Source organism: Brevibacillus migulae (assembly GCF_004521915.1).
In the GTDB taxonomy this organism is placed as follows: Bacteria; Bacillota; Bacilli; order Brevibacillales; family Brevibacillaceae; genus Brevibacillus_F; species Brevibacillus_F migulae.
Genome location: NZ_SDKD01000004.1, coordinates 228,116 through 285,786 on the forward strand (window position 1 = coordinate 228,116; position 57,671 = coordinate 285,786).

General features: G+C 50.5%; 51 protein-coding genes, 1 pseudogene and 1 riboswitch (2 of these 53 running past the window's edge). Of the genes and pseudogenes, 29 read left to right on the plus strand and 23 right to left on the minus strand.

All coding sequences use genetic code 11. The features are described 5' to 3' along the window. On the minus strand, positions 1-119 hold the beginning of the coding sequence (gene deoD, locus EIZ37_RS06525; protein ID WP_134683767.1) for a purine-nucleoside phosphorylase. Its footprint begins 589 nt before the window's first position; only the first 119 of its 708 coding nucleotides appear in the window; it begins with the start codon at positions 117-119; the stop codon falls past the left edge of the window. 65 nt (positions 120-184) lie between these two features. Next, on the minus strand, positions 185-1,357 hold the full coding sequence (locus EIZ37_RS06530; RefSeq protein WP_134683768.1) for an MFS transporter: 1,173 nt from the start codon (positions 1,355-1,357) through the stop codon (positions 185-187). A 214-nt stretch (positions 1,358-1,571) separates the two neighbouring features. On the opposite strand from EIZ37_RS06530, the gene EIZ37_RS06535 reads away from it, so the two are divergent. The 9 genes from EIZ37_RS06535 (at position 1,572) to EIZ37_RS06575 (ending at position 12,137) form a co-directional block, all read left to right on the plus strand. Continuing rightward, a complete protein-coding gene (locus tag EIZ37_RS06535; protein ID WP_134683769.1) occupies positions 1,572-2,516 on the plus strand; it encodes a sugar-binding transcriptional regulator in 945 nt (314 codons plus the stop codon). A 193-nt stretch (positions 2,517-2,709) separates the two neighbouring features. Then, positions 2,710-4,011, plus strand: a complete 1,302-nt coding sequence (locus EIZ37_RS06540) for a pyrimidine-nucleoside phosphorylase (protein WP_134683770.1) — start codon at positions 2,710-2,712, stop codon at positions 4,009-4,011. Between the two features lie 34 nt (positions 4,012-4,045). Then, entirely contained in the window at positions 4,046-4,720 is a 675-nt protein-coding gene (gene deoC, locus EIZ37_RS06545) for a deoxyribose-phosphate aldolase (RefSeq protein ID WP_134683771.1), read from the plus strand. Between the two features lie 47 nt (positions 4,721-4,767). Continuing rightward, a complete protein-coding gene (locus tag EIZ37_RS06550) occupies positions 4,768-5,220 on the plus strand; it encodes a cytidine deaminase (protein ID WP_134683772.1) in 453 nt (150 codons plus the stop codon). Between the two features lie 80 nt (positions 5,221-5,300). Continuing rightward, the gene (locus EIZ37_RS06555; protein WP_134683773.1) at positions 5,301-6,482 is read left to right on the plus strand and encodes a NupC/NupG family nucleoside CNT transporter; all 1,182 of its coding nucleotides are present in this window, start codon (positions 5,301-5,303) and stop codon (positions 6,480-6,482) included. 106 nt (positions 6,483-6,588) lie between these two features. Next, positions 6,589-7,239: an AmiS/UreI family transporter gene (locus EIZ37_RS06560; protein WP_134683774.1), complete on the plus strand. Its 651-nt coding sequence runs from the start codon at positions 6,589-6,591 to the stop codon at positions 7,237-7,239. Positions 7,240-7,405: 166 nt separating this feature from the next. Continuing rightward, positions 7,406-8,539: a PrsW family glutamic-type intramembrane protease gene (locus tag EIZ37_RS06565; protein WP_134683775.1), complete on the plus strand. Its 1,134-nt coding sequence runs from the start codon at positions 7,406-7,408 to the stop codon at positions 8,537-8,539. A 136-nt stretch (positions 8,540-8,675) separates the two neighbouring features. Further along, positions 8,676-10,031 (plus strand): MATE family efflux transporter, encoded by a 1,356-nt coding sequence (locus EIZ37_RS06570; protein ID WP_134683776.1) that lies wholly within the window; start codon positions 8,676-8,678, stop codon positions 10,029-10,031. 108 nt (positions 10,032-10,139) lie between these two features. Next, positions 10,140-12,137 (plus strand): bifunctional metallophosphatase/5'-nucleotidase, encoded by a 1,998-nt coding sequence (locus EIZ37_RS06575; protein WP_134683777.1) that lies wholly within the window; start codon positions 10,140-10,142, stop codon positions 12,135-12,137. 610 nt (positions 12,138-12,747) lie between these two features. Here the strand turns inward: EIZ37_RS06575 and EIZ37_RS06580 are convergent. Further along, the gene (locus tag EIZ37_RS06580; protein ID WP_134683778.1) at positions 12,748-13,623 is read right to left on the minus strand and encodes an FtsZ/tubulin family protein; all 876 of its coding nucleotides are present in this window, start codon (positions 13,621-13,623) and stop codon (positions 12,748-12,750) included. Positions 13,624-13,847: 224 nt separating this feature from the next. Between EIZ37_RS06580 and EIZ37_RS06585 the strand changes: the two genes are divergently transcribed. From EIZ37_RS06585 to EIZ37_RS06595, 3 genes and pseudogenes are all read left to right on the plus strand, one after another. After that, the gene (locus EIZ37_RS06585; protein WP_134683779.1) at positions 13,848-14,696 is read left to right on the plus strand and encodes an HAD family hydrolase; all 849 of its coding nucleotides are present in this window, start codon (positions 13,848-13,850) and stop codon (positions 14,694-14,696) included. Positions 14,697-14,720: 24 nt separating this feature from the next. Then, the gene (locus EIZ37_RS06590; RefSeq protein ID WP_134683780.1) at positions 14,721-15,707 is read left to right on the plus strand and encodes a lipoate--protein ligase; all 987 of its coding nucleotides are present in this window, start codon (positions 14,721-14,723) and stop codon (positions 15,705-15,707) included. A 19-nt stretch (positions 15,708-15,726) separates the two neighbouring features. Continuing rightward, positions 15,727-16,579: pseudogene (locus EIZ37_RS06595) on the plus strand (MFS transporter). A 47-nt stretch (positions 16,580-16,626) separates the two neighbouring features. On the opposite strand, the gene helD reads toward EIZ37_RS06595, so the two are convergent. Further along, entirely contained in the window at positions 16,627-18,975 is a 2,349-nt protein-coding gene (helD, locus tag EIZ37_RS06600; RefSeq protein WP_134683781.1) for an RNA polymerase recycling motor HelD, read from the minus strand. A 473-nt stretch (positions 18,976-19,448) separates the two neighbouring features. After that, the gene (gene fumC, locus EIZ37_RS06605) at positions 19,449-20,840 is read right to left on the minus strand and encodes a class II fumarate hydratase (protein ID WP_134683782.1); all 1,392 of its coding nucleotides are present in this window, start codon (positions 20,838-20,840) and stop codon (positions 19,449-19,451) included. A 159-nt stretch (positions 20,841-20,999) separates the two neighbouring features. Here fumC and EIZ37_RS06610 point away from each other — a divergent pair, with 159 nt between their 5' ends. Then, a complete protein-coding gene (locus tag EIZ37_RS06610; RefSeq protein WP_134683783.1) occupies positions 21,000-21,512 on the plus strand; it encodes a ferritin in 513 nt (170 codons plus the stop codon). A gap of 59 nt (positions 21,513-21,571) precedes the next feature. On the opposite strand, the gene EIZ37_RS06615 is transcribed toward EIZ37_RS06610, so the two are convergent. Further along, entirely contained in the window at positions 21,572-22,414 is an 843-nt protein-coding gene (locus tag EIZ37_RS06615; RefSeq protein ID WP_134683784.1) for an aldo/keto reductase, read from the minus strand. A gap of 241 nt (positions 22,415-22,655) precedes the next feature. Continuing rightward, positions 22,656-23,837 carry an MFS transporter gene (locus EIZ37_RS06620; protein WP_134683785.1) on the minus strand — a complete coding sequence of 394 codons (1,182 nt, stop codon included), beginning with the start codon at positions 23,835-23,837 and terminating at the stop codon, positions 22,656-22,658. A gap of 159 nt (positions 23,838-23,996) precedes the next feature. On the opposite strand from EIZ37_RS06620, the gene EIZ37_RS06625 reads away from it, so the two are divergent. Next, positions 23,997-24,368, plus strand: coding sequence for a winged helix-turn-helix transcriptional regulator (locus tag EIZ37_RS06625; protein WP_134683786.1), 372 nt, complete (start codon positions 23,997-23,999; stop codon positions 24,366-24,368). 47 nt (positions 24,369-24,415) lie between these two features. Continuing rightward, positions 24,416-25,126 (plus strand): 3'-5' exonuclease, encoded by a 711-nt coding sequence (locus tag EIZ37_RS06630; RefSeq protein ID WP_134683787.1) that lies wholly within the window; start codon positions 24,416-24,418, stop codon positions 25,124-25,126. A gap of 61 nt (positions 25,127-25,187) precedes the next feature. Here the strand turns inward: EIZ37_RS06630 and EIZ37_RS06635 are convergent, their stop codons facing one another. The 3 genes from EIZ37_RS06635 to EIZ37_RS06645 all read right to left on the minus strand — a co-directional run bounded on the left by EIZ37_RS06635 (position 25,188) and on the right by EIZ37_RS06645 (position 29,234). Beyond that, positions 25,188-26,945 (minus strand): S8 family serine peptidase, encoded by a 1,758-nt coding sequence (locus EIZ37_RS06635; RefSeq protein WP_134683788.1) that lies wholly within the window; start codon positions 26,943-26,945, stop codon positions 25,188-25,190. Between the two features lie 296 nt (positions 26,946-27,241). Beyond that, positions 27,242-28,231: a FecCD family ABC transporter permease gene (locus tag EIZ37_RS06640; protein ID WP_134683789.1), complete on the minus strand. Its 990-nt coding sequence runs from the start codon at positions 28,229-28,231 to the stop codon at positions 27,242-27,244. Then, positions 28,224-29,234, minus strand: a complete 1,011-nt coding sequence (locus tag EIZ37_RS06645) for a FecCD family ABC transporter permease (protein ID WP_134683790.1) — start codon at positions 29,232-29,234, stop codon at positions 28,224-28,226. The genes EIZ37_RS06640 and EIZ37_RS06645 overlap by 8 nt, the downstream gene beginning before the upstream one ends. A gap of 223 nt (positions 29,235-29,457) precedes the next feature. On the opposite strand from EIZ37_RS06645, the gene EIZ37_RS06650 reads away from it, so the two are divergent. The 5 genes from EIZ37_RS06650 to EIZ37_RS06670 all read left to right on the plus strand — a co-directional run bounded on the left by EIZ37_RS06650 (position 29,458) and on the right by EIZ37_RS06670 (position 38,162). Continuing rightward, entirely contained in the window at positions 29,458-30,453 is a 996-nt protein-coding gene (locus tag EIZ37_RS06650; protein ID WP_134683791.1) for an ABC transporter substrate-binding protein, read from the plus strand. Between the two features lie 185 nt (positions 30,454-30,638). Continuing rightward, a riboswitch (cyclic di-GMP riboswitch) is annotated at positions 30,639-30,727 on the plus strand. Between the two features lie 133 nt (positions 30,728-30,860). After that, positions 30,861-32,603, plus strand: coding sequence for a methyl-accepting chemotaxis protein (locus tag EIZ37_RS06655; RefSeq protein ID WP_134683792.1), 1,743 nt, complete (start codon positions 30,861-30,863; stop codon positions 32,601-32,603). A gap of 46 nt (positions 32,604-32,649) precedes the next feature. Next, positions 32,650-36,423, plus strand: coding sequence for a non-ribosomal peptide synthetase (locus EIZ37_RS06660; RefSeq protein ID WP_167568693.1), 3,774 nt, complete (start codon positions 32,650-32,652; stop codon positions 36,421-36,423). 82 nt (positions 36,424-36,505) lie between these two features. After that, positions 36,506-37,225, plus strand: coding sequence for a 4'-phosphopantetheinyl transferase family protein (locus EIZ37_RS06665; RefSeq protein ID WP_134683794.1), 720 nt, complete (start codon positions 36,506-36,508; stop codon positions 37,223-37,225). A 46-nt stretch (positions 37,226-37,271) separates the two neighbouring features. Beyond that, a complete protein-coding gene (locus EIZ37_RS06670; protein WP_134683795.1) occupies positions 37,272-38,162 on the plus strand; it encodes a Cof-type HAD-IIB family hydrolase in 891 nt (296 codons plus the stop codon). Between the two features lie 71 nt (positions 38,163-38,233). Here the strand turns inward: EIZ37_RS06670 and EIZ37_RS06675 are convergent, their stop codons facing one another. Beyond that, a complete protein-coding gene (locus EIZ37_RS06675) occupies positions 38,234-38,920 on the minus strand; it encodes a CidB/LrgB family autolysis modulator (protein WP_134683796.1) in 687 nt (228 codons plus the stop codon). Further along, complete coding sequence (locus EIZ37_RS06680; protein WP_134683797.1) at positions 38,917-39,288, minus strand: CidA/LrgA family protein; 372 nt, start codon at positions 39,286-39,288, stop codon at positions 38,917-38,919. The genes EIZ37_RS06675 and EIZ37_RS06680 overlap by 4 nt, the downstream gene beginning before the upstream one ends. Before the next feature lie 109 nt (positions 39,289-39,397). Here EIZ37_RS06680 and cidR point away from each other — a divergent pair, with 109 nt between their 5' ends. Continuing rightward, complete coding sequence (gene cidR, locus EIZ37_RS06685; protein WP_134683798.1) at positions 39,398-40,288, plus strand: cidABC operon transcriptional activator CidR; 891 nt, start codon at positions 39,398-39,400, stop codon at positions 40,286-40,288. A 13-nt stretch (positions 40,289-40,301) separates the two neighbouring features. Here the strand turns inward: cidR and EIZ37_RS06690 are convergent, their stop codons facing one another. Further along, positions 40,302-41,048 carry an SDR family NAD(P)-dependent oxidoreductase gene (locus EIZ37_RS06690; protein ID WP_134683799.1) on the minus strand — a complete coding sequence of 249 codons (747 nt, stop codon included), beginning with the start codon at positions 41,046-41,048 and terminating at the stop codon, positions 40,302-40,304. Between the two features lie 78 nt (positions 41,049-41,126). Continuing rightward, positions 41,127-41,954 carry an aldo/keto reductase gene (locus EIZ37_RS06695; RefSeq protein ID WP_134683800.1) on the minus strand — a complete coding sequence of 276 codons (828 nt, stop codon included), beginning with the start codon at positions 41,952-41,954 and terminating at the stop codon, positions 41,127-41,129. A 271-nt stretch (positions 41,955-42,225) separates the two neighbouring features. Between EIZ37_RS06695 and EIZ37_RS06700 the strand changes: the two genes are divergently transcribed. Continuing rightward, on the plus strand, positions 42,226-42,519 hold the full coding sequence (locus tag EIZ37_RS06700; protein WP_407921121.1) for an ASCH domain-containing protein: 294 nt from the start codon (positions 42,226-42,228) through the stop codon (positions 42,517-42,519). A 12-nt stretch (positions 42,520-42,531) separates the two neighbouring features. After that, entirely contained in the window at positions 42,532-42,972 is a 441-nt protein-coding gene (locus EIZ37_RS06705; RefSeq protein ID WP_134683802.1) for a DUF2269 family protein, read from the plus strand. 41 nt (positions 42,973-43,013) lie between these two features. On the opposite strand, the gene EIZ37_RS06710 is transcribed toward EIZ37_RS06705, so the two are convergent. Further along, entirely contained in the window at positions 43,014-43,205 is a 192-nt protein-coding gene (locus tag EIZ37_RS06710; RefSeq protein ID WP_134683803.1) for a hypothetical protein, read from the minus strand. A gap of 27 nt (positions 43,206-43,232) precedes the next feature. Further along, positions 43,233-43,496, minus strand: coding sequence for a hypothetical protein (locus tag EIZ37_RS06715; protein WP_134683804.1), 264 nt, complete (start codon positions 43,494-43,496; stop codon positions 43,233-43,235). Between the two features lie 380 nt (positions 43,497-43,876). Here EIZ37_RS06715 and EIZ37_RS06720 point away from each other — a divergent pair, with 380 nt between their 5' ends. Genes EIZ37_RS06720 through EIZ37_RS06735 form a run of 4 tightly spaced genes read left to right on the plus strand, consistent with a single transcriptional unit; the run spans position 43,877 to position 47,930 of the window. After that, entirely contained in the window at positions 43,877-45,316 is a 1,440-nt protein-coding gene (locus EIZ37_RS06720) for a glycoside hydrolase family 1 protein (RefSeq protein ID WP_134683805.1), read from the plus strand. Positions 45,317-45,333: 17 nt separating this feature from the next. Next, positions 45,334-45,639, plus strand: a complete 306-nt coding sequence (locus EIZ37_RS06725; protein WP_134683806.1) for a PTS sugar transporter subunit IIB — start codon at positions 45,334-45,336, stop codon at positions 45,637-45,639. Positions 45,640-45,672: 33 nt separating this feature from the next. After that, complete coding sequence (locus EIZ37_RS06730) at positions 45,673-47,007, plus strand: PTS sugar transporter subunit IIC (protein ID WP_134683807.1); 1,335 nt, start codon at positions 45,673-45,675, stop codon at positions 47,005-47,007. Positions 47,008-47,024: 17 nt separating this feature from the next. Continuing rightward, a complete protein-coding gene (locus tag EIZ37_RS06735; protein WP_167568695.1) occupies positions 47,025-47,930 on the plus strand; it encodes an ROK family protein in 906 nt (301 codons plus the stop codon). Positions 47,931-47,939: 9 nt separating this feature from the next. On the opposite strand, the gene EIZ37_RS06740 is transcribed toward EIZ37_RS06735, so the two are convergent. Then, a complete protein-coding gene (locus EIZ37_RS06740; RefSeq protein WP_134683809.1) occupies positions 47,940-48,686 on the minus strand; it encodes a MurR/RpiR family transcriptional regulator in 747 nt (248 codons plus the stop codon). A 181-nt stretch (positions 48,687-48,867) separates the two neighbouring features. Between EIZ37_RS06740 and rluF the strand changes: the two genes are divergently transcribed. Next, on the plus strand, positions 48,868-49,557 hold the full coding sequence (gene rluF, locus EIZ37_RS06745; RefSeq protein ID WP_134683810.1) for a 23S rRNA pseudouridine(2604) synthase RluF: 690 nt from the start codon (positions 48,868-48,870) through the stop codon (positions 49,555-49,557). Between the two features lie 372 nt (positions 49,558-49,929). Continuing rightward, positions 49,930-51,948, plus strand: a complete 2,019-nt coding sequence (ptsG, locus tag EIZ37_RS06750; protein WP_134683811.1) for a glucose-specific PTS transporter subunit IIBC — start codon at positions 49,930-49,932, stop codon at positions 51,946-51,948. A gap of 65 nt (positions 51,949-52,013) precedes the next feature. Here the strand turns inward: ptsG and EIZ37_RS06755 are convergent, their stop codons facing one another. From EIZ37_RS06755 to EIZ37_RS06780, 6 genes are all read right to left on the minus strand, one after another. Further along, positions 52,014-52,352: a YmaF family protein gene (locus EIZ37_RS06755; protein WP_134683812.1), complete on the minus strand. Its 339-nt coding sequence runs from the start codon at positions 52,350-52,352 to the stop codon at positions 52,014-52,016. A 430-nt stretch (positions 52,353-52,782) separates the two neighbouring features. After that, complete coding sequence (locus tag EIZ37_RS06760) at positions 52,783-53,049, minus strand: HPr family phosphocarrier protein (RefSeq protein WP_134683813.1); 267 nt, start codon at positions 53,047-53,049, stop codon at positions 52,783-52,785. Between the two features lie 154 nt (positions 53,050-53,203). Continuing rightward, positions 53,204-54,058, minus strand: a complete 855-nt coding sequence (locus EIZ37_RS06765; protein WP_134683814.1) for a PRD domain-containing protein — start codon at positions 54,056-54,058, stop codon at positions 53,204-53,206. 222 nt (positions 54,059-54,280) lie between these two features. Further along, the gene (locus EIZ37_RS06770) at positions 54,281-56,464 is read right to left on the minus strand and encodes a HAMP domain-containing sensor histidine kinase (RefSeq protein ID WP_134683815.1); all 2,184 of its coding nucleotides are present in this window, start codon (positions 56,462-56,464) and stop codon (positions 54,281-54,283) included. Continuing rightward, on the minus strand, positions 56,442-57,134 hold the full coding sequence (locus EIZ37_RS06775; protein ID WP_134683816.1) for a response regulator transcription factor: 693 nt from the start codon (positions 57,132-57,134) through the stop codon (positions 56,442-56,444). The genes EIZ37_RS06770 and EIZ37_RS06775 overlap by 23 nt, the downstream gene beginning before the upstream one ends. 185 nt (positions 57,135-57,319) lie before the next feature. Further along, positions 57,320-57,671, minus strand: the 3' end of a protein-coding gene (locus EIZ37_RS06780; RefSeq protein WP_134683817.1) for a GNAT family N-acetyltransferase. The gene runs 515 nt beyond the window's last position; 352 of the gene's 867 nt are visible here — the last part of the coding sequence; its start codon lies beyond the right edge, outside the window — the gene reads right to left on this strand; it ends in the stop codon at positions 57,320-57,322.

The following is a 57,671-nucleotide window of genomic DNA, read 5'->3' on the forward strand; positions in this document are numbered from 1 at the left end:
TTGTAGCAAGAGATGTCTACTAAAAAGTTTTCCGCGATATATTTGGCGCGAAGCGGATCTCCCGGCAGCAGGATGCTTTCGGCGATGTCGCCTTGTTTTGCATTGATATGGACACTCATGATGGCATGGTCATACGAAGACGTTTTGCGTATCTTCCCATGACCACTTCACCTCCCTCAATTGATTATGCGTTGCGGATTGCAATTGCGTTTTTCTTTGCGGAAGTGCGCGTGATGGAGTACCACGCACACAGGAAAGCCAACAGCGTGAATATCCCGCCGACAGAGGCATTTGTCAGCACCGAATATTCGTCGATGACATAGCCGCCGATGGAAGAGCCAAGCGCGATGCCGAGATGCAGCGCGGAGTTGTTCAGGCTCTGCTGGATGTCAGACGTGTCCGGCGCGGATTCGATCAAATACGATTGCTGTGCAGGTGTGACCGCCCAGCTGAGCGCGCTCCAGACCATCATGACCGCGATAAAGAGCGGCAGGGAAAATGTCACCTGCGGCAGGGTAAACAGCACGACAGTAAAGAGTGCCACGATGGCCAGGATGCTCGGTCTCGAGCCCCATTTGTCCGCCGCCCAGCCGCCAACGCCGCCGCCTAACACAGCAGAGATCCCGAAGAGGAAGTAAAATATGCTGATCCAGGCTGCGTCGATATGCAGGGTGCTTTGCAGAAACGGCGTCAGGTACGCGTATAACGTCAAATGCCCGGTCAGGAAGAAGAAAGAGGTCAGCTGTGCCGTCAGGATCTTCGGACTTTTCAAGGCACGAAGCTGCTCCCGCAACGGAATGACGGGCTTGGGCGCTGTTTTTTGCAAAAACGCAAACACTCCGAGCATCGAAAGCACCGTGAGTGCGGAGATCAGCAGAAAAATCATCCGCCAGCCAAAATGGTTGCCGATCACCAGACCAATCGGAATGCCTAATACCAATGATGCGCTAATGCCCATAAAAATGATACCGATGGCTCGCGCGCGGTATTCCTCCTTCACGATGCCGGACGCCATGGTCACGCAGAGGATGACCAACAGCGAGCCACTCGCCGCAGATATGATCCGGGAGACCATGAGCAGCGCAAAGTTGGGGCTGACATAAGCAACCAGATTGCCGATCAAAAACACAAGCAGTGTCCAGAGCGTGAGCTTCTTCCGTTCCGTCTTTGCAGTCAATGTTAATAAAATCGGGGAAGCCAGTGCAAATACAAGGGAAAAGACACTGATGAGCTCTCCGGCTGTACTGATGGAGATCTGCAGGTCACCCGCGACCTGATCCAAAATCCCGCCGATGATCAGCTCCACCATCCCGACGACAAAAGAAACGATGGCCATAATATAAATTCGAAAGTTCATGGATGATGACCTCCTTTCTTTTGGAATATGAATACACAGCTAAAAAGTTACCACCAACATAGTAACCTGATACGTGAATAAAGACAAGCAAAACGTTTAATGGATAAACATATTTTCCAAATGAGTTTTACAAAATTTCATAGTTTCTATGTATGCGGTTTCTTAATTCTGATAAAATAAAGGCACTTACTACTTTTTTTCATAGGAGATCGCTATGGAGCCGGATAAATTGAACAAAGTCATTGAAGCAGCCAAGCTCTATTATCTGCTCGACTATAACCAAAACGATATCGCGAAGATGCTGGGCGTCTCGCGTCCGACGGTTTCCCGCTTGCTGCAAACGGCGAAAAATGAGGGGATTGTGGAGATCAAAATCCGCGATTCCGTAGAAGATAGCCATAAGATCGCGAGCCAGCTTGAACAAAGGTTCAACTTGAAGAAAGCGATTGTCGTCTCCGTCCCGCAGTATGAGGACCACCTCATCAAAAACTACCTGGGGGAAAAGGCAGCCGCCTATTTGCATGAGATCGTCAAGGACGGGGACATCATCGGGGTAACCTGGGGGACGACCCTGTATCATGTAGCGATCGATCTCAAGCAATCATTCGTGAAGGATGTCAAAGTCGTCCAGTTAAAAGGCGGCGTCAGCCATTCCGAGACACATACCTATGCTTCGGAAATTTTGTACCTCTTCGGCAAAGCGTTCAACACGAGTCCGCTCCATCTGCCCCTTCCCGCCATCGTCGATCATGTGGTGGTCAAGCAGGCCATGGAAGCGGACCGCCATATCCGCAAGATCATTGAGACGGGAAAACAGGCCAATATCGCCATGTTCACATGCGGTCCGATCAAGTCAGAGTCTTTACTATTCCAGCTCGGATACTTCACGGATGAGGATCTGCAAATGCTGTATTCCAAGGCAGTCGGCGACATTTGTTCGCGTTTTTTCGATAAGGACGGAAACATTTGCAACGAAAGCCTGAATGAACGAACGTTGGGCATTGATTTGGAAGAGTTCAAAAAGAAAGAGTATTCCATCCTGGTGGCAGGCGGGGCGCAAAAAATCGATGGCATCCACGGGGCGCTCAAAGGGGAATATGCCAATGTGCTGATTACCGACCAATATACGGCACAATTTTTGTTAGACAAGGAGAAATAAGCATAAGCTATAATACCTCTGCCTAAAATGGAAGAGGTATTTTCTTTTCACATTTCTGTCAAAGATCTTTACAAATGTTCAATACTAAATTTACATTTGTTCAAATCGTGTGCTATAGTTAGCTTGTACATGTACACGGACGAAAAATGAAAGCGGTAACGTCGACTGAACAATATATCTGGGAGGCGCTCTTATGCGAATGGTGGATGTCATTGAAAAGAAACGGAACGGCCAGGAATTAAGCAAGGCCGAGATTGACTTTTTGATTGAAGGCTATACGAACAGATCGATTCCGGATTATCAGATGTCAGCTTTTGCGATGGCGGTCTTTTTCCAAGGCATGACCAAGGATGAACGTGTCTACCTGACCGAAGCCATGGTGAAGTCCGGCGATCAGATTGATCTGTCCGCGATCGAGGGGATCAAGGTCGACAAGCACAGTACGGGAGGCGTAGGTGACACCACTACGCTGGTGCTTGCCCCACTCGTGGCGGCGCTGGGTGTGCCGGTAGCCAAGATGTCGGGACGCGGTCTCGGCCATACGGGCGGTACCATCGACAAGCTGGAATCCGTTCCGGGCTTCCATGTGGAGATTACCAATGACGAATTCCTCCGGTTGGTCAACACCAACAAAATCGCGGTGATTGGACAGAGCGCCAACTTGACCCCAGCAGATAAAAAGCTGTATGCCTTGCGTGATGTGACGGCAACAGTGGATTCCATTCCGCTGATCGCCAGCTCCATCATGAGTAAAAAAATTGCAGCGGGTGCGGACGCCATCGTGCTGGACGTGAAAACCGGCAGCGGCGCTTTCATGAAGAGCCTCGAGGATGCCGAAGAGCTGGCAAAAGCCATGGTAGACATCGGCAACGGTGTCGGCCGCAATACCAAGGCGATCATTTCCGATATGAGTCAGCCCTTAGGCTTTGCGATCGGGAACGCGCTGGAAGTGAAAGAAGCAATCGATACTTTGCAAGGGAAAGGTCCAGCAGACTTGCATGAACTCTCCCTGGTGCTGGGCAGTCACATGGTCACGCTGGCAGGCAAAGCGGCCTCGCTCGAGGAAGCGCGTGCGATGCTGGAAGAAGTGATGCGCAACGGAAAAGCGCTGGAAGCTTTCAAAACGTTCCTGGCTTCGCAAGGTGGAGATGCATCTGTCGTAGACGACCCATCCAAGCTGCCAACGGCGAAATATTTGATTGAAGTGCCTGCAAAAGCGGGTGGATACGTCTCCGCGATTACCGCGGAGGAAATCGGAGTTGCCGCAATGATGCTCGGCGCTGGTCGACTCACGAAAGAGTCTCCGATTGATCTGGCGGTAGGGATCGTCCTGCATAAAAAAGTAGGGGATTCTGTCCAAGCAGGAGAAGCGCTCGTCACGATTCACAGCAACAATGAACAAGTCGCGGAAGTCATGGAGAAGGTCTATGGCGCCTATCAGATTGTCAGCGAAAAGGTAACGCCGCCTACGCTCATCTATAAAGAAATTCACTAAAGCGCAGAATGCGACGAAAGGGAGAGTAAAGAATATGACCATCCAATTGGCAAAAATGATTGACCACACCTTGCTCAAGGCAAATGCAACGGAAGCGGAAATCGTCAAATTGGCAGAAGAAGCGAAAACGTATCGTTTTGCCTCCGTTTGCGTGAATCCTACCTGGGTGAAGAAGGCGGCGGAAATTTTGAAGGATACGCCGGATGTGAAAGTTTGCACCGTCATCGGCTTTCCTTTGGGAGCAACCACAAAAGAAGTCAAAGCGTTTGAAACAACCAATGCGATTGAAAACGGGGCTACCGAGGTTGATATGGTAATTAATGTCGGAGCGCTCAAAGATAAGCAATATGAAGTGGTAGAAGCTGACATTAAGGCAGTGGTAACGGCTGCAAAAGGGAAGGCGCTCACCAAGGTGATCTTGGAAACCGCACTCTTGACCAAGGAAGAAATCGAGATCGCATGCCAGCTGTCGGTGAAGGCTGGAGCCGATTTTGTGAAAACATCTACCGGCTTCTCGACTGGCGGTGCGACGGTGGAAGATATCGCGTTGATGAGAAAAACTGTTGGACCAAATGTAGGAGTGAAAGCTTCTGGCGGCGTTCGCAGCCTGGAAGATGCCATGGCGATGGTGGAAGCAGGGGCAAATCGCATTGGCGCGAGCTCCGGAGTTGCCATCATGCAGGGACAATCGTCCTCCTCCTCTTACTAATCGAATAAAAGCTGGTTAGTCGGAATCGGGTTCACACTCCACCGTGGGTGGAACCCGTTCCAAACGCTTTACAAAATCGTGCGAAGACTGGGGAATCAGCCATGAATACTGAGAAATTGGTAGCGCAAGCGATCGAAGCCCGTAAAAAAGCGTATACTCCTTATTCCAACTTCAAAGTAGGGGCAGCCGTCCTTACTGCCAATCAGGAAGTTTTTCTTGGGTGCAACGTCGAAAATGCGTCCTACGGCTTGACCAATTGCGCGGAACGAACAGCGATTTTTAAGGCTGTTTCGGAAGGGGAACAAGAGATTGTGGCCATCGCCATCGTCGGAGATACGCCAGGTCCCGTCTCGCCGTGCGGAGCGTGCCGTCAAGTGATCGCGGAATTTGCGACAGAACAGACGAAAGTGATTTTGGCCAATCTGAAGGGAGACGTACAAGAGACGTCTATTCAGGAATTGCTGCCTGGGTATTTTACAGCCAAAGATATGGAGAAATAAGCGAACAGGATGCCATTGAACCCTATCGTTGAAAGCGGATACAAGGAAAAATGCAGATGAGCATCTGAGTGGAGGACAACATGAACTATCTAATCTCGATCGTCGGACTAGTCGTCGTTATCGCTCTGGCTTTGATCGTGAGTAATGACCGCAAAAAGGTGAAAATCAAACCGATTCTGGTCATGATTGTGGTACAGCTGCTGTTGGCGGGATTGCTGCTCAACACGCATTTCGGATTGATTCTGATCAAAGGAATCGCAGAGGTGTTCAACAAACTGCTGGAATATGCGAATGAAGGGGTAAGCTTCGTCTTTGGCGGTATTGCCAATGAAGGACAAGCTCCGTTTTTCTTGGGCGTCCTCTTGCCAATCGTGTTCATTTCCGTCTTGATCGGGATATTCCAGCATCTCAAGATTCTGCCGTTCCTCATGAAAGGGATCGGGCTGTTGCTCAGCAAGATCAATGGCATGGGGAAATTGGAATCGTACAATGCCGTGGCTTCCGCGATGGTCGGACAGTCGGAAGTATTCATTACCGTGAAAAAACAATTGGGGGCGCTTCCGCCTCATCGTCTCTACACGTTGTGTGCATCGGCCATGTCGACCGTGTCCATGTCGATCGTGGGTGCATACATGACGATGATCGAACCGAAATACGTAGTCACCGCTATTGTGGTCAATCTATTTGGAGGATTCATTATCTCGTCCATCGTCAATCCATATACAGTGGAGGCAAGCGAAGATATTTTGGAAGTGCAAGAGGAGCACAAGCAATCGTTCTTTGAAATGCTCGGGGAATACATCATGGACGGGTTCAAGGTAGCAATCATCGTCGGCGCCATGCTGATCGGTTTTGTCGGGTTGATGGCAGCGATTAACCATACGTTTGCGTTGCTTTTCGGCGTATCGTTCCAGCAATTGATCGGCTATATTTTTGCTCCGGTTGCCATCATTATGGGCGTGCCGTTGGCAGAATCGGTGCAAGCGGGTGGAATTATGGCGACGAAGCTGATTACGAATGAATTCGTCGCGATGATGGATCTGATGAAAGTGGCGCCGACCATGAGCGAGCGCACGCTGGGTATCATCTCCGTCTTCCTGGTTTCCTTCGCCAACTTCTCCTCGATCGGGATCATTGCCGGAGCGGTGAAGGGTCTTAATGAGAAGCAAGGAAACGTAGTTGCACGATTTGGGCTCAAGCTGCTTTACGGGGCCACGCTGGTCAGCGTCTTGTCTGGCGTGATTGTCAGCTTTGTATTGTAATCACAATGAGAAAAAAGAAAAGCATTTCCTCTGCGAGATCAAGGAATTGCTTTTTCTTTTTTTTTCAATAGCCAACAACATGAGGATACAAGGAAGGATCTTAAAAATGAGTTATGTAGGATTATTGCTTTCCGGAGCAGCGCTATTTTTGAACAGTCTGGTGATGGCGGGTAAGGCCGATGGAAAAAGCGCGGGGGTTTTCAATTTGTTTGTCGGCGTCTTGCAGATCGTCATCCCGTTCTACCTGATAACCGTATCGGATCAAAGTCATTGGACGATTTATCAATATGCGGCGACGTTTCTATTTGGCTTAACGTATTTGTACGTGGGGGTCACTTCTTGCAAAGGGCTGGAGGGAAATGGGTTAGGCTGGTTTTCCTTGTGGGTCTCGGTGATCGCACTGGTGTATACACTGGTCTCGGTGGTTCATTTTCATGACATGGTCGGCGCAATGACGTGGCTGATGTGGGCGTTCTTGTGGTTTCTCTTTTTCTTGGCAAATACGCGGAAGCTTGCGATTCATGCCTATGTCGCGAAGGTGGCTTTTGTGCAATCGTGGGTGACCTTGACGATCCCGTCTTTGTTGTATTTCACGGGAGTATGGGGCACAGCGCTTGTCCAGCAGCTGTGGATCTATGTGTCTGCCCTTTCGATTGTATACTTTTTGGTGGAGCTGCTCGTCAGGCAAACGGCCAAGCATAAAGTCGGTCCTGCTAGACAACTAAAAATGAGAATCCCTGGAAGAAAGGATACCTAGACGATACGTTGGGTTCACGGCGTATTATAGGGCGTAATGGAGGGGAAACAGGGCTGTCGATTTATTCGGCAGCCTGTTTTCGTTCAACCCTGAACAGATATTTGATACAATGACTGTGGAATGGAAAAAGAAGGATGCACAAAGATCGAGATGCGGGGGTTGGGTCATGTTATGTCTCCATTGTAATTATAAAAATCCGGCTGACGCCAAGTTCTGTGCGGAATGCGGCAGCACAGTAGGGGTTCCAGATCAGCAAAGCAGCACGGAACACAAGCTGCGAACCGCTTTTTCGGATATTGCCAACAAAATCAATCAAGCGGCGGGAGTGGAGACGCCTGTTGAGTTAAATCTGCGCGAGGTATTTTCCAAGGTCTTTGCCAGACATTCGGAGGAGGAAGCAGAGCGGCTGTTTTTCGTCGGGACTTCCCATACCACGCCGGATATCGACCAAATCGTCGATTCATGGCCAAAGCCGTGGCTTTTTGCGCGGATCTTCGCTCTTGTGGCATTTGCGTATTTTGGCCTTTATATGGGACTCGATTGGTATGAAAATATCAACTTTTTACCCGGACTCATCATGCTTGGCTCTTTTATGGTGCCGTTCACGATTCTGATTTTCTTCTGGGAAATGAATGCGCCGCAAAACATCTCCATTTATAAAATCATCAAGATGCTGTTTGTGGGCGGTGTGCTCTCACTGGTCACGGCTGTTTTTCTATACGACAAAATCGGGAACAGCGGCAACGTCCTGTTCATCGGGATCGTGGAGGAAGTGGCGAAGCTGATCGCGGTGCTCTGGTTCCTGCGCGGGAACAAATACAAATACGTGTTGAACGGTCTGCTGGTCGGCGCTGCCGTAGGAACCGGTTTTGCCGCCTTTGAATCTGCCGGATATGCGTTTCAGATGCTGATGATGGGCGACCTGGAATTGATGTACAGCACCATCTTCTGGCGGGGAGTGTTGGCTCCGGGCGGACATATCGTCTGGGCCGCTTTGTCGGGCGCCGCTCTGTGTATGGCGAAAAGGGAACGGAAATTCACGCTGCTGAGCCTGGGAGACATCCGATTTTTACGGATTTTCGGAATCGTCATCTTGCTGCATATCTTGTGGGATTTACCGTTGCCGTTCATTTCGGAGCTGCCGATCGTGCAATTGCTGTTGACTGTTATTTCCTGGGTAATCGCTTTTGCCGTCATCAATAGCGGGTTGAAAGAAATTTCCCAGCTCAAGCATCAACCCCTTGCGATCGCAGATACCGTACATGACACAAATCAAGGGTATACGTCGCTGGACAGCTAATTGGTTAAACGGTCTTCGTGCAGCATGCAAAGAAGGCCGTTTTTCATTCGTTCCTCATAACGCTTTCCTCAAATGTCTCTCTGTGATAGAGTTCAATAAGTTACGCCGTTTAGGGAGAAAGGATGGTTGAAAGACAATGTATCAAACACATTCATGGAAAGATAAAATACGGCAATTGCTGACCGTCCTGTTGCCGATTCTCGTGACACAGCTGGCGTTGTTTTCGATGACCTTTTTCGATACCATCATGTCCGGAAACGCCAGTCCAACCGACTTGGCAGGGGTGGCGATCGGTTCCAGTCTGTGGGTGCCGATTCAGGCGGGCCTTACCGGGATCTTGCTCGCAGTAACGCCGATTGTGGCCCAAATGATCGGAGCGAATCGTCGTGATGAAGTGCCGTTTACCATCATCCAGGCAATGTATTTTTCCGTGGCGATTGCGATCACTGTATTGCTGGCAGGCGCCTTTGCACTTGATCCGATCTTGAACAGGATGAATGTAGAGCCGGCTGTCCACGATATCGCGAGGGGCTTCCTGCATGCGTTGGCGATCGGGATCATCCCGATGTTTATGTATACGGTATTTCGCTGCTTTATCGATGCGCTCGGCTTGACCAGAATCACCATGTTGATCACGCTGCTTTCGCTGCCGATCAATGTGGCGCTGAACTATCTGCTCATTTTTGGGAAACTGGGCTTTCCTCGCCTCGGCGGGATCGGAGCAGGGTATGCGTCGGCTATTACATACTGGTGTATTTTGTTGATTAGCGTGTATGTCGTACATCGTGTCGAACCATTTACGCAATATGCGATCTTCTCGCGCTTTTACCGAATTTCTTTGCGCGCTTGGAAGGAACTGCTCCGGTTGGGGGTTCCGATTGGATTCACGATCTTTTTTGAGGTGAGCATTTTCGCGGCCGTCACATTGTTAATGAGCAACTTCGATACGGCTACGATTGCTGCCCATCAAGCTGCGATGAACTTCGCCTCGTTTATTTACATGGTGCCGATGAGCATTTCGATGGCCTTGACGATCTTGGTGGGCTTTGAGGTCGGGGCGCAGCGCTATAAAGATGCGAAGCAGTACAGCTATATGGGGATCGGCATCGCGCTTGTGCTTGCGTGTGTTTGCGGGGTAGGCCTGCTCATCTTTACCGAGCAGGTGGCGAGCTTTTATACCAATGATGCACATGTGCTGCAATTGGCGACGCATTTTCTGTTGTACTCCATCTTGTTTTTGCTGTCGGATGCCACCGCAGCGCCGATTCAAGGGATATTGCGCGGTTATAAGGATGTGACGGTGCCCTTTATCGCAGCGCTGGTCTCTTATTGGGTCATTGGACTTCCGCTAGGCTATTACATGGCCAACTATACGGCTTGGGGCGCGACGGGTTACTGGATTGGTCTGATTTCAGGATTGGCTGCAGGGGCCGTGTTTTTGTTTGGGCGGTTGTTGTCCGTCCAGCGGCAAAGGGCAAAAGCGAAGGTCTGATTTACAGAAAAAGGGTTTGTCAAGTAAAGATTGTGTAAATTTTCCTAGTAGGGTAGTCTAGTAAAGTGAGGAAACGACTACCAAGTGAGGAAAAGAGGGGAAGTAGAGATGAAGAAGGGCAACTTTGTCCTGAAAAGCAGCCTGAGCGTAGCGCTGGGACTTAGTCTGTTCAGCAGCGCTGCGCTGGTGCAAGCTGCGCCAGCTACACCAGCCGCACCAGCTCAACCGGCAGCATCGGAAGTGAAAATTACACTCCTGGGAACTTCGGATATTCACGGGCGGGTAATGCCTTGGGATTATGAGATCGATGGTGCCAACACCAGCGGGAGCCTTACGCAATTATTCACCATGGTGAAACAGGTGCGTGCAGAGAACCCGAATACCATTCTGGTGGATGTGGGGGACGTCATCCAAGGGAACTCGGCTGAGCTGTTCAACGACAAGCCGCAGTCACCGATGATGGTGGCCATGAATGCCATGGACTATGATTTGTGGACATACGGCAACCACGAGTTCAATTTCGGTCTGGATACGCTGGAGAAAATCGGCAGCCAATACGAAGGTCCAAGACTCGCAGGAAACGTATACAAAGAAAATGGAGAGCGTTACCTGCCAGCCTATACGATCATCGAAAAAGATGGCGTAAAAATCGGTCTTATTGGGATGACCACACCTTTGATTACGGAATTTGAAAAAGGGACCGACCACTTGAAAGGTCTAGTTGTGAAAGACCCGGTGGAAGAGACCAAAAAAGCGATTCAGGAATTGAAAGGGAAAGTAGACGTCATGGTAGGCGTACTGCATATGGGTCTGGATAACGAAAACAACAAGCCACACACGGGCGTCCGTGATATTGCGAATGCCAATCCTGAACTGGCTGCTATTTTTGCCGGACACATGCACAAGCTGGTGAAAAGTGAAACCGTTAACGGAGTCCTGGTCACTGAACCAGACAAATATGGAACCCATCTTTCCCGCATCGATCTTACGTTTACCAAGCAAGGCGACAAAGTGGAGTTGAAGAGCAAGGAAGCCACTGCGCTGCCAGTCAAACAAGCAGATGGAACCGTAGTCGTTTCTGATGCATCTCTAGAGGAAGCGCTGAAGCCTTTCCACGAAGTGGCTCGCGCAGATGCAAACGTCGTGATTGCTGAGCTGAAGGGTGAAAATCTCGTGCCGAAAAACGAGATCGACGGCATTCCGCAGGTACAAATCCAGGAAACCTACCTCTCCGATTTCTTCAATGAGGTGATGCTCTATTACAGCAAGGCTGACGTTGTTGCTCACCAGATCGACAACGACAAGGCGCGTCTGGATGTAGGTCCGATCAAGAAAAAAGATATCGCGTTCAACTACCAGTATGCGTTGGGTGAAATCACCGTGTACCAGGTAACTGGAAAAGACTTGAAAGATTACATGGAATGGGCGGCAGGCTACTTCAATACCACCCGTCCAGGCGATGTGACGATCAGCTTTGATCCAAAACGCCGCGCATCGAAATACAGCACCAACGACTTCTTCGGCGGAGTGAAATACGAAATTGACCTGACCAAGCCATATGGCAGCCGCATCACGAACCTGCGCCGCCTCGATGACACACCGATCAAGCCGGAAGATGTGCTAAAGCTGGGGATGAACGCGTACCGCATGGATGCGCTGATCGCAAAAGGCGGAGCGTTGGAAGGTCGCAAATTTACTCAATTGTGGTCGTCGAAGGATGAAAGTGCATTTGGCGAATCGGGTGGCACCATCCGCAACCGTGCGATCGCTTACCTGAAAGACGTGAAAAAAGGCGTATATGAGCCAAAAGCATTGAACTATTGGAGCATCACCGGTATCGATACAAACGCACCAGAGCGTGCCGATGTTGTCGAGCTGATCAATGCAGGCATCCTGTCCGTACCGAAGACAGAAGATGGCAAATATACAAACGTTGCTTCCATCAACATCAAGGATGAAGTTACACAAGCAGAAATCGCCGAACTGGCGCAAAAAGCAAACGTGAAAGCGAATCTGTTTGCTGGTGTGAAAACAAAAGGCGAATTCTATCAAAAGCTGAATGCGGCGCGTAAAGCTGCTGCAGCCGCACAACCAGCGGTAAAATAAGCTTCAATAAGAAAAAGCAATCGGATGTCCACTCGGTGTGGCTTCGATTGCTTTTTTTGTCTTTCGGATAGCTGTGGTGGAGGAAAGCATGTTTTGAAACTCCGCTTCATTCTACGCCCCGCTGGGAAGTGGAGACTGTCCGCTCCGCAGCAAATCGCAGGGGTCCGCAAAAGTAGTAGCCGCTACGCAGAATGAGCAGGTTGCGACCCTTTTTCCTGCGATTTGCTGCTCCGCTCGGACGGGCTTCGCAGGCGCTCCGTTTCAAAACATGCTCTCCAGCATGGCTGAAGCATTATTAAAGAGCAAAGGGATTAAAAGATGGAAAAGAAGCTTTCTTCATGCTTTTTCTTTTTTCGTGTGATTTTATGCAACAGCCACGTGAGGAAGGGAAGAGAGGGACGGGTGGAGTCTTTGTCACACCGACCAAGGTGGAGCTTCCAAAAACGGTACACGCTTGTCGCGCAACCTCTACGTTTGAATATGCTTCCTCGAAACTTTTGCGCGACGTACCGTTTTTGGAAGCGGAACCGGACAGTCTTCACTCCCTTGCGGGTGTGGCAAGAACGGAGCCCCGCCCTCACTTCCCTTCCCCCACCACAATGTTCGCCAATCAAGAATCGATATGCTTCAAGAGCGGCGACAGCCACTTCAGCTTTTTGCCCAGCAGCAGCTTCGGACGCCATTTCTTGCGCAAGGAAAACGCAGGAAGCTTGGGGGACTTCACGTCCTCCGAGAGCGGGAACGGATCAGCCAAGCCGTTGACCAACAGGGTGATTTTGATCCGTTGCCCCGGCTCGTCAATGTAGCGGGAGCCGATTTTAAACAGGTCGGCTTTATGAAACAGGTCATTTAGGCGCAAATTGATCTGCCGGAACGACTCCATATCAACATCGCGGGTATAGCCGATCGAGATGATCATTTGCTGGCCATCCGCGAAATCCAGCGGTAAATAAGGGGTGGAAATGAAATGCTTTAACGGCTCGTCGAATGAGTTGCCTTCAAACGAGTGGAGGAAGAAAGGGCCTTTTTTCGCGGTCAGGAAGGTCTGGATATCGCGGACATCGATATTCATTTCTCCGGGTATGCAGATCATTTCCTCCAACGTATCAACCACGGCTTCTTCCAGCAAATAAAAGATTTCGTTGGCATCCTTGACGGTCGTTCCCGGTTCCAGCATGTCCATCATGCCATCCCCATAAAAATAGGTGATGGAATCACAGAGCTGCTTCATCAGGCTGTATTGGTGGATGGCGATTTGCAGCCGTTTTTTCCCTTCATAACGGAAAGGGAATCGAAACATGCCGAGCAAGAGCCCTTTTTTTCGTTTCAATGCATGCAGCTGGGCAACCATTTCTTCCGTTTCACTCGCATTGCCGCCAATAAACCGGAATAAATGAATGAGGGTAGCCGCTTGGTCAGATTGGACAGACGAAGTTGCTTCAGAGAGACGATGATTTATTTGAAAGACTTTCGCAGATTTCTCCATAATCATGCTCACCGCTTCGCTTTTTTTCTCATTATAAGAAATCTAGGCTGAAAAGATTGTCAGAGGGTGAAGGTAGAATGTGACTAGTATTGTAGGATTGCTGCGAATGGTGGCGGAACCCCTGCCCGTCGTGATGAAAAAGTGACAAATAGACTGGTTTGTAGAATCGCATTGCGTCATACTGGAAAATAGATAGAGAATGCTTGAATAGGAGATGGAAGGACATGACCTACAAAGCAATCGTCCTCGATATGGACGGCACGATGCTGAACGAGCAAAATCGAGTCAGTGACAATCTGAACCAGCTGCTGAAAGAACTGCGTCGGCGTGGCACGTATGTCTTTATTGCCACGGGCAGGACTCCTCGGGAAATCAAGGATGTAGCCCCGGCAGATCTTGAAGTCGACGGGTATGTGACTTCGAATGGCATGGCGGTCTATCTTGGAGAGGAGCTGCTGGTGCAGCATGCCCTTTCACCGAGTCTCGTCCATGAGTTGGTGGAGGAAGCGCGGAAACGTGAGATCTACTACGAAGTGCATCCGAATACAGGGGCGCGTGTCTCTCTGGAGGCTGATCGCGGCTATTTTGACAAACAGATCACTGATCCGAAGCCGGAAACGGTGGAGATCAACGAGTGGCTGTCCCGGAAAAATGCGATGAACGAGCAAATCGAATGGCAGTCTGCGCTCGATGCGGGAAGCGTCGCGAAAATCTACTTTTTCAGTCGCGATCTCGAAACGATCCAACAATTTCGCAGCGATCTGGAGGTCCGCAAGCAGGAAACCGCATTTGCGACATTTTCCTCGACGGAGCATAATGTCGAAATCATGGTGGCGAATGTCTCGAAGGCTACCGGGATCAAGCTGCTGCTGGATCGCTTTTCGATCACCAATCATGAGATTGTAGCCGTCGGCGATAGCGAAAATGATCTGCCGATGTTCCAATACGCCGGCCATGCTGTCGCGATGAAAAATGCGGCTGAGCACGTCAAGAAGCACGCGGATGAAGTGACTCCCCACTCCTATCGGGAGGATGGCTTATACCATTATTTGAAGAATTTGTTCTTGGTCTAGTGGAACCTATGGAGGGATAAAAGGATGCGCTTTATCGACAACCAAAACATTACCGATCCCCGCATTAACCTGGCAATCGAGGAATATGCCTTAAAATATCTGCCTGCGGAAGAGGACTATCTGCTCTTTTACATCAATGAGCCTTCAATTATTATTGGCAAAAACCAAAATACGGTGGAAGAGATCAATACGGAATATGTGCAGGCCAACGGGATTCATGTGGTCCGTCGCTTGTCCGGCGGCGGAGCGGTGTATCACGACTTGGGCAACTTGAATTTCAGCTTTATCACCAAGGATGACGGAAACTCCTTTCACAATTATCGCAAGTTTACCGAACCGGTGATTCAAGCGCTTCATCAGTTGGGGGTAGAAGCGGAGTTGACAGGACGCAATGACATTCAGGTGGGCGAACGCAAAATTTCGGGGAATGCTCAGTTCTCGACACGAGGTCGCATGTTCACGCACGGCACGCTGCTGTTCAATTCGCAGATGGAGAATGTATCGCAGGCCCTGAACGTCAATCCGGAGAAATTCAAGTCCAAAGGGGTCAAATCCGTCCGGAGCCGCGTAGCCAATATCTCAGAGTTTTTGCGGGAACCGATGAGCATCGAGGAATTCCGCCAGCATCTGTTAGAATCGATTTTCGCTGGCTCGCAGGTCGAGCGATATGAGCTGGCTGATGCCGATTGGGAGCAGATTCACCAGATATCCCGTGAACGCTACCAAAACTGGGACTGGAACTACGGCAAGTCTCCGGCATTCAATGTGAAGCGTGTGCAGCGGTTAGGAGCAGGAACCTTTGATGTGCGCCTTTTCGTGGAAGGCGGCATGATTCGATCGGCGGCCATCTATGGCGATTATTTCGGCCGAGGAGAAAGCACCGAGATTACGGATAAGCTGGCTGGCCTGCGCTACGACCGGGAAACATTGTCCCAGGTGTGGGAGCAGCATGATCTGCCATTTTATTTCGGGCCGATTACCAAAGAAGAATGGCTGGAATTAGTGCTGTAAGAGAGAAAGGAAATGTTGCATGAGTAATATGAGTACGGTATATGCTGCACCCGCCAAAAAATCCCGCCGCTTGTGGATGGCGTTGATTCTTGGTTCTTTATCCGCGTTTGGGCCATTATCGCTTGATATGTATTTGCCTGCTTTGCCGAATCTAGCAGGAGATCTGGAGACCAGCACTTCCCTGGCCCAGCTCAGCTTGACCGCCTGCCTGCTGGGTCTTTCGCTTGGACAGCTGCTTGCCGAGCGAGCGGCGTTCCCAAGGCGGAATCCGCAATACCTTATCCACCTTCCGCAGATTGGTAGGCGATCGTATTTTTATGGGCTATGCGATCTGTCAGGGGCTTGTGACGGCTGCCATGTTTGCGTATATTTCCGGTTCTCCGTTTGTGCTGCAGGAGATCTATGGCGTTTCCCCGCAAATGTTCAGCCTGATCTTTGCTTGCAACGGGTTGGGAATCATCGTAGCTGGGCAGGTGACTGGCAGGCTGGTAGGGAAGCTTGGTGAGACCAGATTACTGGTGGGTGGTTTGCTTTATGCAGCGGTCGGGGGGATCACCCTGTTTGCGATGATTATGATTGGAGCGGGGCTCTATGGCGTGCTGATTCCGTTGTTCGTAGTGGTATCGAGCGTAGGGATTGTCTCTGCTACAGGCTTTTCCCTGGCGATGCAAAATCAAGGAAATGCGGCGGGTAGCGCTTCCGCTTTGCTGGGCGTGCTTTCCTTTGTTTTTGGAGGGATTGTTGCTCCGCTGGTAGGGATGGGGGGCAGTCAAACAGCCGTCCCGATGGGGATTATCATCGCTGCGTCGGATGTAGGTGCCATTCTCTGCTATCTCTTGTTGGTAAAACGTACGCAAACGGGAAAAGCATAAACAAAGCCGCTGCTCGTGAAGGTGTCACGAGCAGCGGCTTTTTTCTTCTATCCTTCCAGCGTGTAGGTATCAGGGGAAAGCGTTTGGACAAACGGGCTGAGGTTATCTAAATGGTACAGGTGCAGCTCGTGCATGGCCCGCGTGCAAGCCGTATAAAACAGCTTTCGATCCTTCTCTTCCCCATACTGTACCAGGGAGGCGTTGTAGATGATGACAGCGTCGAATTCTACTCCTTTGGCAAGATAGGAAGGGATGACCAGGATGCCAGGCGCAAAGGAGACGGTTTCCTTTTCGATCAATCGAAGCGGAAGGACATCTTGCAGGGATTCGTATGCGCTGCGGCTTTCCTGTGCCGTTTTGCAGATCACCGCTATGGTGCGATGCCCTTCTTCTTGCAATGCTAGCACACGGGCTTGGATTTTGGCGGTGAGGTCGGACGGGTCAGCTGCTTTCGTCACGGTAGGTTTTTGCCCTTCACGGTTGAACGGTTCAATTTTGTCCCCGCCTGGAATCATACCTTGGGTGAATTCGATGATCTGCCGGGTAGAGCGGTAGCTTCGCGTCAGTATAATGGTCTCTGTCTGGGCTTCCTCGTAGAGTGCGGCAAGCTGGGCAAAAGCATTATCTGCCGCGTGGGCATGGATCGCTTGGTTCAGATCTCCAAGGACGGTCATTTTGCTGTATGGAAATAATCGCTTGAGAAAAGCGAACTGCAGCGGTGAATAGTCCTGCGCCTCATCAATGAAGATGTGCTGGACGGAAGTATTCGTACGGAATCCTTCGATCCGTTCCTTCAGATAAAGAAAAGGGGTCGCGTCCTCATAGGCCAGCTCGGAGCGATTCAAGCGCTCTGTCGTCTGCTCGCAAATGTCTTTCCATGCAGCGGGCAGGGGAGAGTCGGCATCCGTGATGAGGGACTCTGCCGGCTCCGTAAACAACTGCTTATAGGTTGACGGCATATCGATAAATTTCAGTCGTTTCACTTGAGCGCGGATTGGCTCGAAGTAGCGGTCCACGACCATTTTTGCCAGCAGCTTTTGCTCAAGCTCGTGGTCGTCGAAGGTATCGCCTCGCGCGCGGTTTCTTTTGCGGAGCTCTCCATACACTTCCCGGTAGTCGTCTTGATCCAGCAGCTCGATCTCGTCTTCCACCCAATGTTTCTTCCGTTCCTTGCGAGCCAGATCATCCAGCTGGCCAAGGAGCCATTGGACCACCAGCGTCATACGATTGGGAATCCGGTACGAGCGATCCAGCGAATAAAAATGCTCCGCAATCTGATCGGCAGAAATCAATGTTTCGCCGCGAAGCTGTATGTCATGAAAGCGGATGCCTGCCTGCCCCAGTCTGTCCAGATAACGCTCCAGCACCTGCAGGAAAGCGTAAGAGGATTTAAATTGGATGCCTGCCAATCTGACGGGATAACCAGGGTCTGAGCTGGCCGTATGGACATATTCCAGCTGCATGAACGGGTCCTCGAGGCGAAAAGCTGTGCCGATCCGCCGCTCCAGATATTCCTGGAAGGTGGTTTGCTGCATGTTTTCCTCACCCAGCTCAGGGAGTACGGTGGAAACATAGCTGTTAAACATCGGATTGGGGGAGAAGAGCACGATCTGTTCGGCGCGCAGCGTTTCCCTGTAGCGGTAAAGCAAATAGGCGACACGCTGGAGAGCTGCGCTCGTTTTGCCGCTTCCGGCAGCGCCCTGCACGATCAAGAGGCGGCTGCGTTCATTGCGGATGATCCGATTTTGTTCTCTTTGAATGGTCGCGACAATGCTTTTCATCTGGGTATCGGATTGTTTGCCCAACACATTTTGCAAAAGCTCATCCCCAATGGTCACACCGGTGTCAAACATGCTGCGGATCTGACCGTCGCGAATGATGTATTGTCGTTTCAACTCCATGGTGCCGTTGATCGTCCCGCCAGGTGTTTCATAACAGGCTGGACCGGGTGGGTAATCATAATAGAGGCTGGCCACAGGGGCGCGCCAATCATAAATGAGAAAGGTTGCCTCATCGTCGTCGAGCAGGGAAGCGATCCCGAGATAGATCTGTTCAGAACCTGGTTCCCCTTCTTCCTGAAAGTCGATGCGTCCGAAATACGGATTCTGCTTAAGCCGAAGCATCGTTTTCAGCTGCTTCTGGGCGTGACGGTGGCTCCTTTCCCTTTCGGATAAAACTTCGGCTTGCTGCTTGATGCTGGCATAGGTTTCAGCGGCTTCGTGGGCGTCGTCAAAGTTGACGGTGACATCCTCCCAAAAATTTTTGCGGATGTCCACAATGTCTGCCTGAATGCCGCCGACTTGCTCTTGCAAGGCGTCGATGCGATGGTCAATGATGGTAATAACTTCTTGGACACGCGTTTGCTCTTCCTGCCAATCTCGTTCCATGATACTCATTGAATCGCTCCTTTTTCCTGAGCCTATGGGGTGATGATCAAAAGGTTTGACAAGGCCAGTATGATGTGTTACAATTAAATTGGGAAAATCTTTTCTGATTAAAAGTCGTGTGTGCAGACTAATCCAGTTTATCATATTTACTGGGTGACATACAAGAAGAATAAAACGGAGACGCGATTGAGTGCGCCTCCGTTTTTTGTTTTTCTATTTCTAAAAGTCGATGGTTATCACAAAGCTACGTGAGGAAGGGAAGAACGGGACGGGCGGAGTCTTTGTCACACCTACAGAGGTGGGGCTTGCAAAAACGGTACACGCTTATCGCGCAACCTCGACGTTTGAATAGGCTTCCTCGAAACTTTTGCGTGACGTACTGTTTTTGCAAGTGGAGCCGGACAGTCATCACTCCCTTGCAGGTGTGGCAAGAACGCTGAGAAAGCCCGTTTTTCCCTTCCCCCACCACTACGGCTCGATCTCTAATCCTCCTTCGGATGGATCATTTTCTCCGGACGAACAATCTCATCAAACTGCTCAGCCGTCAGCAGATTGCTTTTCAGGGCCGCTTCTTTCAGTGTAAGCCCTTCTTTATGGGCGAGCTTCGCTACTTTTGCCGCATTTTCGTACCCGATATGCGGATTGAGCGCGGTCACCAGCATCAGCGAGCGTTCCAGATTGCTGCGGAGTACGGGGAGATTTGGTTGGATGCCAACCGCACAATTGTCATGAAAGGAAGCCATCGCATCTCCCAGCAAACGTGTGGATTGCAGGAAGTTGTAAATGATCACCGGCTTAAAGACGTTCAATTCAAAATTTCCCTGGCTGGCCGCAAAGCCGATCGTGGCATCGTTGCCCATGACCTGGCAGGCCACCATGGTTATGGCTTCGCTTTGGGTCGGATTCACTTTACCCGGCATAATGGAGCTGCCCGGTTCATTTTCAGGTATGGTGATTTCACCGATTCCGCTGCGAGGCCCGCTGGCCAGCCATCTGACATCATTGGCGATTTTCATCAGGTCGGCGGCAAGCGCCTTTAATGCGCCGTGTACATAGGCGATCTCATCATGGCTCGTCAAGGCGTGAAATTTATTGGGGGCGGATACGAATCGTGTGCCTGTTAATTTGCTGATTTCCTCGGCGACCAATTCGCCGAAGCGGGGATGGGCGTTAATTCCGGTGCCGACTGCAGTTCCGCCGATGGCCAGCTCACGCAGAAAATCCGCACTCTGCTTAATCATGCCTTCCGTTTTTTCCAGCATCCGATGCCAGCCGCTAATTTCCTGGCCCAAGGTCAATGGGGTAGCATCCTGCAGATGGGTTCGGCCGATCTTGATGATATCCGCAAATTCTTCGCTTTTTCTTTGTAACGTGTTCTTCAATACCTGCAGCTTTGGCAGCACTTGATCTTCAATGGCGAGCAGCGCTGCAACATGCATAGCGGTCGGGAACGTATCGTTGGAGCTTTGGGAACGATTCACGTCATCATTGGGGTGAATGCGTGTTGAGCTGCCTTTCTCCTGCAATAGCTGGTTGGCTCGGTTGGCGATGACCTCGTTCACATTCATGTTGGACTGGGTACCGCTCCCGGTTTGCCAGACGACCAAGGGGAAATGATCATCCAGCTTGCCAGCAATGATTTCTTCGGCAGCAGCGATGATTGCCTCAGCCTTTTCCTTTTCCAGCTTTCCTAAATGCAGATTGGCCAGGGCCGCGCTTTTTTTCAGTATGGCAAAGACGCGAATCACCTCCAACGGCATCTTTTCGGTGCCGATCGGAAAGTTTTGCAAGCTTCGCTGTGTTTGTGCCGCCCATAAGCGATCGGCAGGAACCTGAATCTCTCCCAACGTATCTCTTTCGATCCGATAATTCATCGTGATCCTCCTTTTGTACGTTACGTTACCAAGAATAGGCATTATCATTTCCAATTATTCCAAAAATATTAGAGGGAAACAAGGAAGATACTTGTAAGGAGTCGGTCTGTGATACAATAGGATAAAATTTGCAAATATAGGACAAGAGGGTGTGACCGGATGATTTCCCAACAATTATTGGATAAGTTAAACGATCAGATGAATTATGAATTCTACTCTTCGCAAGTATATCTGGCCATGGCAGCATATTGCTCGGCCGAGAGCTACGACGGATTCGCTAACTTTTTTATCGTTCAGTCCGAAGAAGAAAAATTTCATGCCATGAAGATATTCAACTTCATTAACCGTCTGGGAAAACGCGCACTCGTCACAGGTATGCACGATCCTGTGAATGAATACAGCTCCCTGTTGGATACGTTTGAACAGGCGTATGCCCACGAGCAAACGGTGACCAAACGAATTTATGAGCTTTCCGATGCTGCGTGGTCTGAACGGGAGCATGCCACCATCAACTTCCTGAAGTGGTTTATCGACGAGCAGGTTGAAGAGGAGTCTACTTTTGACAGCATCATTCAAAAGCTGAGACGGATCGATAATGACAGCAATGCGTTTTATATGCTGGATGCCGAGCTGGCGAAACGGACCTTTGTTCCGGATGCGGAAGAGGCATAAGAAAAAATAAGAAAAACTAGCGTCCCTTGCGAGGGCGCTAGTTTTTTTCATGCTCGTCATTAAAAATCAAAGTTGTCCGGATCTGGACCGACACGCAAATTTTGATTGAGTGAACCGATCTTTTCCATATCCGCTGTGGATAACTCAAAATCGAACACGGACGCGTTTTCCACAATGCGGGATTCTTTTGTGGATTTCGGAATCGTAACTACGCCGTTTTGCAAATCCCAGCGCAAGATGACCTGCGCAATCGACTTGTTGTATCGGTCAGCGATTTCCTTCAGGACGGGATTGTCCAGCAGCTGCCCCTGCATCAAAGGTGACCAGGCTTCCAATTGGATCTGATGCTGCTCGCAGAAAGCCTTCAGCTCCAGTTGGGTTAAACGAGGATGGTACTCCACCTGATTCACCATGGGTTTGATTTCCGCGTCTTTCATCAGGTCTTCGAGATGATGAATTTGGAAGTTGCTGACGCCGATGGCTTTGACACGCCCGTCCCGGTACAACTTCTCCAATGCTCGCCACGCATCTTTATATTTTCCGGCTACTGGCCAATGGATCAGGTACAGGTCCAGATAATCCAGTTTCAGTTTTTGCAGGCTGGTCTCATAGGCAGCGAGCGTTGATTCGTAGCCTAAATCGGAGTTCCATACCTTGGAGGTGACAAACAGATCCTCTCGGGAAATCCCTGCTGCCGCCATTCCTTCCCGAATCCCTTGCCCAACGCCTTCCTCATTTCCGTAAATTGCCGCGGTATCAATGCTGCGGTATCCGTGGGCAATCGCGGTTTTCACCGCTTGAACCAGTTCCGGTCCTTCTTCGACCTTGAATACGCCGAGTCCGAACCAAGGCATTTTGATTCCGTTGTGCAGAGTGGTTGTGTCTTGTAAATGTTTAGCCATTTTTGATTTCCTCCTAATGATTATGTTGTAAAGGTGCTGTTTGTGGGGAGCATGTTTCGAAATTTCGCTTCATTCTCCGCCCTGCTGTAATGTCGCGCAACCTATACGTATGAAAATGCTTCCTCAAAACTTTTGCGAGACGTACCGTTTTTGCAAGCGGAACCGGACAGTCCATACTCCTTAGCGGGTGTGGCAAGAACGCAGCCCGCCCGTTCTTCTCTTTCCCCACCACTAGGGCTCGTCAGACACTATCTTTTCGCTCCAACACGCGACTCCACCAAGTAAGAGCTACGGCGCCCAACACCATGACCGCACCGATCCAAGGTGTGTGAATCAGACCCAGCGAATCGGTGATGATACCACCCAGATACGATCCGATCGCGATTCCGGCGTTAAAGGCAGCAATATTGATGGCAGAGGCAACGTCTACTGCCTTCGGGACATAACGCTCTGCCAGCATCACCACATACAGCTGGAGGCCGGGCACGTTCATGAAAGCGAGAATGCCCATGAAAATGATCGTGATCAAGGCAGCTATTTTATAGGGTGCCGTAAAAGTAAGGATAAAAAGCACGATGGATTGAACAATAAACATATACAATAAAGCCACAATGGGCTTTTGGTTCGATACTTTCCCGCCGACAATATTCCCGATGGCGATGGCAATCCCGTAAACCAGCAAAATGACAGCGACAGTTCCTTGGCCGAATCCGGTTATTTCCTGGAGCAATGGAGATAAATAGGTGAATACGACAAAGGTTCCTCCATATCCAAGCGCAGTGATCAAAAACATCAGGAGCAAACGTCCATTTGTGACGAGCTTCCACTGGTCGCTAAGGGTTGTACGCGTTCCTTTGCGCAGCTGGGAAGGAATCAGTGCAGCGTTGGCTACGAAAGCAATGAGACCGACAACCACGATGGCGATAAATGCGCTTCTCCAGCCGAACTGCTGACCGATATACGTTCCCAGCGGCACCCCGGTAATCGTAGCCACGGTCAATCCGGTAAACATCGTGGAGATTGCGCTGGCTCTGCGATTTTCCGGTACAAGATCGGCTGCAATGGTAGAGCCGATTGACATAAATACTCCGTGGGAAAAAGCGGAAATCACCCGAGCAACCAGCAGCATTCCGATGCTTGAGGAACCGGCGGCAAGGCTGTTGCCCACAATAAACACTAGCATGATCCACAGCAGCAGCGTCTTTCGCTGCATGGTTGAGGTAAGTGACGTTAAGAGGGGCGCTCCCACTGTCACTCCAAGTGCATAGATCGATACGGTTAAACCGGCGGTAGTGACTGGTATGTGCAAATCTTGCGCGATGAGCGGTAAAAGTCCGACGCTGATAAATTCGGTTGTTCCAATGGCGAAGGCACTGACTGCCAGGGCAAGCAGCGCCAACGTGCTTCTATTTTGAACAGACATGGTTTCCTCCTTGTCTTCTCTATTTTTTTCGTGACAACCAGCTGGCATACGTTATTATGGTAGATATGAATGAAATAGAAAAGTACGTACTTTCGGGTAACGTAGGTACCAAAAAGTAATATAGGCACTTTTTTGTACCTATGAAAGCGAGGGAGAGTTATGAAGAAAAAGAAATACAATATTTCCGTAGAAGCGACGCTTGAGGTCATCGGAGGCAAGTGGAAATGCGTGATTCTTTGCCATTTAACGCACGGTAAAAAGCGGACAAGTGAATTGAAAAGACTCATGCCCGCTATCACGCAAAAAATGCTCACACAGCAATTGCGTGAGCTGGAGGAAGACGGAATCATCAACCGAATTACCTATAATCAGGTTCCTCCGAAAGTGGAATACGAGCTGAGCGAATACGGATGGAGCCTGAAAGGGATCCTGGATTCGTTATGCGCTTGGGGAGAACAGCATATCACCAAAGTATATGGAGATAAATTTGCGGTTTTGGAAGACAGCATTCTAAATGAGAAGCTGCGCTAGAGGCCATACTAGGAAAATAAATGAAGAGCGCGGGAAGTGAGTGAGAGATGCAAATCATCGTGTTTGACCTGGAAACAACGCTAACCTATCAAAAAGATACCGTGCCGGAAATCATCGAAATCGGTGCCTGCAAAATCGATACGAAAGAGCAGCAGGTCAATGTGGATACGTTTCAGCGGTATACCTTTCCGCATATCCAGCAGCGTATTACGGAGAGAACCCGGAAATTTATCGGGCTGCGCAAAGAGGACATGCCGGAGTTTATCCCATTCCGAAAGGCGTTCGCCGAATTTTTGGAGTGGATCGGGACAGATGAGGACTATTACTTATGCACATGGGGCAGAGACGATAAAAAGCTGATGATTGAACATTGCGCCCGCTTTGGACTGCCGCTGAGCTGGCTGCGCAACTACAATGACATACAGCCCGTGATCAGCACCACGATAGCCGAACGGACGCAAATCAGCCTGAAGGACGCCATCGATGCGGCAGGGATTGTTCAGGAAGGGAGACTTCATTCAGCGCTTGTGGATGCCATCCATACAGCCCACGTGCTGATCAAGTTCAACCGGATTGTCCATCTGGAGAAGAACACCCCAGAAGAAAATTACTACATGGCCAGTCCATTATATGTGACCTGCACGGGCTGCAAAAAAACGAAGTATTATACGGAGTTTGCCCGTAAAAGCAAAAGGTGTCAGCAATGCTTGCAGCGGATGAAAAAAGCAAAAGAGGCGGAGCTGCAAAATACGCAGTAATGCAAACAAAAACGGTCGTTCTCCAGGGAACGACCGTTCTTTTTTAAGCTTGAGAGGGGAATTAGCTGAAGACCGCGTAAGCGTTGGAACGCGAGGTCTTCTGTGCCAGCTCCCAATCATCCTCCCACATGGCGATCACAGGGGAAGTGACTTGGGGGTCATCGGTAATTAGCGCATGTTCGCGCGCTACATAAAAGCCATTGTAGGTCCACGATCCGCTGCCGAGAAGGACACGCGTGCGGTCAAAAATGGCGATGGCTGTGTGGAGCTGACCAATCTGGCCGTTTCCGCTGTTGAAGGCTTCAATCGCAATGCCTTTTGCCTCCAGATAGCGTGCAGTCTCCAGATTGGCCGCCTGCGAGGTATCCAGGAGGACACGGACTTGTACGCCGCGTTCAGCTGCGCTGGCAAGGGCTGTGATGGTTTGAATATCCGTCAGCGTCGGGACTTCCACTTCAATCGATTTTTTGGCCTGTATCAGCTCTTCCCAAAGCAGCTCGGCTATATCCGGGCTATACGCGACCACGGTGCGGGGAGGAGCTGGAGATGTAGGAGGCTGGCTGCCGTCCTGTCCGAGGAGCTGAAGCGCTCCTTCCAGGTCTACATAGCCTTTCCCGGCATTATTGGGAGCATGGAACAAGTCCTTGGCACCGTTAAGCAGGGCTGTTTTGATTTCATCGGGAGTGGCTTCGGGCTTGGCTTGTAAAAGCAACGCCGCAGCCCCTGCGCAAATCGGAGTAGCCATCGAAGTGCCGGACAGGGAGAAGTAATGCTCGTCTACTCTGCGCTGCGGATAGGCGTTGTCCAGCGTAGAGCCGGGTGAGCGAAGTGCGATGATATTGACGCCTGGGGTGACGATGTCTGGCTTGACGAGACCATCGATGGTGGGGCCGCGGCTGGAGAATGAGGCGATCGTATCGTCCTCTGATCCGACGGTATATTTATCATCCGTGGCGCCGACCGTGATCAGGACGGGATCGATGGCAGGCGTGCCAATCGTACCGGCGCTTGGCCCTTCATTGCCTGCTGCGACAAATACGGTCAGTCCTGCAGCCCATGCTTTTTCGAGTGCCTGGCAGAGAGGATCCTCCTTATACGATTCCGTCGCGCGGCCGCCGAGAGACAGGGATAAGATGCGAATGCCATACTTGTCTTTATTTTGAATGCACCATTGGATGCCATCGATGATGTCCGATACGGAGCCTTGTCCGCTGGCATCAAGCACCTTTACGCCTACCAACGAAGCTTCATAGGCGGGACCGCGGTACTTTCCGTTACTGGATATGCCGGAACCGGCAGCGCAGCCGGCTACATGGGTGCCGTGCCCATTGTCATCATAGGGCTCGGTTTTTCCCTGTATGGTGTCATAAAAGGCGACAATTCGATTCGTGGGTGTAATGAGGTCCGGATGGGGATAGATTCCGGTGTCGAGGATCGCGATGGTGACATTTTTTCCAGTCAACCCCTTGCTCCATTCCGGGGTCGTCCCAATGGTCGGGGAAGCGGTGTCCAAAAGCGCATGCATGGTGCGATCGAGGTGTAGCCGATGTACGGCGTGATTGCTGGCAAGCGGGCCCAATGCACTCAAGGGCACTCGCAACACCACAGCATCGATGATCGGAAGCTCCTTCACAATGGCCGCACCGCAATCAATCATATACTGGTCAAGGGCAGCGCAGAGGGTCATGTCCAAATCCGTTTTTCGTTGAAGCAATACAGTGACTTCTTGATCGTGGCCAGTGGCTTGGGACAAGTGCTTTTTCAGGGAAGCATCACACTTGTGCAGGTGTTCGCGCAAATCATTGTCCATTTGATACATCAGAACAACCTCCTTCGCAAGCGTATTTGGTTAGCCAGTCTATATCTAAATAATACCTATTTCTTCCAGATGGGTCACTATGCATAGCGAACTATATTCAGAATACTCAAACGACAAAAAACAGCCCAGATTGGTCATTTCGGAGCAGGGAAAAGAGGAAGTGGAAGGACCAAAGATAGGGAGCCGGGTGTGGGAAGGAGTAGAGCGTCTAAGGTTGAGAGAAACGATCGAAGCGTTGGGAGTGTAAAGAAATAGCCTGCTCATGGTCAGACCCATGGTAAGCAGGCTATTTTTCATTACGAGCGTTTTCGAAACAGGAGATAAAGGAAAAACGGAGCGCCAATCGCGGCTGTAAAGACACCTGCGGGAATATCGAGTGGAGAAAATGAGATCCTCCCTATGAGATCAGCGGCGAGCAGCAGGACCGCACCCATCAATGCGGAGACGGGAAGGAGCATCCGATGTACAGGATCCACCAATTGTCGAGCCATGTGGGGTGCCATCAGTCCGATAAAAGCAACTCCTCCCGCAATCCCGACCGCAGCGCCTGCAAGGGCAACGCTGCAAAGCAACAAGCGCAATCTGCTTTTCTGGACAGGACTTCCCAACCCTACCGCAAGCTCATCTCCTAAGGCTTGCATGTCTAATTCTTTGGACAAAAAGAATGTCATCAGCAGAAATCCGAGCACCCAGGGCAGCAAGGCAATGACATGCTTCCAGGCTGTTCCATATAGTGTCCCAGTCAACCAGCCCAATATCTGACTGGCTTGGTAGGCTTCGTCGACTAATAGCAAAAAGGTGGTGACGGCTCCCATCGCGGTTGCTATGCCGATGCCGATCAGTACCAAGCGAAACGGAGAGACCCCATTCTTCCAGGCAAGCAGGTAATTCAGGAAGGTCGCCAGCAAGGCCCCGCCGATTGCAACGAAGGGCAGCCAATGGATGCTAAATATCCCGCCGGTACCCACGAGAAAGGATACGGCAGCTGCCGAAGCACCGCCAGTGATTCCGACAAGATCGGGTGCGGCTAGTGGATTGCGGATAATCCCCTGCAGGATGGTGCCGGAAACAGCAAGGGCAGCGCCCACCAGGATCGCGGCCGTCACACGCGGAAGGCGAAGGTCTTGAATAATCATGCGAAACGGACTGTCTGCATCTGTAAACAATACGCGAAGAGTCTCAAGGAGAGGGATCGGCTTGCTGCCCAGAGACACACTGACTACGGACAACAGCAGTAAAAGCATGATAAGCATCAGCCATATGCTGCGTTTTTGCAGGCTACTCATAAGTCCTCCTTCGCGCGATATAGACTAGAAACGGTACGCCTAAGAGAGCGGTGGCAACTCCCACCGGGACTTCTCTTGGCAGCAAAACAAAGCGAGAGACGATATCCGCCGCCACGAGCAGTAGCGCCCCGTACACCCCGCAATAAGGAAGCAGCCAGCGAAAATCGTTCCCGATCAGGAAGCGGCACAGATGCGGGACCATGATTCCAATAAAGGCAATGGGACCGGCGACAGACACAGAGCCGCCCGCAAGTAACACGATGGTAATGATCGTGATGATTTTCACCATCACGGTCCGTTGCCCCAAACCTGTGGCTACCTCATCCCCCATCGATATGATGTTAATAGCCCGTGCCAGCGTAAAAGCCATAGCCCAACCGATCAGCAGATAAGGAAATACCATCAGCAGATCGGCTAAATCCCGGCCAGAGACAGATCCGACCAGCCAGAAAAGCGCCTCCTCAACGGTTTCCTTATTCAGGAGCATAATCCCCGAAGTAATGGCGGAGGCGAATGCGGTGACAGCAGATCCAGCGAGGGTCAGCTTGATCGGTTGAAAGCCATCCCTGCCGATGGAGCCGAGCAAAAATACCAGACATGCCGCCAATCCGGCCCCCGTAAAAGCTACCCATATCATCATTCCTTGTCCCAAGAGTGAACCTAAAAACGTAATACTGAGAACAAGCAAGAGAGAAGCACCGGCATTAATGCCAAATACGGAGGGAGAAGCAAGCGGATTTTTGGTCAACGCTTGCATCAAAGCGCCAGCAATTGCAAGACTTCCGCCTACACAAGCAGCGATGACTGCTCGAGGAACCCGTGTATTCGTTACGATCAGATGGTCATAGGAGCCGTCAAAATGCATAATTGCGTCCCAAAATGTATGCAAGCTGATGGTTTGCACACCCAACAGCACACTCATCAGCATAATCATGATGAGCATCAAGAATGTCCCGAGCAGCAAAGCCACTTTTGCCTGACGGCTGCGAAGCAAAGAAAGCATGCAGGATCCCTCCTCTCCGTTGTATCAATAACCGTTGCATTTTTCTATCTATGCAAACAGCTTCATTGTATGGAAACAATATACAGGTGTCAACGAAAATGAAAATCATTTTCAAAAAGAGATTGACAGCAGGTAAATCCTGTCATTTAATATTAGTGATAATGATTATCATTTTTAAAAAAAGGTGGTTTGTTTACACAAAAAGGTGGGGGAGAGAATCGAGATGAGTGGGAGACAGGTAAAAAAGGTTTGTGCGCTTTTTATGGTTTTCGCGATGGCGCTAGTCGCTGCTGGGTGTGGCGGAAACGCTTCAACAAGTCAGCCGGCACCGACAACAGGTGATGCTTCCCAGGCATCGTCGGCAAAACCGGCCGATGTTCGCATCGTAAAGCATGCTATGGGGGAGGCAGAGATCAAAGGGACACCGCAAAGAGTTGTCGTTTTGACCAATGAAGGGACGGAAGCGCTGCTCGCAATGGGCGTAAAGCCGGTAGGGGCTGTTCGTTCCTGGAGCGGGGATCCGTGGTATGACCATATCAAAGCGGAAATGGACGGAGTGGTCGATCTTGGGGAAGAAACGGAGCCCAATCTCGAGGAAATTGCCTCTCTTCAGCCAGACCTGATCCTTGGCAACAAAGTGCGCCAAGAAAAGGTATATGAGCAGCTGAAGGCTATCGCGCCAACCGTTTTTTCCGAAGAGCTTTCCGGTAGATGGAAGCAAAACTTTGCTTTATATGCGGAGGCTTTAAACAAAAAAGCAGAGGGAGAAAAAATATTGGCTGATTTCGATCAACGAGTTGCCGAAGCCAAGGAGAAGCTTGGTGAAAAAACAAAAACAAAGGTCTCGGTCGTTCGTTTTTCTGCGAAACAAGTGCGTCTGTACCAGAAAGATACGTTTAGCGGTGTCCTGCTGAGCCAGCTTGGTTTTGCACGTCCAGCCTCCCAAGACAAAGACCAGTTTATGGAGGTTATTACCAAAGAACGAATCAAGGACATGGACGGCGATGTGCTCTTCTACTTCAATAGCAACACGACAGGTGAAACGGACGCGACAAAGGTTCAACAGGAATGGATGAAGGATCCGCTGTATCAAACGCTTCAGGTAGCGAAAGAAAACAAGGCTCACGAGGTGAATGAAGTGATCTGGAATACAGCGGGAGGCATCAAGGCAGCCAATCTGCTCCTTGAGGAAATCTTGCAACACTTTGAAGCGAAATAACTGCCAATCATAGCGAAAAGGGGGAGAGATACCCCCTTTTTTGTATTTTTGCGCTCGCCTTGTTTTCTCAAAATTCCCAATTATATTTCAATGGTGAATAGTATTGACTAACATAAAGCTTCTACTACAATAGAACTGAGCAAAAAGTAACAGTTCATGGATATGAATAAGTTGCTAACCATGCGTGACGACAAGGGCAAACCCGAATGAAAAGCGGGGACGCAAAGCCACGGGCCTACGGTATTTTTCCATACACGGCAGCCGGGCTACCGAATAAGCAGAGGGAAAGCATCTAGATAATTAGACCCTGCTATTTCGGTTGAAATGCGGGTTTTTTGTATTTTTGTACTAATTTTTTGTGGGAATAAAGTCGGTCTTGAGATTGAACAAAAAGGAGAGGGATTCGTTTGCTGCGCAAGAGTATCGTGTTCAAAACGTTGGTTTGGCTGATTGCATCGATTTTACTGCTGTCCGGGGTATTAATGTTTTTATCTTACGAGCGGTCCAAAGATATTTATTTCAATCAAATCACTTCTTTTGAAGGATTGTCCGAGGTCAAAATGGGTCTTATGGCCAAAGAAATCTCGGAACTGGCAAAAAAGGTGGAAAATGGAACTGCTATTGATCAAAATAGTGAAGAAGCCAAAGCGTTGTTTGTGACACTGCAAAGCTTTGCCGAAAATGACATTTTGGCTAATAGCTACGTGGACATTCCCCGTTCCACGATGAAGGAGGACAAGCGTTTTACCAATGCGATTGGGGTTGGTCAGTCTCTTCTTGATGCAGGTGTTACATTTGGGATGGAATATGAGATGCGTCCGGAATTATGGGATGCGCGCGATCAAGCGGAAAAAGGGGAGCCTGCTATCTCAGAGGTCTACACGGATGACTATGGGAAATGGCTCACGATGTTCGTACCGGTGAAGGATCAAAATGGCCAAATGATTGCCATTCATGGTTTGGATCTGGATGTGAGCAAAATCGAATCCAATTTAAATAAAGTGCTGCTCCAGGATCTTCTGATCGCCATCGCCCTCATCGTGGTCGTAACCGTCATCGTATCTCTTGTTTTCCGCAAAATGCTCACGCCCATCCAACAATTGTCCAAGCTTACATTGAAGGTGGCGGAGGGGGATCTGAGCATTCAGATTCCGGTGAAAAGCGATGATGAAATCGGGCAATTGAGCCGCAACTTTAACGAGATGGTCAATCAGCTCAAGAATGTCATCACACAGGTGCGTTCCACCTCTACACACATTGCCTCCTTTACCGAAGAGCTGACCGCAAGCACAAACCAGACTACGGAGGCTGCACAGCAAATCGCGGTGACCATCCAGGAAGCGGCACAAGGAGCAGAGTCGCAAGCGCAAAGCGTAGAAGAGAGCGGTCAGGCGACCCTTACGCTTTCGAGCGGCATTGAGCGTGTGTTGGAGACAACCGAGCATGTATCTGATCACTCCATGAATACGGTTAAAGAAGCCGAGCAAGGAAACGAGCTTGTGAAAAAAGCGATGGCACAAATGGACGAAATCAATCGTTCCGTAGAGCATTCCGCCGAGCTGATCCGGATGCTGGAGCAGCGTTCGCAGGAAATCAGCAGCATCGTGGAAGTGATCACGGGCATTTCTAGTCAGACGAACCTGCTGGCACTCAATGCCGCGATTGAAGCAGCGCGCGCAGGGGAGCAAGGAAGAGGTTTCGCAGTGGTAGCAGATGAAGTCCGCAAGCTTGCTGAACAGTCGCAGCAGTCAGCCTTGCAAATTGTGGAATTGATTAAAAAGGTGCAAGAAGAAACCGATTCGGTCGTGCAATCGATGAATCAGGGGATCGAAGTGGTTCATGAAGGCCGGGATGCGGTCAATCAGGTAGGAGAAGTATTCCAGCACATCGTATCCTCGACCCAGGCGGTTGCCGCGGAACTGAAAAACGTCAAAGGAATCTCCAATGAAATGGCGACCAGTTCCCAACAGCTGAAAGCGTCAATCGAGATGATTACGAAAGTGTCTGAAGACTCCCTGCGCAACAGCCAGCACATCGTATCTTCTTCCCAAGAGCAGTTGGCGGCGATGGAGGAAATTGCATCGTCCAGCTCCTCGCTGCTTCATGTGGTAGAAGATTTGAACGAACAAATTCAAAAGTTCAAGGTGTAAGTCGAACAGAATAGAAAAACGCATGAAGAGGAGAGAAAGAGAATCCATGAGTGGAGAGTTTTCTCGTGTTGAAGAGTACTGGTTTAAGCGTATGGAAAAACCGCTGCCAGTGGTGGAATTACCGATTGATGTTCAACGTACTCCGGTGTATGAACACGCGCGAGAGGTCATGGGTCTCCCCCTTTCAAAACAGCTTGCTGCCCAGCTGGACCAGCTGGCGAAAGAGACAAATGCTGAAGCTCAGGACATCATGCTGGCTGCCTTTTTTGTGTGGCTGCATCGGCTGACTCACAGCGAAGATCTTTATGTGGGAATGGCAGTGAAAATGGAAGGGACGCACGAGGTCTTGCCGCTTCGTGTGTCCCTTGCCGAAAAGCGGCGGTTCATCGAGGTTGTGGATGAAGTGTCCCTGCGCAGGGCTGAGGCGCTGGAGCATGCAAGCTCCCCCTTCTCGGATTTGATGGATAAGATTTTTACCGAGCGTGATGAGAGCAAGTCCTATGGATATACAGCATGTTTTCAATGGGTGGCTGAAGCTGAAGATGCGGTGGAGTACCCTTCTGAAATCAGCTGGATGATCCGGCAAAAAGAAGGGGAACTGTCTATCGCGGCGGGCTACCATCCAGGATTGTACCGAAGCCATACGATGAGGCGCTATGCAGAGATCTACCGGATCATCGTCGAGGCGATGATGGAAGATGTCCAGCAAGATTTCCGCACAGTGGATATCCTCACCCAACAGGATAAAGAGCTCTATCAGCAGATCAATCAGACGTCCGCCCCCTATCGGATGGACGCGACGATTCCCCAGATGTTCATGGAGGCAGCCAGGCAGTTCCCTGCCCATCAAGCTCTTTCGATGGCGCAAAGGTCGCTGTCCTACCATGAGCTGGATGAGACAACGAACCAAGTGGCGCACATGCTGCGTGCGCATGGCGTGAAAAAAGGGGAGTATGTCGCCCTGTTCATGCATCGCAGCATCGAGACGGTGATAGGCATTCTCGCGATCCTGAAAGCAGGCGGGGTCTATATCCCAATCGATCCGGAGTACCCCGAGGACCGTATCCGTTACATGCTCGAAGACAGCCAGACCGCATACATACTTACGACTGCTGAGCATGAAGAAAGAGCACGTGAATTGATAGACGAAAAGAAAGTTCAGGTGCTGCTCGCGGATGGTGCGTTGGATGCATTTCCCCGCACAGCCGTAGACATCGCGCTGCAGCCATCGGATCTGGCCTATATCATCTATACTTCGGGCTCGACCGGCCGGCCAAAGGGAACCTTGCTGGCTCACCAAGGGGTTATCAATCTGAGTACCTGGATGCGGGAATATTTCGCGCTGTCCCACGAGGATGTCGTCTTCGGCTTTGCGTCCTTCAGCTTTGATGCCTCCGTCTTTGAGATGTTCAGCGCCTTGTTTTGGGGAGCGCGTTTTCACCTGCTTTCCCCTGCGGAACGCCTTTCCTTTGACAGCTTTACCGAGGCAGTCTCCCGTGAAAAAGGAACATTTGTCACATTGCCGACGGCGTTTTTCAAGCAATTGGCCGAGTATCTTCGTGAGGAAGACAGTGTCCATTATGCTTCCATGAAACGCATCGCCGTTGCCGGGGAAGCGCTGACAGGTGAAATCGTCCGCAAATGGCAAAGACGCTTCGGATTGAGCCCGCAAATCATTAACGCGTATGGGCCAACGGAGTGCACGGTCTGCTCCTCTGCCTATAAAATCGAGACCCAGCTTCCGGATCAGCAGGCGCATGTTCCGATCGGTACGCCGATTGCGAATACCGAACTGTATGTGGTCAGTCCTGCGGGGCAGCTGTGCCCGGTCAACGTGCCAGGCGAGCTGTACATCGGCAGTGTCGGTATGGCGGTCGCCTATTGGCAGCAGCCGGAGAAGACCAAGGACGCTTTTATTCCGCATCCATTCAGCGATGTGCCAGGGGCAAGGCTGTACAAGTCCGGCGACATTGTACGACTGCTGCCTGATGGCAACATCGAATACGTAGGGCGAAAAGACGATCAGGTCAAAATCAGAGGCTTCCGCATCGAGATGGGTGAGATTGAAGATACGATTGTCCGCCATGAGGAAATCGAAGAAGGTGTGGTCATCGCCCGTAAAGAGCATGGGGAATACAAGCTGATCGCCTATTATACAACCAAGCCGGGAGCTGCCCTTACACCTGCGCAGGTAAGAGGCTTTCTAGCATCTCATCTGCCGGAGTACATGATCCCTGAATTGATTATCAAGCTGGAAGAGCTGCCGCTTACCCCGAATAAAAAGGTGGATCGCAAAGCGCTGGCTGCCAGACAAGATCAAGCCGTATCGGAAATGGAATATGTAGAGCCTGGTACAGAAGATGAGCTTTTCCTCGCTTCTGTCTGGAAGAAAGTGTTGAAACTGGATCGTGTTGGGGTAAATGATGATTTCTTCTTGATTGGCGGGCACTCCTTGAAAATCTTGCATGCATTGGCATTGTCGAAGCCCAGATTTCCCTTCTTGCGTATCCAGGACTACTTCCAGCATCGCACGCTCGGGCAATTGGCTGCCTATGCGTCGGCGCAGCAAGTACACGATCAGCAGAGCCATTCGCCTGTGCGCATAAAGCCAAATGAAATCCGTGAGCTTCACGAAAGCCCGATTCGCAGCAGTGGGGGCGATGTCAAAGTCCGATCGGTCCAGCCACGTACGGTGTTATTGACAGGTGCCACCGGATACTTCGGTTCCCATCTCCTGCATGAACTGCTGAAGCAGCCGGATACGCATGTGTACTGCATGGTTAGACCTTCTCCGGAGATGATGAAACGGGTAGAAGACAAAATTCGCTTCAGCTTTGGTGAAGAGGGAGTACAGTTGCTGAAAGACAGAGTGAGTGTGATTGCTGGTGATTTGACCCTTCCAAGGTTGGGGATGGCGGAGGCTGACAGGGAGCTGTTGAAGCAAAAGGTCGATGCCATTATCCATGCAGCAGCGGATGTCCGTCACTTTGGCGAAGCCGATTATTTTTATCAGGTCAATGTAGCGGGGACGAAAGAGCTGCTGGACATAGCTCGTGAGGGTAGCGGGATTCGTTTCCATTACGTATCCACCATCTCCGTACCAGAGGAGCTCGCTTTGTCAGGACAGTGGGAGCATGTTCGTGCCCATGGGGATTTCGATTACACGCAGCAGCTCGAAAATGTCTATGCCAACAGCAAGCTGATGGCGGAGCAGGCTGTTCGCGAGGCGATCCAGGCTGGCGTGCCGGCTACGATCTATCGGGCAGGCAACCTCGTGGGTCATTCGAAGACCGGACAATTCCAGGAGAATATCGATAGCAATGCGTTCTACCGGATGATCAAGGTGATGCTTCTCTTGGGCAAAGCGCCAGATGCACACATGTGGGTCGATCTGACACCGATTGATTATGCAAGTGAAGCGTTGGTTGCCCTTGCCAGCAAAGCGGAGACAATCGGTCAGCTCTACCATCTGGTGAATCCGCAGCAGATCAGCTATGAACAGTTCATTAATGATCTCAATGACTTAGGGTATGCGATCGACCTGATGGAACCGGCAGACTATGAAGCCATGCTGTTTTCACCGGAGCAGCAGATCGACGAGGACACCTTGCAGCTGGCGATGGCGCAGCTGGAGGGAGACGGTGCGAGAGATTCCATGTACCGCTTCGGTTGCCGGGAAACAGTACGGGCCTTGGCGGCTGACGACGTCGCATGTGCGGCTCCCGATCAACAGCTGATTGGCGCATTGCTTTCGTATGCACAGCAAATTGGCTATTTCCCAGCGCCGGTGCTGCGTCAAAGCACGGTGCTTACACGATAAACATACAAACCGGACAGGGGCCAAGTGATGCAAGACATGCTTGGCCCTTTTATTTTCGGCGAAAGAAAGGAGGAAACCCGATTTGTCGGTTCGAAAAGCGGAGATATCGCTCTTTGCAGCAGATGCCAGTCTAGTCAGGGATGGCCAGGAGCTGCGACAGCTTGTCGCAGGCCTGCCAACAGCGGAAAAAGCTCGTCTGCAAAAACAGAAAATCCCGCAAGATCAAAAGAACAGCGCGCTCGGCTTCACCATGGCAATGACGATGGCAGCTCAGGCACTGCAGCGCTCCTCCGCTGAGATCAAGCTCGCGAGATTGCCGAATGGCCGGCCTTATCTGCAGCAGCCTTCAGGATGGACGGGCGATGTGAACTACGCTCATTCAGGGGTTTGGGTGGTGGGCGGGGTCATCGCCGACGGCAAAATTGGGGTGGATGTGGAAAAGATCGAACCGCTGCCAGAGGATGCAGCTGCCTTGTTTCTCTCGATCGAGGAAAACGAGGAGTACGAAGCTTGTCCGCCAGAACGAAAACTCTCCTTTCTCTACGAAGTCTGGACGTTGAAGGAGGCTTTCCTGAAAGCCACTGGGGAAGGAATCCTCGCTCCCTTGACAGAATGGTCCGCAGTCAGGATGAATGAGCAAGAAGCCATCATCAGGCATGCCCAAGACGGCCAGCTTTCCGACTGGTATCTGAGGTTGTACCATATTGCTCCTGGTTATATAGCCGCCGCTTGTGCGACAGCGCCCCTTCCTGAGCACATCGCGGCATTCCATACCACCTTTCCCCAAAAACTGTTACAATGACAGCAGATAGAAACCGCTGTGAAAAACAGGATAGGAGGCCTTTTGCATGGAAACCACGGAAGTATGCAAAAAGCAAGTGAGATTGATCGCGACAGACATGGATGGCACGCTGCTCAACGAGTTGGGTGAGATCAGCCAAGAAAACCGGGAAGCGATTAAAGCGGCGCAGGCGAAAGGGATCAAGGTGGTCGTTGCCACCGGCAGATCGTATAAAGAGGCGGTTCCCCCGTTGCAGGCGGCCGGCATTACCTGCCCGATCATCTGTGTAAATGGCGCCGAGATTCGCGATGAACAGGGCGAGAAGGTCAAAAGCGTTCCGTTGTCCTACCCGACTTACCGGCAAGTAGCGGCCATTTTGGAGGACGCCGGGATCTACTACGAATTGTATACCGATAGCGGTACTTACAGCGATAATCGTGAAAAGGCGTTTCAGACCATGGTGGACTACTTGACGGCTGCCTATCCCGATTATCCGGAGGAAAAAATCAAGGAAAAGATTGATTTCCGCTTCGCTCGCGAAAGCTTTTCCATCGTGAATGATTATGACGAGGTGCTCGATCAGGACGCAGGCGTAGAAATCTACAAGCTGCTGGTTTTCTCCAATGATGAAGCCGCGCTGGCAGCAGCCGCCGAGAAACTGCAGCAGCTGCCGGAATTAGCCGTCAGCTCTTCTGCCAAAAACAATCTGGAGCTGACCAACCGTGGCGCCCAGAAAGGCATCGCCGTCAAGGAATTTGCGGCACAGCACCAGATCTTGTTGGAGGAAACGATGGCGCTCGGCGACAACTTCAATGATCTGTCCATGCTCAAGATCGTCGGTTACAGTGTAGCGATGGGAAATGCAGAGGAAGAGATCAAGCAGATCTGTACCTTTGTCGCCAACCGCCACGACAAGCACGGTGTTGCCCATGCGATACAGGAGCTCGCGTTGGTATAGACGCATATAGAAAAAGGGGAGGAACCAGGCGGAGCCATACAGGCTTCGAGCGAGGTTCTTCCCCTTTTCATTTAAGGCATCATCAGCACTGGCAGGAACCAGGGAGCAACCCCCAAGGTGATGAAAGCGGCCAGAATCATCGACAGACTCGACACTGTGCCTGTGATGGCGCTGAATTCAAATGCTTTCGACGTGCCCGCGCCATGTGCATTGGTCCCCAACATCACCCCGCGCGCGACTTCGTTCTCAATGCGCAGCAGCCGAATGATCGCTGGCCCGACTTGTGATCCGAAGATTCCGGTAATGATGACAAAGACAGCCGTAACGGCGGGAATGCCGCCAACCATCTCGGAAATATTCATCGCGATCGGTGTGGTGACCGAGCGGGGAATCAGACTGTCCACCATGCGCAAATTCAGATCAAAGAGCTGTGCCAGCAGGGCGGAAGTGGCAATGGCGACCACGGAGCCGCAGAGCACGCTGGCGATGATCTCGGACGCGTGCTTTTTCAAGGTGGCAAAGGATTTGTACAGTGGGATGGCAAAGGCAATCGTCGCCGGCTGAAGCAGATCCGTCAGCCAGGACGCACTCACATTGTACGTCTCATAGGGAATCCCGGTCCACAGCAAGAACCCCACGATCAACAAGGGGGACAGGATAAGTGGCGAAAAATACACCTTTGGCTTATGCTGGTACAGCTTTTTGGCTGCCCAATAAAGCACAACAGTCATGCTGATGCCGAACAGCTCCAACATCATGACAGCTTTCTCTCCTTTCGTTTCCCCATTCGCTGTGCCAGTACCCCGGTGCAGGCCATCGTGACGACCGTACTGATGACCACCACGAGGATCAGACGCAGACCATCATGCTGCAGGATTTCCTTGTATTGCATGATCCCGACGGCAGAAGGCACAAACAACAGCAAAAGCTCGGCAAGCAGCCATTTTGCGCCCAGATCGACCCATTCCAGGCGGATGATCTTGGTTTGCAGGAGAAAAAACAAGACGATGATTCCCAGAATGCTGCCGGGAATGTGTATCGGAAGCCAGCTGGCCAACTGATTCATCAGGCACGAAAAGACCAGCAAAAAACCAATCTGTATCAAGCTTTTGATCAAGACGAGCATGCAACTCTCTCCCTTCCGAGGAAAGTGTACAGCATGCATTAACATAGGTAAAATGAATATATGGAATCACAATCATTCCTATTGTCTATAGAAGAGGGAGATTAACGGGATGGACATCCGGCACTTGCAATACTTTGTAGAGGTGGCCCGCAGCAAAAGCTTCACCAAAGCTGCCGAAAGCTTGTATATCACACAGCCGACGATCAGCAAGATGATCCGCAATCTGGAGGAGGAATTAGGGGTGACCCTGCTGGACCGGGTCGGCAAAAAGGTCGAGCTCACGGATGCAGGCATGATCATCTATGAACAGGCCCAGCAAATCACCCAGGCGTTTCAAAATTTGACCGATCAGCTGCAGGATGTCATAAGTGTGAAAAAGGGGAGAATTCGCATGGGGCTGCCCCCGATGGTAGGGGCGAGTTTTTTTCCCGAGGTGATCGGCAAATTTCGCGAGCAATATCCGGGAGTCGCGATCGAATTGGTGGAAAACGGGGCGAAAAAGGGCGAGGAGGAAGTCCGACATGGCAGCCTGGATCTCGGTGTTGTCGTGCTGCCAACCGATGAGGAGGAGTTCCATTCCTTCTCCTTTGTCAAAAAGGTGTTGAAAGTGATCATGCATCCCTCCCATCCGCTTGCCCAGCGTGCGGCAGTTTCCCTGGCCGAGCTGGCAGAGGAGTCATTTCTCCTGTTTCGGGAGGATTTTGCTTTGCATGACCGCGTTATTGAAGAGTGCATCAGTGTAGGCTTTCGTCCGCATGTAGTTTATGAAAGCTCCCAATGGGATTTCATTCGGGAAATGGTAGCGGCCAATCTGGGGATTGCGCTGCTGCCGGAGACCATCTGTGAAGGCATGGACCCGGCTCGCATCCGCGTGGTTTCCCTTGTCGATCCGGTGATCCCATGGCATTTGGCGATGATCTGGAAGAAGGATCGTTACCTTTCCTTCGCTGCCCGTGAATGGATCCGGTTTACCCGCAAGCATATGGAGAACAAAGAGTAGAGGCTTGTCTCCTCTACTCTTCGTATATCATTTTTCGCGTCATGCCGCCGTCCACGACAAGATTGGTCCCCGTCACAAAGTTATTGGCGGGATCAGTCAGGTACAAGCAGGCACGGGCAATATCCTCGGGACGCCCGACACGCTGGGAGGGATGCTGGAGATGATCGACCTCACGGAGGCTTTCGTAATCACCTGTCTCGATCCAACCCGGACTGATGGCATTCACGGTGATCCGATCGGGACCGAAAGACACCGCCATGGCGTGTGTTAGGGCGAGAATGCCCCCTTTGGTAGCTGCATAGCTTTCGGAATTCGGCTCGGACATCAGCGCGCGGGTCGAGGCGAGGTTCACGATCGAGCCGCCGCCATGCTTCCTCATGATTTTCGCTGCTTCCCGCGAGCAGAGGAAGGTCGCCCGCAGATTGGTGTTGATCACGGAGTCCCATTCTTCCACCGTCAGATCGTAGGGAGAGATAAACGCGGTGATGCCGGCGTTATTGATCAGGATATCGATCCGCCCGTGGTCGGCTCCCACCTTCTCGATAAATGCGACGATCTCGTCCGGCTTGCGCAGATCCACAACATGCGATGTCGCTGGATAGCCCGATTGTTGAATGAGGGACAAGGTTTCCTGCAGCTCCCCGGCATCCTTATCGACGAGTACCACATTGGCTCCTTGCTGTGCATAGGAAACAGCCACGGTACGGCCAATTCCTTTTCCTGCCCCTGTCACGATGACTACTTTTTGCTCAAAGGACATAGCGCCCCTCCTTATCGAAGTGGAGTGAAAGAAGAAAGGTGCCTCATAGGAAGCACCTTTCTATTATGTAGCCGTTCTTTAAAAATTGAAGTTATCCGGGTCAGAACCGAAGCGTTTGTTTTGATTGAGCGCGTCGATTTTCTCCATATCCTCCGCAGAGAGCGTGAAATCGAAAATATTGGCGTTTTCTTCGATCCGGTGAGGAGTGACCGATTTTGGAATGGTAACCACGCCGTTTTGCAGATCCCAGCGAAGCACGATTTGCGCTGGCGTTTTTTGATATTTCTCCGCAAGCTCAGCCAACAGCGGCACATCGAGGTTGCCTTGCATCAACGGGCTCCACGCTTCCAGCTGAATGCCTTTATCCTTGCAGAAGCCCAGCAGCTCTTTTTGGCTCAAGAGCGGGTGGAATTCTACCTGGTTGACAGCAGGAACAATGTCGCTTGCCTCCAGGATATCATTCAAATGATGAATATGATGGTTGCTGACGCCAATCGCGCGGACCAAGCCATCTTTATATAGCTTCTCCAAAGCCTTCCATGTTTCTACATACTTTCCTTTGACCGGCCAGTGGATCAGGTAGAGGTCGAGGTATTCGAGACCCAGTTTCTTTCTGCTGGTTTCAAAAGCCTGCAGGGTGGACTCATAGCCTTGATCGGAGTTCCACACCTTGGTGGTAATGAACAATTCTTCGCGGGCAACGCCGGATTCCTTAATGGCTTGACCGACTCCCTCTTCGTTGCCGTAAACAGCAGCGGTATCGATGCTGCGATATCCGGATTGAATCGCATGCTTGACGGAAGAAATGACCTCGTCTCCTTCTTTCACACGCCATACACCCAGACCCAGCCAGGGCAGCTTCACCCCGTTATTAAGTGTTGTCGATTCCAGTAACGGTTGCGCCATTTGGTAGCCCTCCTCAACGAATGTAGGAATTATGTCCGCATGTTCGCGGACCATAAGCCCTCTACATACGGATTATAAGCCAAGTTTCCCTTGGTAGAAAGTAGGAATTCAGTGCAAATGTGTTTGCGGATCAAACCAAAGGATTTCCAGAAAACACCGTTGGTATGGTATTCTAAGACATGATGACCAGATTGTGAGGAAAGGGTGATTTTACTTGAGCAATCCGCATGAAAATCAGGTATTGCCTCCAAAGACCTGTACCATCGATCGCATGATCACATTGCCTGCCGATATTGAAAAGGTAATCAAGGGACAAAAAACAGCCACACGTCGAAACGGGAGATATGCCGATGTGGGAGAAATCATGGAGCTTCAGGGACATCGCTATGTCGTGGAGCGCGTCTATTCGCAGTCATTAGGGGAACTGACCGATGAGCATGCCCGGCAGGAGGGATTCGACAATCTGGAGGCTTACAAGCAATCCATCTTGTCGATGCATCCGGGAATGCCATGGTTGCCGCAGATGAGAGTGTGGGTTCATGAATTTCGCCCGGTCGAGGCATAGCGTATGCAATAAATGAGTACGCTTTATCCGTTCTTGCTGTATATTCACATCGTGAGCGCGATCATGTCGATCGGCCCCTTTTTTGTGCTCATCCCCATGGTCAAAAAGCTGCGGGAGGCGAGCGAGCAGGAGGAGCAGGCCTATGTGAACACGTTTCGCTTTGTCATTCAGCTGGCGAAGCATGCGGGACATGTGCTGGTGGTCTCGGGCATCCTGCTTCTGTTAAGCGGACCATGGGCGTGGACAACGTCATGGGTCTTGATGACGATTATCGTGATGGTCAGCTCGCTGTTCTTTTTGGCGCGAGCCTTTTCACCAACCTTGCGAAAGCTGCGTGATTCGCAGCAGGATCGGGCCAAGCTGGTGCAAAAGCTGCAGCGCGCCATCTGGATCTACCTTGCATTATTGGGGATCATGCTGTGGTTTATGGTTACAAAGCCCGTTCTCTGGTAAAGAAGAAGAGCATCCTGATGGAAAAGGATGCTCTTTTTTCGTCAAGAAACGGACAATAGCTTTTGGGTGTGGTCGTGCTCGGAATCGCCGCACCCGCATGGCTTCTCTTCTATCTTTACCGTTTCCAGCATATAAGCCGGGAAGGACGGATAGCCAAACTCAATAATATCGGCGCAAGTGCCGCAAATGCCTTTTTCTTTTGTTTGTTCCTGACAGAGTGGGCACTGATTCATGGGAAGACCCTTCTTTCTTATGTGAAATTAAACCAAATTCAAGCGGATTTCGTCGTTCATTTGCTGGATGCTCAAGCTTTTTCCGTCATAAAACCAAGCATCATCCTGCTTGATGAAAAAAGTCACCTCGTCGCAGGTGAGGCAGTAGTCTTCCACGCCACGCACATCCTTTTCGACGCCGAGAAAGAATCCTTCTCCCGCTCTGACAAACAGCCGGATGGCTTCACCATTTTTCAACTCAAGCGCTTTTTTATAAAACTCGGCTACGGGTGGGGTCAACTGAAATCTCATGATTCTCGCTCCTTTTGATTCAGGGGGCAGATTCCCGCCTGCAATTATGTGAAACAATTCACAAGGAGGTGGATTTAAAAAAGCATCTATCAGAGGCTTTCGTGCGAACGTCTATATTGTCTTATTGTGAATTATTTCACTTGTTTTAACACCTTTATCGTACATCTGCTGCTGCGAAAAGACAACCGAGTTCACCTATTTAACATATTTGCTTGAAGACAACCCGTGCGCTGGTGTAACACAGTGTTCCGTGGATGGAACAGATACCAATCGTAGCGAACAAGGTACCAAATGATCAAAACGGATTTACTTTCCATGCTTGAAAGCGTTTACTGAAAAACAAGAGAGACCCAAAACGCAAGACGAAGGAGTGAAGAAAGGTGGAACATCGTCAGCTACGTCCTTTTCCCCATACGTTTTTATGGGGGTCAGCTTCTGCCGCTTATCAGGTCGAAGGCGCCTGGAACGAGGATGGCAAGGGGCCGTCCGTCTGGGACCGATACACAAAGCTTGAAGGCACCACATATAAAGGTACAAATGGTGATGTGGCCGTCGATCACTACCACCGCTATCAAGAGGATGTCCAGCTCATGGCCGAGATGGGGCTCAAAGCGTACCGCTTTTCGATCGCGTGGAGCCGGATTTATCCGCAGGGCCGTGGTGAGGTAAATGAGCAGGGGCTGCAGTTTTATGACAATCTGATCAACGAGCTGCTGAAGCATGGCATCGAGCCGATCGTCACGATCTATCATTGGGATGTGCCGCAAGCCTTGATGGATGCCTACGGAGCATGGGAATCCAGAGAGATAATCAAGGATTTTGACGCTTACTGCGTAACCCTGTTCAAACGCTATGGCGATCGAGTCAAGATCTGGGTCACCTTGAATGAGCAAAATGTGTTTATCGGGTTGGGCTACCGACTGGGCATTCATCCTCCCGGGGTGAAGGACTTGAAACGCATGTATCAAGCCAATCATATCGCCAACCTTGCCAATGCCCGTGCGATTCAATCGTTTCGCCGGTATGTACCGGACGGAAAAATTGGTCCGAGCTTTGCCTATGGCCCTGTCTATCCGTACGATTGCCAGCCGGAGACGATCCTGGCCTTTGAGAATGCCGAGGAACTGAACAATCATTGGTGGATGGACGTGTATGCCTGGGGCCAATATCCGTCTCTCATGTGGAGCTACCTCGAAAGGGAAGGGTTCGCACCCGAGCTTGCCGATGGGGATAGCGAGTTGCTGCAGGCAGGAAAGCCGGATTTTATGGGCGTCAATTATTACCGCACCACTACGGTCGCCCATAATCCGCTCGACGGGATTGGCGAAGGCACCATGAACACGACGGGGAAGAAAGGGACCAGTCAGGATACCGGCGTGCCCGGATTATTCCGCACCATACGCAATCCTCATCTGGAAGCGACCAACTGGGATTGGGAAATCGACCCGATCGGCTTGCGCGTAGGTCTGCGTCGCATCGCCAACCGCTATGGACTTCCGGTGTTGATCACGGAAAATGGGTTGGGCGAGTTTGATCATCTGGAGGATGGAGATGTCATTCAGGATGATTACCGCATCGCCTATCTGCGCAGCCATATCGAGCAGATCCAGGGGGCCATCAGCGACGGTGTCGATGTGATCGGGTATTGCACATGGTCCTTCACCGATCTGTTAAGCTGGCTGAACGGGTACCAGAAGCGGTATGGCTTTGTGTATGTGAACCGTGATGAAGAAAGCGAAAAGGATTTACGCCGCATCAAGAAGAAAAGCTTCTACTGGTACCAGGGCGTGATCAAGGCCAATGGTATCCAAAAAGAATAAAGGGAGAGTCGGTCTTTATGAAAAAGATTTTATTGGTATGCGCTGCAGGGATGTCCACGAGTCTGTTGGTCAACAAGATGAAGGAGCACGCAAATGAAATTGGAACCGAAGTGGAGATTTTTGCCCTGCCTGTTTCCGAATGCAGCTCGGTCGCGGATGAGGTCGATGTAGTGCTGCTGGGACCGCAAGTGCGCTATCAAAAGGCTCAGGTGGAAAAAGTCGTGAAAAAAGAGACGCCGATTGAAGTGATCGATATGAGAGATTATGGGACGATGAACGGAAAAGGCGTATTGGAGCGGGCATTGAAGCTGATCGCGAATTAACTGAGAAGAAGAAAGAGGAGTAGGGGGAGCGACATGAGTGCGTGGATGGAGAAGTTTGAGAGTCTGGTCGAGCGTTTTCTGGTACCCGTCGCAACAAAGTTGAACTCACAACGGCATGTATGTGCCGTTCGTGACGCATTTATTCTCTCATTTCCGATAACCATGGCAGGATCGATCATCATTCTGTTGAACTTTGCGATTTTATCACCGGATGGGTTCATCGCGAAAATCTTGTTCCTCGGGAGTCTGTTTCCCAATCTGGCAGACTATCAGCAGGTTTTCACCCCGGTATTGCGCGGATCACTCGACATCATGGCCATCTTCATCGTATTTCTGGTCGCGCGGAATCTGGCCATTTCCCTCAAGGCCGATGAATTATTATGCGGATTGACAGCGCTTTCGTGTTATTTTATTATCTATACGCCATATGTGGTCGTAGAAGGGCAAAATCACCTGACGACCAGATGGATGGGACCCCAGGGATTATTTGTGGGCATTCTCGTTGGCCTCGTGGTGGGCGAAGTATTTTGCCGCCTCTCTCATGCCAAACGCTTGCAAATCAATATGCCGGCTCAAGTGCCGCCCGCGATTGCCCGCACGTTTAAGGTGCTGTTTCCGATTGTGTTTATTACCGTAGGGTTTGCTGTACTTAGTTTCGTTATTTCGCAATATTATGAAAAAGGGATCCATGAGCTGGTCTATACGCTTCTCCAGGCACCACTGCGGGATATGGGGACCAATATCTTCACCGTCGTGCTACTCGGGATCATCTCCAATTTCTTATGGGTGTTCGGGATTCACGGCCCCAATACCGTCGCGGCGATTCGTGAAACCATTTTTGCAGAGGCGAACCTGCAAAATCTGGCGTACGCCGCAGAAAAGGGGACAGCATGGGGGGCTCCTTTTCCAGAGACCTGGGCATTGAACGATGCGTTTGCCAACTATGGCGGATCCGGCATGACCTTGGGGCTGATCATCGCCATCTTCATTGCCTCCAGACGGAAGGATTATCGCGATATCGGAAAATTGTCAGCCGCACCTGGACTGTTTAACATTAATGAGCCCGTGATTTTTGGGCTGCCAATCGTCTTGAATCCGTTGTTCCTCATCCCGTTTATCCTCGTACCGGCAGTGAATACGGTCATCGGCTATCTGTTCATCAAAATGCAAATCATTCCGCCGATCGCCTACGCGATTCCCTGGACGACACCGGGGCCGCTGATTCCGTTTTTTGGCACGGGCGGCAATCTGATGGCTTTGGTGGTTGGATTGCTCTGTCTGGCTGTCTCCACGATCATCTACTTGCCGTTTGTCATTGCGGCGAACAAAACCGTAGCACAAAAAAGCGACGAATCCGTCAGCGGGTAAAAGAGGTGACTGTCAGCGTGTCTCTCTATTTGGCATTTGATATTGGAGGAACCGATGTAAAGTGGGGATTGATCGACGGGGAGGGTGAAATCCGCCTGCAGGATCAATTCTCTTCCAACCATGCAGATGGAGATGCCATCTTGCAAGGGATGGTGGATCAATACCGGAAGCATGCCGCGCAAATCACAGGGGTGGCGATCAGCGCCCCGGGGTTTGTCGATCCGGATCGCGGTTATTTGGAAACAGGCGGTGCCATCCGTTCGTTTTACGATTTTCACATGAAGGCCTACTTGGAAGAACGGATGCATGTGCCGGTAACCGTCGAAAATGACGTGAACTGTGTCGCCTTGGCGGAGAAATGGAAAGGAAATGCACAGCAGGATACCGATTTCCTGTGCCTGACGATTGGCACGGGTGTCGGCGGAGCGCTCTTTTTACGCAATGAACTGTACCGAGGCCACGGGTTTCGCGCTGGTGAATTCGGATTTATGATTACCCAAGGCTTGCACAATCACATCCCCGTGGAATGTACGATGAGCAGGGTCGGGGCCATGCGGGCTTTGCGGGAAAAATATGCGATGGCGATGAATCTATCCCCGCAGGAGGTGACCGGATTTGATGTCTTCGCAGCCTATGATCGGCAAGAGCCCATAGCTGTCCACCTCGTCGGGATGTTTTTGCAAAATATCGCGATCGGCATTTATAACCTCTGCTACATCTTGAATCCGAAAAAGATCTTGCTCGGCGGGGGTATCACTTCGCGAGAGACGCTGCTCGCGGAAATCAAAGGACATCTCGCTTATCTGGGGGTTACAGATAAAGAAGTGGAGCTGGACCTCTGCCATTTTCGGAACAACGCCGGGATCGTCGGCGCCGTCTATCACCATCTTCAGCAGCAAAAGATAGGAAAAGAGCCGCTGTAGAGCTACCTGTTAGCTCTGCGACGGCTTTTCCTTTTGGAGCTGGGCATACGTCGCTTTTGCCAGCGTCTCCAGCAAAAAGACAACGGGAATCTGCGTCGTAATGTTGGCGTCACCCATGTACTCCGGGGTGACATAGTAAGACAGGTTATGGTCGGACATGCTGCTCAGGGTGCAGTGGGTTTGATTCGTGATGCTGATAATCACACTGCCTTCTTCCTTGAACTGATGGACTTGGGACAGAGTCGTCGGCGTTTCTCCGGAGACGGATAAGACGATCGTGACGCTGTCTTTCAGCATCTGCCCGTGAATCGGAAAGAAGGGATCTTTGATATGCAGGGAAAACTTTTTCAAATTGGAGAAGAAACGTGCGCCATACTCAGCCAGAATGCCTGAGCTGCCGACACCGATAAAGATCACATGCTTGGCATCCGCGATCAAGGCGGCTATGGTGTTGATGCTCTCATCGTAGTCTTGCGAGAGTGTGCGAGTGAGAAACTCTTTGGCGACATGCTTGGTGCTGGCGAGCTGATGCTTTTCATTTTCCTCCAGGTACAGTTTCAGCTTCACCTTGAATTCGGAAAATCCGTCACATCCCAGCTTGCGGCAGAAGCGGAGTATCGTCGTGGTCGAGACATGCGTTTCCTTCGCGAGATCACGCACCCGCATATAGACGATTTTGTGGGCATGGAGAATGATATAGTTGTACAGCATGAATTCAAGCTCGGAAAAGCTGGCGATTTTTTCACTTGTAAACATGCCACACCTCGCGACTCTGGTATCACAACATTGTGAATCCATTATACACTTTTCCGCGCATGTTCTGATACAGTAGAGAGGACAGGGTTACCGCATGGGGGCTTTCGGCAACACTGAATGTGGGACGAGCCCCAAGCCGGCTTACATACCGATTAATGTTCATAAGAAGGGATTTCAACGCATGAGAATCAATAAGTTCATCAGTGAAACGGGAATCTGCTCGAGACGGGAAGCGGATAAATGGATTCAAGACGGACGCGTCACGATCAATGGCGTGGTGGCAGAGTTGGGCAGCACGGCCGAGCCCGGTGACGATGTGCGCGTCGATGGAAAGCCGATCGGACAGAAAAAGAAACCGATTTACATCGCCTTAAACAAGCCGGTAGGGATCACGTCTACGACAGAAAGGCATGTGGAAGGCAACATCATTGATTTTGTCAATCATCCGGAGCGCATCTTCCCCATTGGCCGGCTTGATAAAGATTCTCAGGGGCTGATTTTGCTGACAAACGACGGCGATATCGTCAACAAGATTTTGCGAGCAGAAAACAACCATGAGAAAGAATATATCGTGACTGTGAACCGCCCCATTACGCCTGAGTTTGTACAGGGTATGTCCAGCGGCGTAAAGATTCTTGGCACGAAAACGAAGCCGTGCAAGGTAACGCGCCTCGATGATCGTGTATTTCGGATTATCCTCACCCAAGGTTTAAACAGACAGATTCGCCGCATGTGCGAAGTGTTTGGCTATCGGGTGATGAAGCTGGAGCGTATCCGCATCATGAATATACGCTTGGATGGCTTGAAAATCGGGCATTGGCGCAATTTAACCCCGCAAGAGCTCAAACAGCTGATGTCATATATTCAGTAGATTTTGGGAAAAATTTCACAAAAATCCATGCTTGAAATATGTTTGATCGGGTGATACATTATCAGCAGGAAATGAAAAATTGGGTTGCGAAGCAAAGCGTCAGCCTTTCGTTTGCAAAGGCTTTCACATTTGCCTTTCCTGAACTGTTTGATCTTGATAACTTGATACGCTGCGTGTTACTGATTCGATCAGGCATGAGAAAAAGAACGTGATGAAGCGTGGGGTGCATACCCGTAACGCATCATTGCCGTTGTTTTCCTCATGCCTTTTTGCTTTTTGGTTGACTCTTCACTCGCACTGATTTTTCCTTTTCCCCTGGCACATACTACGTGCAAGGAAATAAAGCTACGTAAGCAGAAAAGAGGAGCTGTTATGTTTAAGAATGCTTTTGGTACCCTGCAAAAAGTAGGGAAAGCATTGATGCTGCCAGTAGCCATTTTGCCGGCAGCGGGGATCCTGCTCGCATTCGGGAATGCGCTGCACAACCCAACCTTGCTTGCCCAGATGCCGTTTTTGGAAGCGCACTGGGTGCAATTGATTGCCAGCGTGATGGAGCAAGCGGGCAACATCGTATTTTCTAACCTGTCACTGCTGTTTGCCGTAGGTGTTGCCGTCGGTCTCGCTGGCGGTGAAGGGGTAGCGGGTCTGGCCGCAATCATCGGATACTTGATCATGAATGTGACGATGAGCGTGATCGCAGGTGTGACCCAGGAGCAAATCGCAAAAGATCCATCTCTGGCCAATGTACTGGGGATTCCTACGATCCAAACAGGAGTATTCGGCGGTATCATCATCGGGATCTTAGCCGCAGCGATGTACAACAAGTATTACAAAATTGAACTTCCATCGTATCTCGGCTTCTTCGCGGGGAAACGTTTTGTGCCGATCATTACTTCCGTGTTCTCCCTGATTCTCGGGATTCTGATGGTATTCATCTGGCCGCCCATCCAAGGGGGACTCAACGCTTTCTCCCACAATATGATTGACGCAAACCCGACACTGGCTGCATTTATCTTTGGTGTCATTGAACGCGCTTTAATTCCGTTTGGTCTGCATCATATTTTCTACTCACCGTTCTGGTATGAATTCGGAGAATATACGAATGCGGCAGGGCAAATCATTCGCGGTGACCAAAAAATCTTCTTTGAACAAATCAAAGACGGGGTAACTCTCACTGCAGGTACGTTCATGGTAGGGAAATTCCCATTCATGATGTTCGGATTGCCGGCAGCAGCATTGGCCATCTATCATGAAGCGCGTCCTGAGCAAAAGAAACTGGTGGCGGGGATCATGGGTTCTGCCGCATTGACCTCGTTCCTGACAGGGATTACGGAGCCAATCGAGTTCTCCTTCCTGTTTGTAGCACCGGTGCTGTTCGCGATTCATACGATCTTTGCCGGGTTGTCCTTCATGATCATGCAGATCCTGAATGTCAAAATCGGGATGACCTTCTCTGGCGGTGTGATCGACTTCCTGCTGTTCGGGGTGCTGCCGAACCGTACGGATTGGTGGCTGGTCTTCCCGGTAGGCTTGGCGTTTGCCGTGATTTACTATTTCGGATTCCGTTTTGCGATTCGCAAGTTCAACCTGAAAACACCAGGTCGTGAAGATGTTACAGAAGAGAATCAAGCAGGCGGCAATGTGGAAGCAGGCGAGCTTGCGGCTAACGTCCTCGATGCAATGGGCGGAGCAAGCAATATCGCGCATCTGGATGCGTGCATTACACGTCTGCGCGTATCTGTGAATGACATCAAAGAAGTAGATAAAAACCGTCTGAAAAACCTGGGTGCATCCGGGGTGCTTGAAGTAGGCAACAACATCCAAGCGATTTTTGGGCCGAAATCGGACAATCTGAAATCGCAAATCGCGGATATTATGCAAGGCAGAACGCCGCGTGCGACTACGGCAACGGATACGCGTCCAGCTGTCGTAGATGCAGAAGCAGGTCAAAAAGAAGACATCATCGTTCCGTTGAAAGGCACCATTTTGCCGATTGAGGAAGTGCCGGATGCGATGTTCTCGCAAAAATTGATGGGCGACGGCTTTGCCATTGATCCAACCGATGGAACCGTCGTGTCTCCTGTAGACGGAAAAGTAGCGAACCTGTTCCACACCAAGCACGCGATGGGCATCGTCTCTGATCTGGGCCGTGAGATCCTGATTCACGTAGGGATTGATACGGTGAAGCTGAACGGCGAAGGATTCGAAGCGCTGGTGTCCGAGGGCGACTACGTGTCACAGGGACAGCCTCTGTTGAAGGTCGATCTGGAATATGTCAAAAAGAACGCTCCATCCATCATCACACCGATCGTCTTTACCAACCTCAGAGATGGGGAAACGGTAAGCGTCGATCGCGAGAAACGGACCGTTCAGATCAAGCAAAACGGATAAAATGAAGAAGCTGCTGTCACTGTGAAGGTGACGGCAGCTTCTTCTTATCCACCAGTTGTTGTTTTTCACATGATTGCCCTGCCAGTTCCCCCGCGGTAGTAATGAATGTGTCCATCGTTATAAGTGGTTTGCCCCGAAAATTCGTGGTAATGGCTCCCGTCTGGCAAAGGAATAGGCGGACCTGTCCACCCGCTGAAATGATGCACATGCCCATCATCAAAGGTAGTGGTTCCTTCATAATAGTGGACATGCTGATTTCCATAACCTTGTGGAGGAGAGGTTCTTCCACGCACCCGATGCCGATGCCGATCATTCACGGTGGTTGGAGTGTCATAGTCATGCAGGTGGCCTGGTATATCAGAAAATCTTACAAAGTGCAATGAATGACTGTGCTTACCTTTCAATTAGAAACGCCCCTTTGCCCTTCATTTACCATAGTAAATGCGGGTCACAGACGTTTCGAAACGGACAGTGGTCCATAGAAGGGTGATTATGCAAGGATTATGGTTACGATGACTGCAACGGCTACGTGAGGAAGGGAAGAGAGGGACGGGCGGAGTCTTTGTCACACCTGCCAAGGTGGAGCTTCCAAAAACGGGACACGCTTGTCGCGCAACCTCTACGTTTGAATTTGCTTCTTCGAACCTTTTGCGTGACGTACCGTTTTTGGAAGCGGAACCGGACAGTTTCAACCCCCTTGCCGGTGTGGCAAGAACGCAGCCCGCGCTCTCTTCCCTTCCCCCACCACTATNAACCCCCTTGCCGGTGTGGCAAGAACGCAGCCCGCGCTCTCTTCCCTTCCCCCACCACTATGAATGCACAAACCCCAAAATGTCACGCTTCCTCATGCGACGCTTCGATTATCTCGCCAATCGCTTCGATCGCTTCGGCCTCGCCCTCACCATTCGCCGTGACAGTCAGTCGATCCTGAAACATCGCGGCCATCGACATTACTCCCATGATGCTTTTTCCGTTCATGCGTTTTCCATCCTTTTCAAGGATGATTTCACACGGAAACGTGATTGCCACTTGGACCAGCTTTGTAGCTGGTCGCGCATGAATACCCATATGGTTGTGGACGGTAAATACTTTTTGGATCATGTGCATTCTCCTCATTTCGTAATCTGTGCTTAGTATCACCTAATCGGCGGAATACCAAAAAAGCATGAGAGATGAAGCTGATCGACAGCAGATTGCGCGGACCAGGATCAAATCCCATGCTTGGGTTTCATAGCGATTGCCAAAGGAGGCTGATCTAGTTGACAACCTTGGCGAGGCGTTGGATGTGCAGGGTGAGATAGCTGACTTCGGCTTCGGATATATCGAGCTTCAGCTCATTTTGCATGATTTTGACCAATTTATAGCTCAAATTGTAGCAAACCGGGTATTCGCGCTGAAGCAAGGCACTGAGCGGGTGATTTTCCCCCAGTCCTTGCTGCTTTTGGGCGCGGTCAATGGCAAAGCGGATATGGGTCACCAGTCGGGCGTAGTCGGTAGAGGTCTTGTTGATCGTGATCGACAGCTCTTCCTCGATCAGCTCCACCAAGGTCGTGATCAACTGGGAAAACTGGGTCATCTCCGCGATGCTCTGGTTGCTCTTGATCGTTCGCAGGTGCAGGGTGATGAAACCAAGCTCATCCTCAGGCAGCTCTATGTCCAGCTTGTCTTTGATCAGCGGCAGCAATTTTTCCGCGAGCGCGTATTCCAAGGGATAGAGATTCTTGACCTCATGCAAGAATGGATTATAGATGCGAATCCCTTGCCGAATGCGTTTGATCGCAAAGGCGATGTGATCGATAAAGGAAAACACGAATTGCTGCGAAAGCTCCTGATCGAAAGCCTTTTCAACAATTTCCAGATAGGAATTGATCGCCGTCATCAGCTCATCGCCGGTTTCGGAGAAGAGCTGCAGCATGGCTTCCCGGTTATTGGCCGAGGAAGGGATGAATACCTTTTCGATGGCGTCGCTATGCGGGATGGTGTCATTTTTCGTCCGCTGAAATCCGATGCCTTTGCCAAGCAGGATAACCTCATAACCCGAATGATCCAAAGCAAGGAGAGCATTATTGCTAATGATTTTTTTGATTTTATAAGGCTTTTTTTCGTTCATCGGGTTTCTCTCCTTCTAAGGACGCTGCAAGAAAACATCACTCTTCATCTTACCATGAAAAAAGAAAGAGGGAAAAGCGAAGAAACTGCTGCTTTCTATGATAATTCCATGATGATGAACGGAGAGTGATATCCCAACTCCCTGTATGGATGGGTCAAAAGCCCACGCGGATGAACAATCAAAAAGGCGCCCCTCTGAGAGGGACGCCCGTTTGTTGTTGCATCAGCTTTTGCGAAACACAATCATTACCTTGAACATATCACCGTCAAGCTGGATGGAAAGCTCGCCACCCTGCAGCTCCACGATGCTCTTGGCAATGGCCAAGCCGAGTCCGGAGCCTTCGGTATGTCTGGACTGGTCGCCGCGCTTAAATCGTTCGAAAATCTCGTCCACATCGAAATCGAGCTCGTACGCGGATACGTTTTGCATGGTCAATGCTACATGATCCGCGTGCTCAGTCACGCTTACATAGACTCTGGTATTTGGCAAAGAATATTTAAGAGCGTTGCTGATCAGGTTTTCGAAGACTCTCCAGGTTTTCTTTCCATCCAGATACGCATGGATTTTGGGCTTATCCGTGGAGACGCGAAAAGCGAGCGAGGAGGCCTCAATCTGGTCGCTGCATTCCGCAATCGCTTGATTGAGCAGGGCGACGACATTCACTTTTTCCATGTGCAGCTCCACAGAGCCGCTCGCCATTTTTGAGGCTTCAAACAGATCATCGATCAACGTTTTCAGACGAGCCGCCTTCCGATCCAGCACCGTGATGTATTGCTTGGCCTCCTCATCGGCCAGCTCCTTTTTTCCAAGCAGGTCTATATAATTGATAATGGAGGTCAGCGGCGTCTTCAGGTCGTGGGAGACGTTGGTAATCAGCTCTGATTTCAAACGCTCGCTCTTGATCTGTTGGTCGAGCATCTCCCGATAACCATTCCTCATCTCATTCATATGCTTCGCCAATTCCGAGAGCTTTCCATTCCCCTTCGCCTCGATGAGATAGTGAAAGTTACCGGATGCGATCTCCTCGGCACCTTTGAGGATCCTGTTGAAGATATTCACCCGTTTCAGGACAAACGGTACGACGAGGAGCAGATAGAGAACCGAATACGCAAACGTGAGCAAAAACCATTCCTCGTCGCCGCGAAAGACCAAGATCCCCAGGAGCGTTCCCCAAAACCCAGTCAGCCCGGCAAAAACCACAATGCTGACAAAAATGCTTTTATACAGGAAGCTGTCCTTCACCAAGCGAATCAATCGATAAAAGAACCCGGATTGCCATTGTTGGCGCCATTTCTCCTGATCTTTTGCAAGTCGTATAAGCTCTTGAGCCTCTGCCAGCAAATACGCGATGACCCCAGCGACAAACGTTAAGATGAATGCTTGTCTCGGCTCGAGAGGAAGATAAAAGAAACGGTCGAGTTCTGTGATCAGGATGAGCAACATGAACCCGCAGAAAAGAAAGAGGGCGATCCGAAAATCAAACGGGATGCGATCTGCCCAAGTGCGGCAGGTGGAGATGATCGCGATGTCACGTTGATTCGTATTTCGCAAAAAGACGACGCACCCGATGGATATCAATAAAAAGACAAGGGCAATGACGCATTCCTTCACAATCCGATCCTTCAGGTTGTAGAAGTAGGCGTAATCGGCATGCACCTGGCTATAGCCATCAGCTGTTTGGGGAACTAGTATGTATCCCTTCCAGTTTTGCTCCTGAAAAAAGCGGTTGATGGACTGCAGTTCGGGGCTCTGATAGGAGGTTTGCGGGAAGTCTAACCGATACATGGGATCCGCTTCGCTGGATTTACGCTCATCCCCTGATGAATAATTTGTGTAGACCTCATGTGTGTGATGATCCTCAATGGAATATTTGAAAGAGCTGGAGCGAAGGCGCAGGCTCTTTTCGATTTCTTCGTACTCGTCTTCCTTGGCGTTTACATAGTCACGTTTGATCAGTTCAGCATAACTTTCTTTTGCCAGCGCGAGCTCTGCTTCTTTTTGTGTTTTTTCCGCCAACAATTGAGCTCGTTTTTCTGGCTGTGTGGCTAATTCTTCATCCAAAAGCTGCTGATCCAACAACAAGATCGCTTCTTCTTTTTTCTGATATTCCGGCATCTGAGAGATCTCAAACTCTAGATTTTGCAGATCATCCTCAGTCAAGGCTGCGATTTTTTTCTCCAAGCTCTTGTTCGGATAATCTTTATATTGAAAATGCTTGGACTTGATCAACTCAAAAAACGCCATGATTTCATTCGTAAAAAAATAGCTCTCGAAGTAGGATTTTTCGTTCAAATAGTCATCGTTTCGGATGACGTCAGAAGTGGAGAGTGTGCACAGCGCAAGCGAGTAAGCGAGCACGATGCATGCACAGAATGCCGTCCACTTATTTTTCGATTTTGTAGCCAATCCCCCACACCACCTTTAAATATTTCGGTTCCTTTGGATTAATCTCAATTTTTTCGCGGATTCTCCGCACGTGAACGGCAACGGTGTTATCTCCCTGGAAGAAGGGCTCCTTCCACACCTTTTCGTAAATTTCTTCAATCGAGAAGACACGACCCTTGTTTTCCATGAGCAGCTCCAAAATTTTATATTCCGTGGCGGTCAGCCGCACCTCTTCCTGATCCACGGTGACGCATTTGGTGCTCTTGTTCAAGGTGAGGCCCCTGACATGGATTTCGTCTTCAGTCGCTTTATAATTGCCGAGGTTGGTATAACGGCGCAGCTGCGATTTCACGCGGGCGATCAGCTCCAACGGGTTGAAGGGCTTCGTGACATAGTCGTCGGCACCTACATTCAGCCCCAGCACCTTGTCCGTATCCTCGGACTTAGCCGAAAGCATGATGATCGGGATGTTCCGGCTCTCCCGAATAGCAAACGTGGCCCGGATGCCATCCATCTGCGGCATCATGATATCGAGAATAATCAAGTGAATGTCTTCTTTATCCAATACGCTCAAGGCTTCAAGACCGTTGGCAGCCTTAAATACACGTATCTCTTCATTTTTTAGATAGATTTCCAGCGCATCGCGAATATCGCTTTCATCGTCTACCACCAGTACGTGATACTTTGACATCGCTTCTCCCACCTTTTCATGCCTACCATACTACCATGCCAACCTCCTCTGCCGTAGATATAGACAGATTTTACGAAACAGAGGTAACAAAAAAGTCAGCAAAAGATTAACAAATTTCTTAAGAAATGAGCTCGATGAAAAGGAAAAAGGCCGCCAACTGACAGCCTCTCCATAAGGTCTGGTTTCTAAAATGAATAGTAATCATATGCGGCGATTTCTTGAAATCCGCATGCCTTATACAAACCGAGCGCTTTGGCGTTTTCCGTTTGGACATCCAGCTTGATCGGGCCATTCTCTTCCTGGCGAATGAGTTCGATGCACTGTGTGAGAAGCTGCCGCCCGTAACCTTTTCCTTGGTAGGTGGGGTGTACGGCAAAAGCAGTGATATAGACATCAGCGCCATCTCTGGATGCTGTGATGGTCCCGATGGGCAGTGTATCATCCTTTGCTACATACATCTGATGATCCCCGCCTGCCGTATTCCTTTCCACGAGCTCACGGGCTTCTTGCTCTGTATCACCAAAGCTTTCCATGAGG

Bases quoted from the DNA above. Each gene is read 5' to 3' on its own strand.
- EIZ37_RS06530 (WP_134683768.1), bottom strand. From the start codon at position 1,357: ATGAACTTTCGAATTTATATTATGGCCATCGTTTCTTTTGTCGTCGGG.
- EIZ37_RS06535 (WP_134683769.1), top strand. From the start codon at position 1,572: ATGGAGCCGGATAAATTGAACAAAGTCATTGAAGCAGCCAAGCTCTAT.
- EIZ37_RS06540 (WP_134683770.1), top strand. From the start codon at position 2,710: ATGCGAATGGTGGATGTCATTGAAAAGAAACGGAACGGCCAGGAATTA.
- deoC (WP_134683771.1), top strand. From the start codon at position 4,046: ATGACCATCCAATTGGCAAAAATGATTGACCACACCTTGCTCAAGGCA.
- EIZ37_RS06555 (WP_134683773.1), top strand. From the start codon at position 5,301: ATGAACTATCTAATCTCGATCGTCGGACTAGTCGTCGTTATCGCTCTG.
- EIZ37_RS06560 (WP_134683774.1), top strand. From the start codon at position 6,589: ATGAGTTATGTAGGATTATTGCTTTCCGGAGCAGCGCTATTTTTGAAC.
- EIZ37_RS06565 (WP_134683775.1), top strand. From the start codon at position 7,406: ATGTTATGTCTCCATTGTAATTATAAAAATCCGGCTGACGCCAAGTTC.
- EIZ37_RS06570 (WP_134683776.1), top strand. From the start codon at position 8,676: ATGTATCAAACACATTCATGGAAAGATAAAATACGGCAATTGCTGACC.
- EIZ37_RS06575 (WP_134683777.1), top strand. From the start codon at position 10,140: ATGAAGAAGGGCAACTTTGTCCTGAAAAGCAGCCTGAGCGTAGCGCTG.
- EIZ37_RS06580 (WP_134683778.1), bottom strand. From the start codon at position 13,623: ATGGAGAAATCTGCGAAAGTCTTTCAAATAAATCATCGTCTCTCTGAA.
- EIZ37_RS06585 (WP_134683779.1), top strand. From the start codon at position 13,848: ATGACCTACAAAGCAATCGTCCTCGATATGGACGGCACGATGCTGAAC.
- EIZ37_RS06590 (WP_134683780.1), top strand. From the start codon at position 14,721: ATGCGCTTTATCGACAACCAAAACATTACCGATCCCCGCATTAACCTG.
- helD (WP_134683781.1), bottom strand. From the start codon at position 18,975: ATGAGTATCATGGAACGAGATTGGCAGGAAGAGCAAACGCGTGTCCAA.
- fumC (WP_134683782.1), bottom strand. From the start codon at position 20,840: ATGAATTATCGGATCGAAAGAGATACGTTGGGAGAGATTCAGGTTCCT.
- EIZ37_RS06610 (WP_134683783.1), top strand. From the start codon at position 21,000: ATGATTTCCCAACAATTATTGGATAAGTTAAACGATCAGATGAATTAT.
- EIZ37_RS06615 (WP_134683784.1), bottom strand. From the start codon at position 22,414: ATGGCTAAACATTTACAAGACACAACCACTCTGCACAACGGAATCAAA.
- EIZ37_RS06620 (WP_134683785.1), bottom strand. From the start codon at position 23,837: ATGTCTGTTCAAAATAGAAGCACGTTGGCGCTGCTTGCCCTGGCAGTC.
- EIZ37_RS06625 (WP_134683786.1), top strand. From the start codon at position 23,997: ATGAAGAAAAAGAAATACAATATTTCCGTAGAAGCGACGCTTGAGGTC.
- EIZ37_RS06630 (WP_134683787.1), top strand. From the start codon at position 24,416: ATGCAAATCATCGTGTTTGACCTGGAAACAACGCTAACCTATCAAAAA.
- EIZ37_RS06635 (WP_134683788.1), bottom strand. From the start codon at position 26,945: ATGTATCAAATGGACAATGATTTGCGCGAACACCTGCACAAGTGTGAT.
- EIZ37_RS06640 (WP_134683789.1), bottom strand. From the start codon at position 28,231: ATGAGTAGCCTGCAAAAACGCAGCATATGGCTGATGCTTATCATGCTT.
- EIZ37_RS06645 (WP_134683790.1), bottom strand. From the start codon at position 29,234: ATGCTTTCTTTGCTTCGCAGCCGTCAGGCAAAAGTGGCTTTGCTGCTC.
- EIZ37_RS06650 (WP_134683791.1), top strand. From the start codon at position 29,458: ATGAGTGGGAGACAGGTAAAAAAGGTTTGTGCGCTTTTTATGGTTTTC.
- EIZ37_RS06660 (WP_167568693.1), top strand. From the start codon at position 32,650: ATGAGTGGAGAGTTTTCTCGTGTTGAAGAGTACTGGTTTAAGCGTATG.
- EIZ37_RS06670 (WP_134683795.1), top strand. From the start codon at position 37,272: ATGGAAACCACGGAAGTATGCAAAAAGCAAGTGAGATTGATCGCGACA.
- EIZ37_RS06675 (WP_134683796.1), bottom strand. From the start codon at position 38,920: ATGATGTTGGAGCTGTTCGGCATCAGCATGACTGTTGTGCTTTATTGG.
- EIZ37_RS06680 (WP_134683797.1), bottom strand. From the start codon at position 39,288: ATGCTCGTCTTGATCAAAAGCTTGATACAGATTGGTTTTTTGCTGGTC.
- cidR (WP_134683798.1), top strand. From the start codon at position 39,398: ATGGACATCCGGCACTTGCAATACTTTGTAGAGGTGGCCCGCAGCAAA.
- EIZ37_RS06690 (WP_134683799.1), bottom strand. From the start codon at position 41,048: ATGTCCTTTGAGCAAAAAGTAGTCATCGTGACAGGGGCAGGAAAAGGA.
- EIZ37_RS06695 (WP_134683800.1), bottom strand. From the start codon at position 41,954: ATGGCGCAACCGTTACTGGAATCGACAACACTTAATAACGGGGTGAAG.
- EIZ37_RS06700 (WP_407921121.1), top strand. From the start codon at position 42,226: ATGATCACATTGCCTGCCGATATTGAAAAGGTAATCAAGGGACAAAAA.
- EIZ37_RS06705 (WP_134683802.1), top strand. From the start codon at position 42,532: ATGAGTACGCTTTATCCGTTCTTGCTGTATATTCACATCGTGAGCGCG.
- EIZ37_RS06710 (WP_134683803.1), bottom strand. From the start codon at position 43,205: ATGAATCAGTGCCCACTCTGTCAGGAACAAACAAAAGAAAAAGGCATT.
- EIZ37_RS06715 (WP_134683804.1), bottom strand. From the start codon at position 43,496: ATGAGATTTCAGTTGACCCCACCCGTAGCCGAGTTTTATAAAAAAGCG.
- EIZ37_RS06725 (WP_134683806.1), top strand. From the start codon at position 45,334: ATGAAAAAGATTTTATTGGTATGCGCTGCAGGGATGTCCACGAGTCTG.
- EIZ37_RS06730 (WP_134683807.1), top strand. From the start codon at position 45,673: ATGAGTGCGTGGATGGAGAAGTTTGAGAGTCTGGTCGAGCGTTTTCTG.
- EIZ37_RS06740 (WP_134683809.1), bottom strand. From the start codon at position 48,686: ATGTTTACAAGTGAAAAAATCGCCAGCTTTTCCGAGCTTGAATTCATG.
- rluF (WP_134683810.1), top strand. From the start codon at position 48,868: ATGAGAATCAATAAGTTCATCAGTGAAACGGGAATCTGCTCGAGACGG.
- ptsG (WP_134683811.1), top strand. From the start codon at position 49,930: ATGTTTAAGAATGCTTTTGGTACCCTGCAAAAAGTAGGGAAAGCATTG.
- EIZ37_RS06760 (WP_134683813.1), bottom strand. From the start codon at position 53,049: ATGATCCAAAAAGTATTTACCGTCCACAACCATATGGGTATTCATGCG.
- EIZ37_RS06765 (WP_134683814.1), bottom strand. From the start codon at position 54,058: ATGAACGAAAAAAAGCCTTATAAAATCAAAAAAATCATTAGCAATAAT.
- EIZ37_RS06775 (WP_134683816.1), bottom strand. From the start codon at position 57,134: ATGTCAAAGTATCACGTACTGGTGGTAGACGATGAAAGCGATATTCGC.